The organism is Leucobacter sp. L43, assembly GCF_016597785.1.
In the GTDB taxonomy this organism is placed as follows: domain Bacteria; phylum Actinomycetota; class Actinomycetes; order Actinomycetales; family Microbacteriaceae; genus Leucobacter; species Leucobacter alluvii.
Genome location: NZ_JAENJG010000002.1, coordinates 1 through 55,251 on the forward strand (window position 1 = coordinate 1; position 55,251 = coordinate 55,251).

General features: G+C 67.0%; 54 protein-coding genes and 1 tRNA gene (1 of these 55 only partly in view). 34 read left to right on the forward strand and 21 right to left on the reverse strand.

What is annotated here, in order from left to right; all coding sequences use genetic code 11:
• Positions 1-61 precede the first annotated feature (61 nt).
• Positions 62-1,456 carry a hypothetical protein gene (locus JE033_RS09240; protein WP_200331153.1) on the reverse strand — a complete coding sequence of 465 codons (1,395 nt, stop codon included), beginning with the start codon at positions 1,454-1,456 and terminating at the stop codon, positions 62-64.
• Here JE033_RS09240 and JE033_RS09245 point away from each other — a divergent pair.
• From JE033_RS09245 to recN, 6 genes are read left to right on the forward strand one after another with little or no spacing between them, the layout of a single operon-like run.
• A complete protein-coding gene (locus JE033_RS09245; RefSeq protein ID WP_370567939.1) occupies positions 1,427-2,644 on the forward strand; it encodes a hypothetical protein in 1,218 nt (405 codons plus the stop codon). The two genes, JE033_RS09240 and JE033_RS09245, sit on opposite strands and share 30 nt — an antisense overlap.
• Positions 2,644-3,684, forward strand: coding sequence for an HAD-IIA family hydrolase (locus JE033_RS09250; protein ID WP_200331155.1), 1,041 nt, complete (start codon positions 2,644-2,646; stop codon positions 3,682-3,684). The genes JE033_RS09245 and JE033_RS09250 overlap by 1 nt, the downstream gene beginning before the upstream one ends.
• 40 nt (positions 3,685-3,724) lie before the next feature.
• Positions 3,725-3,964, forward strand: coding sequence for a hypothetical protein (locus JE033_RS09255; RefSeq protein WP_200331937.1), 240 nt, complete (start codon positions 3,725-3,727; stop codon positions 3,962-3,964).
• A complete protein-coding gene (locus JE033_RS09260; protein WP_200331157.1) occupies positions 3,951-4,889 on the forward strand; it encodes a TlyA family RNA methyltransferase in 939 nt (312 codons plus the stop codon). The genes JE033_RS09255 and JE033_RS09260 overlap by 14 nt, the downstream gene beginning before the upstream one ends.
• Positions 4,886-5,812: an NAD kinase gene (locus JE033_RS09265; protein ID WP_090151307.1), complete on the forward strand. Its 927-nt coding sequence runs from the start codon at positions 4,886-4,888 to the stop codon at positions 5,810-5,812. The genes JE033_RS09260 and JE033_RS09265 overlap by 4 nt, the downstream gene beginning before the upstream one ends.
• Entirely contained in the window at positions 5,809-7,500 is a 1,692-nt protein-coding gene (recN, locus tag JE033_RS09270) for a DNA repair protein RecN (RefSeq protein WP_200331159.1), read from the forward strand. The genes JE033_RS09265 and recN overlap by 4 nt, the downstream gene beginning before the upstream one ends.
• Here recN and JE033_RS09275 read toward each other — a convergent pair.
• Entirely contained in the window at positions 7,492-8,154 is a 663-nt protein-coding gene (locus JE033_RS09275) for a cation transporter (protein WP_090151302.1), read from the reverse strand. The genes recN and JE033_RS09275 overlap by 9 nt on opposite strands.
• Complete coding sequence (locus JE033_RS09280; RefSeq protein WP_200331161.1) at positions 8,151-8,519, reverse strand: helix-turn-helix transcriptional regulator; 369 nt, start codon at positions 8,517-8,519, stop codon at positions 8,151-8,153. The genes JE033_RS09275 and JE033_RS09280 overlap by 4 nt, the downstream gene beginning before the upstream one ends.
• Before the next feature lie 145 nt (positions 8,520-8,664).
• On the opposite strand from JE033_RS09280, the gene JE033_RS09285 reads away from it, so the two are divergent.
• The 6 genes from JE033_RS09285 (at position 8,665) to JE033_RS09310 (ending at position 18,778) form a co-directional block, all read left to right on the forward strand.
• Complete coding sequence (locus tag JE033_RS09285; RefSeq protein ID WP_090151296.1) at positions 8,665-9,927, forward strand: AI-2E family transporter; 1,263 nt, start codon at positions 8,665-8,667, stop codon at positions 9,925-9,927.
• A 44-nt stretch (positions 9,928-9,971) separates the two neighbouring features.
• A complete protein-coding gene (locus JE033_RS09290) occupies positions 9,972-11,666 on the forward strand; it encodes a CTP synthase (RefSeq protein ID WP_370567940.1) in 1,695 nt (564 codons plus the stop codon).
• Complete coding sequence (locus JE033_RS09295) at positions 11,659-12,342, forward strand: NUDIX hydrolase (RefSeq protein WP_200331162.1); 684 nt, start codon at positions 11,659-11,661, stop codon at positions 12,340-12,342. Before JE033_RS09290 ends, JE033_RS09295 begins: the two co-directional genes overlap by 8 nt.
• Positions 12,342-13,325, forward strand: coding sequence for a site-specific tyrosine recombinase XerD (locus JE033_RS09300; protein WP_200331163.1), 984 nt, complete (start codon positions 12,342-12,344; stop codon positions 13,323-13,325). Before JE033_RS09295 ends, JE033_RS09300 begins: the two co-directional genes overlap by 1 nt.
• 153 nt (positions 13,326-13,478) lie before the next feature.
• The gene (locus JE033_RS09305) at positions 13,479-17,465 is read left to right on the forward strand and encodes a Pls/PosA family non-ribosomal peptide synthetase (RefSeq protein WP_200331164.1); all 3,987 of its coding nucleotides are present in this window, start codon (positions 13,479-13,481) and stop codon (positions 17,463-17,465) included.
• Between the two features lie 20 nt (positions 17,466-17,485).
• Entirely contained in the window at positions 17,486-18,778 is a 1,293-nt protein-coding gene (locus JE033_RS09310) for a M1 family metallopeptidase (protein ID WP_200331165.1), read from the forward strand.
• Here the strand turns inward: JE033_RS09310 and JE033_RS09315 are convergent.
• The 4 genes from JE033_RS09315 to JE033_RS09330 form a co-directional block, all read right to left on the reverse strand.
• Complete coding sequence (locus JE033_RS09315) at positions 18,730-19,476, reverse strand: hypothetical protein (RefSeq protein ID WP_200331166.1); 747 nt, start codon at positions 19,474-19,476, stop codon at positions 18,730-18,732. The two genes, JE033_RS09310 and JE033_RS09315, sit on opposite strands and share 49 nt — an antisense overlap.
• A 76-nt stretch (positions 19,477-19,552) precedes the next feature.
• Entirely contained in the window at positions 19,553-20,089 is a 537-nt protein-coding gene (locus tag JE033_RS09320; protein WP_090151272.1) for a YbhB/YbcL family Raf kinase inhibitor-like protein, read from the reverse strand.
• A 47-nt stretch (positions 20,090-20,136) separates the two neighbouring features.
• Positions 20,137-20,871, reverse strand: a complete 735-nt coding sequence (locus tag JE033_RS09325; protein ID WP_200331167.1) for an SDR family NAD(P)-dependent oxidoreductase — start codon at positions 20,869-20,871, stop codon at positions 20,137-20,139.
• Positions 20,864-22,291 (reverse strand): sodium:solute symporter, encoded by a 1,428-nt coding sequence (locus tag JE033_RS09330; protein ID WP_176698373.1) that lies wholly within the window; start codon positions 22,289-22,291, stop codon positions 20,864-20,866. The genes JE033_RS09325 and JE033_RS09330 overlap by 8 nt, the downstream gene beginning before the upstream one ends.
• Positions 22,292-22,354: 63 nt before the next feature.
• Here JE033_RS09330 and JE033_RS09335 point away from each other — a divergent pair, with 63 nt between their 5' ends.
• Complete coding sequence (locus JE033_RS09335; protein WP_200331169.1) at positions 22,355-22,957, forward strand: Lrp/AsnC family transcriptional regulator; 603 nt, start codon at positions 22,355-22,357, stop codon at positions 22,955-22,957.
• A gap of 21 nt (positions 22,958-22,978) precedes the next feature.
• On the opposite strand, the gene zapE is transcribed toward JE033_RS09335, so the two are convergent.
• Positions 22,979-24,094, reverse strand: coding sequence for an AFG1/ZapE family ATPase (gene zapE, locus JE033_RS09340; protein ID WP_200331171.1), 1,116 nt, complete (start codon positions 24,092-24,094; stop codon positions 22,979-22,981).
• A gap of 68 nt (positions 24,095-24,162) precedes the next feature.
• Between zapE and JE033_RS09345 the strand changes: the two genes are divergently transcribed.
• From JE033_RS09345 to JE033_RS09385, 9 genes are read left to right on the forward strand one after another with little or no spacing between them, the layout of a single operon-like run.
• Entirely contained in the window at positions 24,163-25,014 is an 852-nt protein-coding gene (locus tag JE033_RS09345; RefSeq protein WP_176698371.1) for a ParA family protein, read from the forward strand.
• 4 nt (positions 25,015-25,018) lie between these two features.
• Positions 25,019-25,894 (forward strand): ScpA family protein, encoded by an 876-nt coding sequence (locus JE033_RS09350; protein ID WP_200331173.1) that lies wholly within the window; start codon positions 25,019-25,021, stop codon positions 25,892-25,894.
• Positions 25,887-26,522, forward strand: coding sequence for an SMC-Scp complex subunit ScpB (locus JE033_RS09355; RefSeq protein WP_200331175.1), 636 nt, complete (start codon positions 25,887-25,889; stop codon positions 26,520-26,522). The genes JE033_RS09350 and JE033_RS09355 overlap by 8 nt, the downstream gene beginning before the upstream one ends.
• Positions 26,519-27,541: a pseudouridine synthase gene (locus JE033_RS09360; protein ID WP_200331177.1), complete on the forward strand. Its 1,023-nt coding sequence runs from the start codon at positions 26,519-26,521 to the stop codon at positions 27,539-27,541. The genes JE033_RS09355 and JE033_RS09360 overlap by 4 nt, the downstream gene beginning before the upstream one ends.
• Positions 27,538-28,680, forward strand: coding sequence for a prephenate dehydrogenase (locus tag JE033_RS09365; RefSeq protein ID WP_090151245.1), 1,143 nt, complete (start codon positions 27,538-27,540; stop codon positions 28,678-28,680). The genes JE033_RS09360 and JE033_RS09365 overlap by 4 nt, the downstream gene beginning before the upstream one ends.
• Positions 28,677-29,462, forward strand: coding sequence for a (d)CMP kinase (gene cmk / locus JE033_RS09370; protein WP_370567941.1), 786 nt, complete (start codon positions 28,677-28,679; stop codon positions 29,460-29,462). Before JE033_RS09365 ends, cmk begins: the two co-directional genes overlap by 4 nt.
• Entirely contained in the window at positions 29,462-31,144 is a 1,683-nt protein-coding gene (der, locus tag JE033_RS09375) for a ribosome biogenesis GTPase Der (protein ID WP_255537047.1), read from the forward strand. Before cmk ends, der begins: the two co-directional genes overlap by 1 nt.
• A gap of 45 nt (positions 31,145-31,189) precedes the next feature.
• On the forward strand, positions 31,190-31,672 hold the full coding sequence (locus JE033_RS09380; RefSeq protein ID WP_370567942.1) for a GNAT family acetyltransferase: 483 nt from the start codon (positions 31,190-31,192) through the stop codon (positions 31,670-31,672).
• 9 nt (positions 31,673-31,681) lie between these two features.
• Positions 31,682-32,584: a DUF817 domain-containing protein gene (locus tag JE033_RS09385; protein WP_200331178.1), complete on the forward strand. Its 903-nt coding sequence runs from the start codon at positions 31,682-31,684 to the stop codon at positions 32,582-32,584.
• Positions 32,585-32,675: 91 nt separating this feature from the next.
• Here JE033_RS09385 and JE033_RS09390 read toward each other — a convergent pair whose 3' ends face one another.
• From JE033_RS09390 to JE033_RS09400, 3 genes are all read right to left on the reverse strand, one after another.
• Positions 32,676-33,083 (reverse strand): DUF4190 domain-containing protein, encoded by a 408-nt coding sequence (locus JE033_RS09390; protein WP_234037421.1) that lies wholly within the window; start codon positions 33,081-33,083, stop codon positions 32,676-32,678.
• Between the two features lie 218 nt (positions 33,084-33,301).
• Positions 33,302-34,846, reverse strand: a complete 1,545-nt coding sequence (locus tag JE033_RS09395; protein ID WP_200331877.1) for an MFS transporter — start codon at positions 34,844-34,846, stop codon at positions 33,302-33,304.
• A gap of 62 nt (positions 34,847-34,908) precedes the next feature.
• Positions 34,909-35,517, reverse strand: coding sequence for a TetR/AcrR family transcriptional regulator (locus tag JE033_RS09400; RefSeq protein WP_200331179.1), 609 nt, complete (start codon positions 35,515-35,517; stop codon positions 34,909-34,911).
• Positions 35,518-35,739: 222 nt separating this feature from the next.
• Between JE033_RS09400 and rraA the strand changes: the two genes are divergently transcribed.
• Positions 35,740-36,210 (forward strand): ribonuclease E activity regulator RraA, encoded by a 471-nt coding sequence (rraA, locus tag JE033_RS09405; protein WP_090151234.1) that lies wholly within the window; start codon positions 35,740-35,742, stop codon positions 36,208-36,210.
• Positions 36,211-36,292: 82 nt separating this feature from the next.
• Positions 36,293-37,030, forward strand: a complete 738-nt coding sequence (locus JE033_RS09410) for a lysoplasmalogenase family protein (RefSeq protein ID WP_200331180.1) — start codon at positions 36,293-36,295, stop codon at positions 37,028-37,030.
• Here the strand turns inward: JE033_RS09410 and JE033_RS09415 are convergent.
• On the reverse strand, positions 36,996-37,892 hold the full coding sequence (locus JE033_RS09415) for an NUDIX hydrolase (protein WP_200331181.1): 897 nt from the start codon (positions 37,890-37,892) through the stop codon (positions 36,996-36,998). The two genes, JE033_RS09410 and JE033_RS09415, sit on opposite strands and share 35 nt — an antisense overlap.
• A gap of 178 nt (positions 37,893-38,070) precedes the next feature.
• On the opposite strand from JE033_RS09415, the gene JE033_RS09420 reads away from it, so the two are divergent.
• Positions 38,071-38,526, forward strand: coding sequence for an aminoacyl-tRNA deacylase (locus tag JE033_RS09420; RefSeq protein WP_200331182.1), 456 nt, complete (start codon positions 38,071-38,073; stop codon positions 38,524-38,526).
• A 170-nt stretch (positions 38,527-38,696) separates the two neighbouring features.
• Positions 38,697-38,770, forward strand: a tRNA-Pro gene (locus JE033_RS09425).
• Between the two features lie 353 nt (positions 38,771-39,123).
• On the opposite strand, the gene JE033_RS09430 is transcribed toward JE033_RS09425, so the two are convergent.
• On the reverse strand, positions 39,124-39,417 hold the full coding sequence (locus JE033_RS09430) for a hypothetical protein (RefSeq protein WP_200331183.1): 294 nt from the start codon (positions 39,415-39,417) through the stop codon (positions 39,124-39,126).
• A gap of 14 nt (positions 39,418-39,431) precedes the next feature.
• Between JE033_RS09430 and JE033_RS09435 the strand changes: the two genes are divergently transcribed.
• The 5 genes from JE033_RS09435 (at position 39,432) to JE033_RS09455 (ending at position 46,600) form a co-directional block, all read left to right on the forward strand.
• Positions 39,432-39,617, forward strand: coding sequence for a hypothetical protein (locus JE033_RS09435; protein ID WP_200331184.1), 186 nt, complete (start codon positions 39,432-39,434; stop codon positions 39,615-39,617).
• A gap of 357 nt (positions 39,618-39,974) precedes the next feature.
• Positions 39,975-44,300, forward strand: a complete 4,326-nt coding sequence (locus tag JE033_RS09440; protein WP_200331185.1) for an RHS repeat-associated core domain-containing protein — start codon at positions 39,975-39,977, stop codon at positions 44,298-44,300.
• A 2-nt stretch (positions 44,301-44,302) separates the two neighbouring features.
• A complete protein-coding gene (locus tag JE033_RS09445) occupies positions 44,303-44,818 on the forward strand; it encodes a hypothetical protein (protein WP_200331187.1) in 516 nt (171 codons plus the stop codon).
• 130 nt (positions 44,819-44,948) lie between these two features.
• Positions 44,949-46,058 carry a hypothetical protein gene (locus tag JE033_RS09450; RefSeq protein ID WP_200331188.1) on the forward strand — a complete coding sequence of 370 codons (1,110 nt, stop codon included), beginning with the start codon at positions 44,949-44,951 and terminating at the stop codon, positions 46,056-46,058.
• A 104-nt stretch (positions 46,059-46,162) separates the two neighbouring features.
• Positions 46,163-46,600, forward strand: a complete 438-nt coding sequence (locus JE033_RS09455; RefSeq protein ID WP_200331189.1) for a hypothetical protein — start codon at positions 46,163-46,165, stop codon at positions 46,598-46,600.
• 60 nt (positions 46,601-46,660) lie between these two features.
• On the opposite strand, the gene JE033_RS09460 is transcribed toward JE033_RS09455, so the two are convergent.
• Genes JE033_RS09460 through JE033_RS09470 form a run of 3 tightly spaced genes read right to left on the reverse strand, consistent with a single transcriptional unit; the run spans position 46,661 to position 49,673 of the window.
• Positions 46,661-46,894, reverse strand: coding sequence for a helix-turn-helix transcriptional regulator (locus tag JE033_RS09460; protein ID WP_200331190.1), 234 nt, complete (start codon positions 46,892-46,894; stop codon positions 46,661-46,663).
• Positions 46,894-47,961 carry a hypothetical protein gene (locus JE033_RS09465; protein ID WP_200331191.1) on the reverse strand — a complete coding sequence of 356 codons (1,068 nt, stop codon included), beginning with the start codon at positions 47,959-47,961 and terminating at the stop codon, positions 46,894-46,896. Before JE033_RS09465 ends, JE033_RS09460 begins: the two co-directional genes overlap by 1 nt.
• The gene (locus JE033_RS09470) at positions 47,958-49,673 is read right to left on the reverse strand and encodes a class I SAM-dependent DNA methyltransferase (RefSeq protein ID WP_200331192.1); all 1,716 of its coding nucleotides are present in this window, start codon (positions 49,671-49,673) and stop codon (positions 47,958-47,960) included. Before JE033_RS09470 ends, JE033_RS09465 begins: the two co-directional genes overlap by 4 nt.
• A 435-nt stretch (positions 49,674-50,108) precedes the next feature.
• Between JE033_RS09470 and JE033_RS09475 the strand changes: the two genes are divergently transcribed.
• Together JE033_RS09475 and JE033_RS09480 are read left to right on the forward strand one after the other, a co-directional pair.
• Complete coding sequence (locus tag JE033_RS09475; RefSeq protein WP_200331193.1) at positions 50,109-50,555, forward strand: hypothetical protein; 447 nt, start codon at positions 50,109-50,111, stop codon at positions 50,553-50,555.
• A complete protein-coding gene (locus JE033_RS09480) occupies positions 50,552-51,364 on the forward strand; it encodes a GIY-YIG nuclease family protein (protein WP_200331194.1) in 813 nt (270 codons plus the stop codon). The genes JE033_RS09475 and JE033_RS09480 overlap by 4 nt, the downstream gene beginning before the upstream one ends.
• Before the next feature lie 30 nt (positions 51,365-51,394).
• Here the strand turns inward: JE033_RS09480 and JE033_RS09485 are convergent, their stop codons facing one another.
• Together JE033_RS09485 and JE033_RS09490 are read right to left on the reverse strand one after the other, a co-directional pair.
• The gene (locus JE033_RS09485; RefSeq protein ID WP_200331196.1) at positions 51,395-52,129 is read right to left on the reverse strand and encodes a hypothetical protein; all 735 of its coding nucleotides are present in this window, start codon (positions 52,127-52,129) and stop codon (positions 51,395-51,397) included.
• Complete coding sequence (locus JE033_RS09490; protein WP_200331198.1) at positions 52,126-52,419, reverse strand: helix-turn-helix domain-containing protein; 294 nt, start codon at positions 52,417-52,419, stop codon at positions 52,126-52,128. The genes JE033_RS09485 and JE033_RS09490 overlap by 4 nt, the downstream gene beginning before the upstream one ends.
• A gap of 114 nt (positions 52,420-52,533) precedes the next feature.
• Between JE033_RS09490 and JE033_RS09495 the strand changes: the two genes are divergently transcribed.
• Positions 52,534-53,532, forward strand: a complete 999-nt coding sequence (locus JE033_RS09495) for a hypothetical protein (protein ID WP_200331200.1) — start codon at positions 52,534-52,536, stop codon at positions 53,530-53,532.
• A 96-nt stretch (positions 53,533-53,628) separates the two neighbouring features.
• Here the strand turns inward: JE033_RS09495 and JE033_RS09500 are convergent, their stop codons facing one another.
• The 3 genes from JE033_RS09500 to JE033_RS09510 form a co-directional block, all read right to left on the reverse strand.
• Positions 53,629-53,823: a hypothetical protein gene (locus JE033_RS09500; protein WP_200331201.1), complete on the reverse strand. Its 195-nt coding sequence runs from the start codon at positions 53,821-53,823 to the stop codon at positions 53,629-53,631.
• 106 nt (positions 53,824-53,929) lie between these two features.
• Positions 53,930-55,003 carry an endonuclease/exonuclease/phosphatase family protein gene (locus JE033_RS09505; protein WP_200331202.1) on the reverse strand — a complete coding sequence of 358 codons (1,074 nt, stop codon included), beginning with the start codon at positions 55,001-55,003 and terminating at the stop codon, positions 53,930-53,932.
• Positions 54,991-55,251 carry the 3' portion of a hypothetical protein gene (locus JE033_RS09510; protein ID WP_200331203.1) on the reverse strand. 141 nt of this gene lie beyond the right edge of the window, so the window shows 261 of its 402 coding nt (coding positions 142-402); its start codon lies beyond the right edge, outside the window; it ends in the stop codon at positions 54,991-54,993. Before JE033_RS09510 ends, JE033_RS09505 begins: the two co-directional genes overlap by 13 nt.

The window sequence follows — 55,251 nt, forward strand, 5'->3', positions numbered from 1 at the left end:
ATTGCGCCGATGGTACTGCAAGGGGGACCTTGTGGGAGAGTAGGACACCGCCGGACACCTTTTACAGAAAGGGTCGTACAGTGTAAGCCAGAGACGGCACACACTGTACGACCCTTTCGCTTTTTATAGACATCTCAACAGCGCTGATTCTCGGAGGCACCTTATGAATGAACGACCCGATCGGAACGACTCCTCGGATCGTGGCCCCCGTAATCAGCGTGGTGAAGGTCGCCGTGATTCCGGCGACCGCCGCCCGCAGCGCGACGGCGATCGTCAGCGGCCTCAATACGGCAATCGGGATGACCGTGCGCCCCGCCGCGATTTCGGTGACCGGGACGATCGTCGCCCGCAGCGCGATGGGGATCGTCAGCGTCCGCAGTACGGGAACCGCGATGATCGTGGTTCGCAGCGGCCGCAGTACGGCAACCGCGATGATCGGGCACCTCGCCGCGACGATCGGGGAGATCGTGCTCCTCGACGTGACTTCGGTGATCGGGACGATCGCCGCCCGCAGCGCGACGGCGATCGTCAGCGCCCGCAGTACGGAAACCGTGACGATCGTGGTTCGCAGCGTCCGCAGTACGGCAACCGCGATGATCGTGGTTCGCAGCGGCCGCAACGTGATGGCGATCGGCAGCGTCCGCAGTACGGCAATCGTGACGATCGTGCGCCCCGTCGCGATTTCGGTGACCGGGACGATCGTCGCCCGCAGCGCGATGGGGATCGTCAGCGTCAGCAGTACGGGAACCGCGATGATCGTGGTTCGCAGCGGCCGCAGTACGGGAACCGTGACGATCGTGGTTCGCAGCGGCCGCAGCGTGATGGCGATCGGCAGCGTCCGCAGTACGGCAATCGTGACGATCGTGCGCCCCGTCGCGATTTCGGTGATCGGGACGATCGCCGTCCGCAGCGCGATGGGGATCGTCAGCGTCCGCAGTACGGGAACCGCGATGATCGTGGTTCGCAGCGTCCGCAGTACGGGAACCGTGACGATCGTGGTTCGCAGCGTCCGCAGTACGGCAACCGCGATGATCGGGCACCCCGCCGCGACGATCGGGGGGATCGTGCTCCTCGCCGTGACTTCGGGAATCGGGACGACCGTCGCCCGCAGCGCGATGATCGGGGGGATCGCGCACCGCGCCGCGAGTTCGGTGACCGAGACGACCGTGCGCCCCGCCGTGACTTCGGTGATCGCAACGACCGCGGGGACCGCGGAGATCATCGTCCGCAGCGCGATGACCGCGCTCCGCGGCGCGATTTCGGAGAACGTGATGCACGCCGCCCTCAGCGGGACGACCGGAGCGATCGCGCTCCGCGGCGCGATTTCGGCGGACGCGATGAGCGTGCGCAGCGCGATGACGCCCCCGGGTACGGACGCGGCGGAACCCGAGGCGCCGGCCGCAGTGACCGCGGTGGTCGCGAGCGTGTGTTCACCGAGGCCGAGCGACTGCAGCATGAACTCCGACCGGTCCGGTCCGATCACCGGGACCCGGTGCTTCCCGACGAGGTCGAGCCGAAGGACTTGCACCCGTCGGCGCGCAATGAGCTGAAGACGCTGCAGGCGGACGTGCAGGAGCGTGTGGCCCGTCACCTCGCCATGGTGGCCTTCCTCATCGACGATGACGCGGAACTCGCGCACCAGCACGCTCTCTCGGCGAACCGCCGAGCCGGCCGCATCCCCGTAGCTCGCGAAACCTTGGCGATCACCGCCTACCGAACAGGTGACTATGCGCTCGCACTGCGGGAGCTGCGAACGTATCGGCGGTTGAGCGGCCTGGATGGCCACGTCGCACTGATGGTCGATTGCGAGCGCGGCTTGGGGCGCCCCGATAAGGCGATCGAAACCGGACTCGAAGCGGACACCTCGCGCCTGGACACCGAGCAGCGGGTGCACCTCGCGATCGCGATGTCGGGTGCTCGCCTGGACCTCGGGCAGACGCAGCAGGCGCTGTTCGAGCTCGAGATTCCTGAGCTGAACCCGACGAAGGCGTTCTCGTGGAGCCCCGATCTCTTCGCCGCATACTCCGCGGTGCTCGAGGATCTCGGTCGTTCTGCTGAGGCCGCGAAATGGTTGGAGCGAGCGGAGCAGGCAGCACGAGCACTGCAGGCGCACCATGGATCGCTCGACGAGCTCGAGGTCTTCGAGGTCTATGAGGATGCCATCGAAGAGGAGCGTGACGCCGAGCTCGAGAACGAGGCGGCCGAAGAGGTGATCGGCGAGTTCGCAGGCGTGGACGAGGCAGCCGACGAGTCAGACCCTTCGGACGATGCGGATCGCACCGACGAGACCGATGCCGATATCGAGGCGGATCGCGAGATCGTGGAGTCGGTCGAAGAGGAGCCGGCCGAAGAGGAGCCGGCCGAAGAGGAGCCGGCCGAAGAAGAGCCGGCCGACGAGGAGCCGGCTGGTCAGATCGGAGACGAGCGGACCGAAGCTGAAGCGCCCGAGGCGGCGCTGCCCGAGGCGGAGATGTCGATCGAGGACGAGGTGGACGAATTGCTCGCTGCCGCGGGCATCACCGGCCTCGCTTCCGGCGTCGACACGGCGTCCGAGCCCGACGACGGTTCGGAGCCGCTCGCCGAGTCGGACGACCCGACCGACGTCAGCGACGAAGCCGAAGAGCGGACGGAGCAGCGCGACTGATGGGGCTGTTCGGGAAACGTGCCACTGCGCTCGGCGCAGCCCCGCTCGAGGGCCGCGAACTGTTGCTCGCGGATCTCGACGGGGTGATCTACCGCGGGCCCGACGCGATCCCGCAGGCGGTCGAGCAGCTCAATCGGGCTGCGCGCGCCGTACGCATCGGGTACGTGACGAACAATGCCTCCCGCACCGATGCGTCGGTGGCGGAGCACCTCCGCGAGCTGGGCCTCGACACCGAAGCCGCAGAGATCGTCACGTCCCCGCAAGCGGCCGTCTCGTTGCTCCGACAGACGGTCGCCGCCGGTTCCCGCGTGCTGGTCGTCGGCGGCGACGGGCTGGTCGACGAGCTCGGGAAAGCGGGCTTCGAAGTGACTCGCAGTGCCGAGGATGATCCCGCTGCCGTCGTGCAGGGCTTCGCGCCCGATGTCGGATGGGCGCACCTCGCGGAGGCCGCATTCGCGCTCGCGGAGGAGCCGGGGCGAGATCCGCTCCCGTGGATCGCGACGAACACCGACTGGACGATCCCGGTGGCACGCGGTCTGGCTCCGGGCAATGGAACACTCGTTTCAGCGGTGCATACGGCAGTGCAGCGGCTCCCGGTGTTCGCGGGGAAGCCCGAGACGCCGATCTTCGAGGCCGCGTTCGCGCGCTTCGGCACACGCAATGCGCTGATGATCGGCGACCGACTCGACACCGATATCAAAGGCGCGCTCGCTGCGGGGATCCCCTCACTGCACGTGCTGACCGGTGTCGATCGACCGAAGCAGCTCGTCGCGGCGTCTCAAGACATGCGTCCGGACTACATCGTGGCGACGCTCGCCGAACTCCACGAGCCGTACCCGACGACGGAACGCCTGAAAGACGGCACCGTCCAGGTGGGCACGGCGAAGGTGCGCATGGACGGCCACATCGCGTCGGTCGTCGCCGAAGGCGATTCGGCGATCAACCTGCTGCGGGCGGGATGCGCGGCGATCTGGGCCTCGGGTCTCGCCATCTACGGGCTGAAGGTGCCGGAGATTCTGTACGAGGATCACTGGCGCTGAGCCACGGGTGCGTGTCCGACGTCCTCGCTAGTCTTGACGTATGAGCGAAACCGAGAATCGCGAGGAGCGGACGAGCCCTGAGGCGGGTGGCGCCGCGGAGAGCGGCCTCCCGTCGGCGACCGGCTCCTTCGACCTCGGCACGGGCGAGGCCGACGACGGCCTGCTCAGCCGGATCGAACTCATCGAGTCCCAGCCGCTCTCGCACCGTGCGCAGAAATTCGAGCAGGTGCACGACGAACTGCTCGCCGAGTTGCAGCGAGGCGATCATGGCGCCGTCTGAGGGCGGCGAGCCGGAGACGCATCGTGGTGAGACGCGGGATGCCGCGGCGACCGTGAGCGCGGAGCTCCAGGCGACTTGGGGCGGTACCGCCGAGCGCCTCGATCGGGTGGTGCCGCTACTCGGCCTCGCCCGCTCGCGCAGCCGCGCGACAGAACTCATCGGCGCCGGTCAGGTCGTGGTCAACGGGGCCGTCGCCGTAAAGCCGGGTGCGAAGGTCGTCGCGGGCGATCTGGTGACGGTTGACGGGGCCGACCACTACGTGGGCCGTGCAGCGCACAAGCTGCTCGCGGCGCTCGAGGCCTTCGCCATCGATCCTTCGGGGCGCGTCGCCCTGGATCTCGGAGCCTCGACGGGCGGCTTCACGCAAGTCCTCCTCGAGCGCGGCGCGCGCATCGTGCAGGCGATCGATGTCGGCCACGATCAGCTCGCCCAGCAACTGCGGGATGACGATCGCGTGAAGCTCGTCGAGGGGCGCAATGCGCGAGCACTCACGCCGGCCAATCTCGCCGCCGATACCGGGGTCGCCGACGCCCCGACGCTGGTCGTCGCCGATCTGTCGTTCATCTCGCTCCGGCTCGTCTTTCCGGCGATCGCGGCGTGCGCGGCACCTGCAGCTGAGCTCGTGCTGCTCATCAAGCCGCAGTTCGAAGTGGGTCGCGTGAAAGACGGCGTGGTCACCTCGCCCGCGCAGTGGGGCGACGCGGTCCGCACCGTGCTCCAGGCCGCTGCCGAGCACGGGTTCGCACTGCGCGACCTCGCAGCTTCACCGGTGATCGGGGCGCACGGAAACCGGGAGTTCCTCGGGTATTTCGTGCGCGCTGCAGATGCGCTTCCGACAGAATGGGAGGCGCGCATCGCCGAGCTCACAGGGGCTCCCGAAGCGCGGCAGAGCATCGATACAGCACGAGCGGACGAAGGGCGATGAGCATGCAGGTCGACGAACCACGGCGGATCCTGATCGTGTCGCACACGCACCGCGATGAGGCGGTCGCCGCGACAGTCGAAGCCGTGACCGCGCTGCTCGCCGCCGACGTGGTTCCCGTGCTCGACGCGCAAGACCGGGACGACTTCTCTCCGCACCTCGAAGTCGAGCGCATCGCACTGCTCGGTGCGGACGTGGCGGTGACGGAGCTCGAAGCCGCCATCGTGCTCGGCGGCGACGGCACGATCCTCCGGGCGGCCGAGCTGCTCCGAGGCTCGGAGTGCCCCATCGTGGGAGTGAATCTCGGCCATGTCGGATTCTTGGCCGAGATGGAGAGCTTCGATCTCACGACGACCATCGATCGTGTGCTGCAGCGCGATTACACGGTCGAGGAACGCCTGACCGTCGATGTTCGCGCGAGCCTGGACGGACGGCTGATCGCAGACACCTGGGCGCTCAACGAGGCCAGCGTCGAGAAGCAGCGGCGCATGCTCGAGGTCGAGATCGGGGTCGACGGTCGGCCGATCTCGACGTTCGCGTGCGACGGCGTCGTGCTCGCGACCCCCACTGGCTCCACCGCCTATGCCTTCTCCGCGGGCGGTCCGATCGTCTGGCCGACGGTGCAGGCGATGCTCATCGTTCCGATCGCCGCTCACGCGTTGTTCAACCGTCCGCTCGTCACCGGCACCGACTCTGAGTTGCGCGTGCGCATTCTCCCCGAGAACATCGGGCCGGGGGTCCTGTGGTGCGACGGGCGCAGACGCACGGAGCTCCCGGCTGGATCCATCGTGACGGTCAGCCGATCCGCGCAGTCGGTGCGGCTCGCTCGGTTGAACGCCGGGGTCTTCTCGGATCGACTGGTGCGTAAATTCCACCTGCCGACCTCAGGATGGCGCGGCAGTCGTCGCGGAGGTGAGGTCGCATGATCGAAGAGCTCAGGATCAGGGATCTCGGGGTCATCGTCGACTCGACCGTGCCGCTCGGCGCGGGGTTCACGGCCATCACCGGCGAGACCGGCGCCGGCAAGACCATGGTCGTCAGCGCGCTCGGGCTCCTCATGGGGGAGCGCAGTGACGCCGGTGCCGTGCGAGCCGGTGCAACTCAGGCGCGCGTGCACGGCATCGTGCGCACCTCCGATCCGATCGTCGCCGACATCGTCGACGAGCTGGGCGGCGAGATCGAAGGCGATGAGCTCGTGCTCAGCCGAACCGTGAGCGCGGAAGGACGCAGTCGCGCGGGTGTCGGCGGAGCCAGCGCCCCCGTGGGAAGTCTCGGGAGGCTCGCGGATCGCCTGTTCGCGGTGCACGGGCAGTCGGAGCAGTTGCGCCTGAAATCGACCGCAGCGCAGCGCGAGACGCTCGATCGCTTCGGGGGAGAGGAGCTGTCTCGCACGCTCGCCGAGTATCGGGTCAGCCACCAGGAGCGTCAGCAGCTGAGCGCGCGCGTGCAGGAGTTGACGGAAACACGCGACGAACGAACCGCGGAAGCCGAGCGCCTGCGCGCCGAGTTGGAGGAGATCGCCGCCGTCGACCCGCAGGCGGGCGAGGAGATCGAGCTCGCCGGCCGCATCGAGCTGCTGAGCAACGTCGAGGCACTGCGCGCCGCGACGTCGGCCGCGCACGAGGCGTTGGCGAGCGAATCCGACGAGCCGCTCGTGAGAGACGCTGGCGGACTGGTCGACGACGCTGTGCGCGAGCTCGAGCGGGTCGCCGAGTTCGACCCTCGGCTCGCGGCCGTGCTCGAAACGCTGCGGGGCGTCAGCTTCCAGATCGCGGATGCGGCAACCGAGCTCGCCGCCTACGCCGGCGATCTCGACGAGGAAGGCCCCGGCGAGCTCGCGCGCGCGAACGATCGCCTTGCGGCGCTGAACGGGCTCTTCCGGCTCTACGGGGCCGACAGCGCCGCGGTGATCGCCACCGCCGAGACCGCTGCCGAGCGTCTGTCGGAGCTCGACGGCGACGGCGGCCTGGTCGACGAGCTGTCGGAGCGCTTGGAAGCCGAGACGGAGCGCGAGCGCGACCTTGCTGCGCGGTTGACAGAGCAGCGGACAGCGGCGGCCGTGCGGTTGTCAGAGCTCGTCACGGCAGAGCTGCGGCAGCTCGCGCTCCCCGACGCCGAGTTCGTCGTCGAGGTGTCGCCGGCGGCGACGCTCGGCGGATCAGGGGGCGACGACGTGCAGCTGCTGCTGAGTCCGCATCCCGGCGCGGCCCCCCGGCCGGTCGCGAAGACCGCATCCGGGGGAGAGCTGTCGCGCGTGATGCTCGCGCTCGAGGTCGTCGTCGCCGGGGTCGATCCGGTGCCGACCTTCGTGTTCGACGAGGTCGACGCGGGCGTCGGAGGTGCCGCAGCGATCGAGATCGGTCGGCGTCTCGCGCGCCTCGCGCGCACGTCTCAGGTCATCGTGGTGACGCACCTGGCGCAGGTCGCGGCCTTCGCGTCGAACCATCTGCAGGTCGTCAAAGACTCGGCGGGTGGGTTCACAGAGAGCAGCTGCCGGCGTCTGGACGGAGACGCGCGACTCGCCGAGATGGCGCGTCTGCTCTCCGGCCTCAGCGACTCCGGGAGCGCACTCGAGCACGCCGCCGAACTCCTGGCATTGCGTGAATCAATCTGAGTGCGCGCAGCACGCGTCACCGCGCCAGGCTTGAACGCCTTCGCGCACCGCGAGAGCCGCGATGACCAGGGCGGCGATCGAGTCCGCCCACGCCCACCCGAGCGTGCTGTTCAGCACCAAACCGAGCAGGAGCGCTGCCGAAAGGTAGCTGCAGATCAGGGTCTGCCGCGAATCGGCGACGGCGGATGCCGAACCGAGCTCTCTGCCGGTGCGGCGTTCGAACCAGCTCAGCGCCGGCATCACGGCGAGGCTGACCGCTGCGAGCACGATTCCCACGGTCGAGTGCTCGGGCTCGCGGAAACCGGTGAGTGACAGCACCGCATCGACCGACACGTAGGCGGCGAGAGCGAAGAACGAGACGGCGATGATGCGCAGGGCCGTGCGTTCGCGGCGCTCGGGATCGCTCCCCGAGAACTGCCACGCCACCGCCGCAGCCGAGAGCACCTCGACGATCGAGTCCAGGCCGAAGCCGATGAGTGCGGCCGAGGAGGCAATGCCTCCGGCGATGAGCGCGATCACGGCTTCGACGATGTTCCAGGCGATCGTGCACGCCACGACGATGCGGATGCGGCGCCGAAGCACACCGGCCCTGGCCGGGGCTGGCGGTGCCGGTCGCGCTGCGACGGCCACGGGCGCTTCGGAGCCGGTGGTCATGAGCTCGTCTTCGCACCGACGGCGCCGCAGCATCCCGCGACGGTACAGGCGGCGTCGCCGCAGGGTGCGCCGCCGTCGACGGCAAGTGTGACCTGCAGGAGTTCGGCCAGCGCCGCGGTCAGATGGGGATCGGCGATCTCGTAACGGGTGCGTCGCCCTTCCGGTTCTGCGACGACGAGTCCGCACCCCCGCAGACACGCGAGATGGTTCGACACGTTGGTGCGGGAAAGCCCCAACGAGTCTGCGAGCGAAGCGGGATAGTCGGGCGACTCGAGCAGCGCCAGCAGAATTCGCGCCCGCGACGGGTCCGACATCGCGCGCCCCAGTCGCGACATGGCGTCGAGGCGAGAAGTAGTGTTCAGCATGCACTGACTATACATCGGATGCTGACCAATGGGCAGGGTGGCCCGAGCTCGGAAGCCGAGGCCCGCCCGGGCGAGCTCGGCGGGCCTCGCGCGGCGTCCGCGCTCGCGGCGCAGCGATGTCCGCGGTGACTGCTACGCTCCCCACATGGTGAAGTTGTTCGGCCGGTTCGGCGCTCAGGGCCCGAGGAAACCGGATATCAGCGACGATGCGGCGACGAAGGCTGCGTATCTGGATTCGCATCCAGACGTGAAGCACGCCGACATGGAGCAGATGGACTCCGACACGCGTGAGATGTACCGCGACGCCCGTGAGGCCGCGGTCGACGCCCGTGAAGAACGGGCGAAAGCTCACACGCGCGAGTTCGTGATCCGGGGGCCGTTCCAGCTCGGCTTCACCATCACACTCGGCGTGCTCGTGGCACTGGTGTTCGGCGGGATGGTCGAGCAGGTCACGACGATCCTCATGTACGTCGCCTCTGCGCTGTTCGTCGCGCTCAGCCTGGATCCGCTGGTGCGCGCGTTGCACCGGCGCGGAGTGAAGCGTCCCATCGGCATCGGCATCGTGTTCAGCGGCTTCGTGCTGATCATCGCGGGGCTGCTCGCCATCATCATCCCGATGATCGCGAACCAGATCACCCTCCTGGTGCGCAGCGCTCCGTGGCTCGTCCGAGACGTGATGCGGCAACCGTGGTTCCTCGATCTCAACGAGCGCTTCGGTCAATTCATCGATTTCGACAAGCTGCTCGGGATCGGTCAGGATTTCGTCAGCAATCCGGAGAACTGGGCGCAGGTCGCCGGCGGTGTGTGGCAAGCCGGCATCGGCATCGCCAACGGGGTGACCGCCGGGCTCATCGTACTGATTCTGTCGCTGTACTTCCTCGCCTCCCTGCAATCGATGAAGCGCGCCTTCTACTCGCTGGTGCCGAGATCGGGCCGCGCGAAGGTGATAGACATCACCGAGCAGGTGACCAAGTCGGTCGGCGGATACGTCAACGGAATGGTCATCCTGGCGTTCATCAATGCGGTGCTCGGATTCGTGATGATGTCCATCGTCGGCGTGCCCTTCCCCGGCCTCGTCGCTGTCGGCGTGTTCTTCCTCGCCCTCATCCCGCTGATCGGATCGGTCGTCGCCACCGTGCTGGTCACGATCGTCGCGCTGTTCGACGAGCCGACGACCGCAATCATCGCTGCGATCTACTACCTGATCTACATGCAGATCGAGTCGTATCTGCTGACGCCGCGCGTCATGAACCGCGTCGTCTCCGTGCCGGGGGCCCTCGTGGTCATCGGTGCGCTCGCCGGCGGCACGCTTCTCGGCCTGCTGGGCGCCCTCATCGCGATCCCCGTCACAGCGGCGGTGCTGATGATCGTCAAGCAGGTCTGGGTGCCGCGGCAAGAGCTGCGCTAGATCCGTCGCCATTTGTCCGAGTTGAACTGATAAGATTGAAGCCCGTGGGAACAGAGCAGAGCGCGGACCAGGCCGGAATCACCAAACACATCTTCGTGACCGGAGGTGTCGTCTCCTCGTTGGGAAAGGGCCTTACGGCTGCGAGTCTCGGAAATCTGTTGACGGCGCGCGGATTGCACGTCGTCATGCAGAAGCTCGATCCATATCTGAATGTGGATCCGGGCACGATGAACCCCTTCCAGCACGGCGAAGTCTTCGTGACTGACGACGGTGCGGAAACGGACCTCGACATCGGTCACTACGAGCGGTTCCTGGGAATCAATCTCTCCCAGGCCGCCAACGTCACGACGGGTCAGATCTACTCGACCGTCATCGCCAAGGAGCGTCGCGGCGAGTACCTGGGCGATACGGTCCAGGTCATCCCGCACATCACCAACGAGATCAAGCGCCGCATGCGGCTGCAGGCCTCCGAGACGCCGCGGCCCGACGTGATCATCACCGAGGTCGGCGGCACGGTCGGCGACATCGAATCGCAGCCGTTCCTCGAAGCCGCGCGCCAGGTGCGGCACGAGCTCGGCCGCAAGAACGTGTTCTTCGTGCACGTCTCGCTCGTGCCGTTCATGGGCGCCTCAGGCGAGCAGAAGACGAAGCCCACGCAGCACTCCGTTGCCGCTCTGCGCTCCATCGGAATCCAGCCCGACGCGCTCGTGCTCCGCAGCGACCGCCCGGTCACCGATGACAACCTGCGCAAGATCGCGCTCATGTGCGATGTCGACGAGGAAGCCGTCGTGAACGCCATCGACGTTCCGAGCATCTACGATCTGCCGCAGCTGCTCAACGATCAGAGCCTCGACAGCATCATCGTCGAGAACCTGGGCCTCTCCGATCGGTCGAACGACGTCGACTGGTCGGGCTGGCAGCCGGTGCTCGACGCCGTGCACCACCCGAAGGGCGAAGTCACGCTCGCGCTCGTCGGCAAGTACATCGACCTCCCCGACGCCTACCTCTCGGTCACCGAGGCGCTGCGCGCTGGCGGGTTCGCGCACTCGACCAAGGTCAACATCCGCTGGGTGCCCTCCGACAGCTGCCAGACCCCCGAGGGCGCACTCGAGGCGCTCGGCGACGTCGACGGCATCTGCGTTCCCGGAGGCTTCGGCATTCGCGGCATCGAGGGCAAGCTCGGGGCACTGCGCTTCGCCCGCGAGAACCACATTCCGACGCTCGGCCTGTGCCTCGGCCTCCAGTGCATGGTGATCGAGTACGCGCGCAACGTGACCGGACTCGATGGCGCATCGTCCACGGAGTTCGATCCTGAGACGCCGGTTCCCGTGATCGCGACGATGGCCGAACAGGTCGACATCATCGACGGGGGCGACCTCGGAGGCACGATGCGCCTCGGACTCTACGAGGCCGCGCTCGCCGATGGCTCCCTCGCGGCGTCGCTCTACGGGGCGCCGACGGCCACGGAGCGTCACCGCCACCGCTACGAGGTGAGCAACCGGTACCGCGACGAGATCGGCGCATCCGGTCTCTCCTTCTCCGGGACGAGCCCGGACGGTGCGCTCGTCGAATACGTCGAGCTGCCGACCGACGTGCACCCGTACTACATCGCCACTCAGGCGCACCCCGAGCTGCGCTCCCGCCCGGGGACGCCCCACCCGCTGTTCGCCGGGCTCGTCGAAGCGGCGATCCATCGCCGGGACGCCGCGCAGCTCTTCGAGGTCGACAACGGTGAGTGACGCCGTCGGCGCGGCCGCGAGCGAAGGGCCTGACGCGTTCAGTCCCCTCGCAGACGAGCGCGCCGACGACGTCCGCGTCGCCGAGAGCACCGTGCTCGCGCACGGAGCGGTGTGGGACATGCGGCGCGATCGCGTCGCGTTCGGGGGAGCCGAACTGGCGCGGGAGTACCTCGACCACACAGGCGCCGTCTCCGTGCTGGCCATGGACGACGAGGATCGCGTGCTCCTCATCAAGCAGTACCGGCACTCGACGGGGCACCGGCTCTGGGAGATTCCAGCCGGACTCATGGACGTCCCCGGCGAATCCGCCCTCACGGGAGCCCGACGCGAGCTTGCCGAGGAGGTGGACCTTCAGGCCGAGAGCTGGCATCTGCTGCTCGACCTGTTCCTGGCGCCCGGCAGCTCCACAGAGGCGATGCGCGTCTTCCTCGCACGCGGGCTCTCGCCTGTTGCGCACGACTACGTGCGCTCGGAGGAGGAGGCCGAACTGCGCCCGCAGTGGGTGCCGCTCGACGACGTGGTGGACGCGGTGCTCGACGGTCGCGTGCAGAACACGGTCACCGCGAATGCCGTGCTCGCCGCCGCTGCCGCTCGCGCACGGGGTTGGCGTCCGCTGCGCGACCCCGAGCTCCCCTGGACGGGGCGCGACGCCGTGCGGGGAGAGCGTTCGCGCTGATGCCGCTCAGCGTGGAAGAAGGTGCGGAGCGGTACCTGCGACACGTTGCGCTCGAGCTCGGACTCTCCGCGAACAGTCGCTCGGCGTATCGACGCGACCTCGTCGCGTACGGAGCGTGGCTCGCCGCGCGGGGCGTGCCCGATCTGACGCGCGTGACCCCGGAGACCCTGTCGGAGTACGTGGCCGACCTTGCGAGTCCGCACGGGACACCCGACGGCGAAATCCGGCCGCCGCTCGCGGCAGCATCGATCACGCGGCGGCTCTCGACGGTGCGCGGCATGCACCGGTTTCTCTTCGAGGAAGGCCTGCTCGACGCGCACGCTGGCAGCGGCGTGCGCACACCGAAGCGCGCCCAGCGATTGCCGAAGGCGCTGCCCCTCGCAGACATCGAGGCACTGCTGCAGGCCGCGGGCGGCGACGACCCGGTGGGCCTGCGAGATCGCGCCCTGCTCGAACTGCTCTACGCGAGCGGGGCACGGGTGAGCGAGGTCACGGCGCTCGACGTCGACGACCTGCTGGCCGCGCCCGGCACGGCCGACGCGGTGGAGGATCCCGACACCGCTCTGGGGTCCGGCGGGTTCGTGCAGGTGACGGGCAAGGGATCGAAGCAGCGGATCGTGCCCTACGGCAGCTACGCCGGCCGTGCGCTCGCCGCCTACCTCGTGCGCGCACGCCCCGCGATGGCGGCGCGCGGTGCGGGCACGCCGGCGCTGTTCGTCGGGCCCCGGGGAGCGCGGCTCTCGCGGCAGAGCGCGTGGCTCGTGATCAAGGCCGCCGCCGAACGCGCAGAGCTCAGCCAAGAGGTCTCCCCGCACACGCTGCGCCACTCCTTCGCCACGCACCTGCTGGCGGGCGGCGCCGATGTGCGCACGGTGCAGGAGCTGCTCGGGCACGCCTCGGTGACGACGACGCAGATCTACACGCAGGTGACCGCCGATACCCTCCGCGAGCACTACCTGCTGGCGCACCCGCGCGCGAAATAGGAGCGCTCGCGAATGAACGGCAGATGGCCGAACGGGAAAGGTTCGGTGCTCGGCGCCGAAATCTCCGCATTCGGGTAACGCGCCGCGGGTCTCAGGTGACATATTCGAAGCAGACCGTCCGCGCTGCCCGAGCATCGGCACCCTGCGGCCCCGATGCGACCAGCGAAAAGATACCGTCTCTTGAATGCCACGCCGAGCGAGCACCCACAGGTTCCGCTGACCCGCGCGACCCATGCCGCACCCGAGCGCACGCTCATCGACATCCTCAGGGCGACCGCCGTGACGCATCCCGACGCGTCCGCGATCGACGCGGGGGCGGGGGCGCTCAGCTACCGCGAGCTCGTCGTCGCGGTCGAGGCTCGCGCCGCGGGGCTGCGCGCATCGGGTGTCGGCCGCGGCGACCGCGTCGGTGTGCGCATCGATTCCGGATCGCAGGAGCTGTACATCGCGATTCTCGCCATCATGATGGCGGGCGCCGCGTATGTTCCCGTCGACGCCGACGACACCGACGAACGAGCGCGCCTCGTGTTCGGAGAGGCTCAGGTCGTCGGGATCGTCGGAAACGATGGGTTCGTGCACCGCGCAGGGCCCGAACCACGAGAAACCGAACCACGAGAACCCGAACCACGAGAACTCGATCCACGAGCGCCGGAGCCGGAGCAGGTCGCCGTCGACCCGACCCCCGATGACGACGCCTGGATCATCTTCACGTCTGGCTCGACGGGGGTGCCGAAGGGCGTCGCCGTGTCCCACCGCTCGGCCGCCGCGTTCGTCGACGCCGAGGCGCGCATGTTCCTGCAGCAGGATCCGCTGGGCCCCGGCGATCGGGTGCTCGCCGGCCTCTCCGTCGCTTTCGACGCCTCGTGCGAGGAGATGTGGCTCGCCTGGAGGCACGGGGCCTGCCTCGTGCCCGCGCCGCGAGCGATCGTGCGAGCCGGAGAGGACCTCGCCCAGTGGTTGGTGCGGCAGAACATCAGCGTGATCTCCACCGTGCCGACGCTCGCCGCGATGTGGCCGCGCGAGTCGATCGAACACGTGCGGCTGCTGATCTTCGGCGGCGAGGCGTGCCCGCCCGAACTCGCGGCCGGGCTCGTCGAGGCCGGGCGCGAGGTGTGGAACACGTACGGTCCGACCGAGGCCACCGTCGTCGCCTGCGGGTGCCCGCTCGACGGCGCCTCGCCGATCAGCATCGGGCTGCCCCTCGACGGCTGGGACCTCGCGGTGGTCGACGCTGCGGGGCGCCGGGTCGCACCGGGAGAGTCCGGAGAGCTCATCATCGGGGGCGTCGGCCTGGCGCGGTACCTCGACCCCGCGAAGGACGCCGAGAAGTACGCGCCGATGCCCGAGCTCGGCTGGGAGCGCGCCTACCGCTCGGGGGATCTCGTGCGCTACGAGCCGACCGGGCTCGTATTCCTGGGACGCGCCGATGACCAGGTCAAGGTCGGCGGCCGCCGCATCGAGCTCGGCGAGGTCGAGAACGCCTTGCAAGAGCTGCCCGGGGTCACCGCAGCTGCTGCCGCGGTGCGTTCGAGCGAAGCGGGCGTTCCGGTACTCGTCGGATACCTCGTGGTCGAGAGCGACGAACCGCTCGACCGGGCGCTCGCCCGGGAGCATCTGTCGGAGCGGCTCGCCGCCGGGGTGATGCCGCTGATCGCCGTCGTCGACTCGCTGCCCATGCGCACCTCCGGCAAGGTCGACCGGGCGGCCCTGCCCTGGCCGCTGCCCGGCGTGCACGCTCCGGCGGCGACGGGTCTGACCGAGAGCGAGCAGTGGCTGGCGGCGCAGTGGCAGGCTGTGCTCGGGGTGGCCGTGCCCGGTTCGGATGTCGACTTCTTCGACCTCGGCGGCGGCTCGCTCGCGGCGGCGCAGCTCGTGTCCCGCATCCGGGCCCGCGTGCCGGAATTCACGGTCGCCGACATCTACGATGTGCCGCGGCTCGGGGCGATGGCGAAAGCGATCTCGGCAGTCGCGGAGGCGCACGACGACGGCGGGTTCCACGAGCCGGCGCCCACGCCGCGCCGCACGCAGTGGCTGCAGACCCTCGCAGGGGCGCCGCTCTTCATCGCGAGCGGCCTGCGGTGGCTCGTGATTCTGCTCACAGCCGGAACCGCCCTCAACCTCACGACCGGGTTCGACGTGCTGCCGAGCGCGCCGATCTGGGTGGTACTACTGGCGATCCTCGTGCTCACGACACCCTTCGGCAAGATGGCGATCGCGGCGGCGGTCGCGCGCGTGCTGCTCGCCCGGGTGCGGCCCGGCGACTACCCGCGCGGCGGAGCGGTGCACCTGCGGTTGTGGCTCGCCGAGCAGTTCGCCCAGCAGATCGATGCGGTGGGCCTCGCGGGCGCGCCGTGGATCACCGTCTACGCGCGCGCCCTGGGCGCGAAGATCGCCGCAGACGTGAGCCTGCACACCCTGCCCCCGATCACCGGCATGCTCGCGGTCGGGGCCCGCGCGGCGATCGAACCGGAGGTCGATCTGACCGGGTACTGGATCGACGGCGATCTGCTGCGCATCGGGGCGGTCAGGATCGGCAGCGACGTGACCGTGGGTGCGCGCAGCACGCTCGCACCGGGCACCCGCATCGATGACGGGGCCGAGATCGCCCCCGGATCCGCCGTCTTCGGCCGGGTGAAGGCGCAGCAGACCTGGGCGGGGTCGCCGGCGGTGCGCATCGGCGCGAGTCGCGCTGATCAGTGGCCGGAGAGCCGCCCACCGCATCGGCCAGCGTGGCGCGCAGCCTACGGGCTCTCGTCGGTGGTGCTCGCGCTGCTGCCGTTCGCCGCGTTCGCCGCAGGCGGGCTCGTCATCGCGGCGGGCTTGCGCGGGGCCGACAGTCTCGGGGGCGCCCTCGTCGCCGCGTTCGCGTGGCTCGTGCCCGCGGCGCTCGTCACGGGGGCGGTGTACGCGGGTGCCGTGCTGCTGTTCGTGCGTCTGCTCGCGATCGGGCTCGTCGAGGGAACCTTCCCGGTGCACAGCCGCGTCGGGTGGCAGAGCTGGAGCACCGAGCGGCTGCTCGACGCGGCCCGCGGTTTCCTGTTCCCGATCTACTCGAGCCTCATCACCCCCGTGTGGCTGCGGCTGCTCGGCGCACGCGTCGGGCGCAACGTCGAGGCGTCGACCGTGCTGCTGATCCCCGCGATGACTCGGATCGATGACGGGGCCTTCCTCGCCGACGACACGATGGTCGCCTCGTACCAACTGCATCGCGGATGGATGCGGATCGGGCCGGTGCGCATCGGCAAACGCGCGTTCCTCGGCAACTCGGGTATGGCGGGTCCGGGTCACCGCGTGCCGAAGGACTCGCTCGTCGCCGTGCTCTCAGTCGCGCCCAGCAAGGCGAAAGCCGGCTCGTCCTGGCTCGGGTCACCGCCGGTGCGACTGCGACGCCTCGCCCAGGGCGGCGACGACAGTCGCACGTACCATCCGGGCGCCGGCCTCCGCGTCGCCCGCGCGCTCTGGGAGCTCGGGCGCATGGCCGCGGTCTTCGTCACGGTCGCCCTCGGCATCGCGGTGCTGTTCGCGTTCGCCTGGCTCTGGGCAGCGGTGGGGCCGGTCTGGACGATCTTGCTCTCGGGGACCGTGATGCTCGCCGCCGGGGCGGTGGCCGCCGGGGTGACGACGCTGGCGAAGTGGACGATCGTCGGGCCGATTCGTGCAGGCGAGGCGCCGCTCTGGTCGAGCTTCGTCTGGCGCACCGAGGTGAGCGACACCTTCACGGAGATGCTCGCCGCCCCCTGGTTCGCGCGCGCCGCGACCGGCACCCCGGCGCTCGCCGTCTGGTTGCGCTCGCTCGGAGCGAAGGTCGGCTCCGGGGTCTGGTGCGAGTCGTATTGGCTGCCCGAGCCCGATCTCGTCACTTTGGGCGACGGATCCACGGTCAACCGGGGCTGCGTCGTGCAGACGCACCTGTTCCATGATCGAATCATGAGCATGGATACCGTCGAACTCGCCGCGGGGGCCACGCTCGGCCCGCACAGCGTCATTCTGCCCGCAGCCGTGATCGGCGCGCACGCCACCGTCGGCCCAGCGTCGTTGGTGATGCGGGGCGAGAGCGTGCCGGTCGGATCCCGCTGGAGCGGCAATCCCATCGGCCCGTGGCGGGCGCTCAAACTGCGCGCCTACCAGTCGACGAAGTGACCGTGCGGTTCCGAACGACGATGAGCGACCCCTATACGCCGACGAGCGGCGACCCCGGCTATTCCGTGGCCCACTACGACCTCGCGCTCCAGTACACGCCCCGCACCAACCGGCTCGCCGGCCGCGCGCGGCTCGATGTGCGGGTGCTGGTCGAGACGGATCAGCTGAGAGTCGACCTCATCGGCTTGAGCGCAGACAAGGTGCGCGTCGACGGCGCGCTGCAGCGGCACGTCAAGCAGTCGGCGCACGCGATCACGATCCGCCTCGCCGAGCGGGTCGCCGCCGGCTCGCTCCTGCAGCTCGACATCGACTACTCCGGCCGCCCGGGGCCGCGCCGCTCGCGCTGGGGTCAGCTCGGCTGGGAGGAGCTCGAGCACGGCGCACTCGTCGCCTCCCAGCCCACCGGGGCTCCGACGTGGTTCCCGTGCAACGACCGGGTCGACGATCGGGCCACGTACGCCATCTCGTTCACCACCGACCGAGGCTTCTTCGTAGCCGTGACCGGCGTGCCCGGCAGGGCGACCGCCCGATCCGGCAAGACGACCCGGACCTTCACGAGCTCGGTGCCGACCGCGACGTACCTCGTCGCGGCGCACGTCGGCGAGTACGCCGAGTACCGGCTCGGCCCGCGCGCGCGACTCGTCGCGCCGCCCGCCCGCGCCCGCCTCGCGCAGCGCGCCTTCGCCCCGGTGCCCCGCATCATCGAGACGTTCGAGGAGTGGTTCGGCCCGTACCCGCAGGAGGATCTCACCATCGTCGTGACCGAGGAAGAGCTCGAGATCCCCCTCGAAGCGCAGGGCATGGCGACCTTCGGCCGCAACCACGAGGCCCCGAGCGAGCAGCGGCTCATCGCCCACGAACTCGCCCATCAGTGGTTCGGCAACAGCATGGGGGTCGCCCGATGGCACGACATCTGGCTCAATGAGGGCTTCGCCTGCTATTCCGAGTGGATCTGGTCGGAGGCATCGGGCGGCCCGACGATCGCCGCGCTCGCCGCGGAGCACCACGCGCTCCTCGCGGCGCTGCCGCAAGACCTGCTGCTCGCCGATCCCGGCCCCACCGACATGTTCGACGACCGCGTGTACAAGCGCGGGGCCCTGCTGCTCGAGGCGCTGCGGCGCGTCATGGGGGAGGGGCCGTTCCGTGCGCTGCTGCTCGCGTGGGCGAGCACGTATCGACATCGGCTCGTGGCGACGGCCGACTTCATCGCGCTGGCGCAGTCGCTGAGCCCGGTGCGCGTCGACGCGGTCCTCGAATCATGGATCTACGCGGAGGCCCTGCCCGAGCTGCCGGTGGTCGGGCTGGCCGACTGAGCACTCGGGCGTCGGGGAGCGCAAGCGAGGCTGAGGATCGCAGAAGCGCCGTTCGGCGCCGGCGTGATGCGCCGGTCGGCACCGTGGAACGTGAGAGCCTGTGCCGGATCGTCGGCGCCGGCAGGTGACGGGTCTGCGCGCCAGGTGCCGTCGCCGAGCATCGTGAACGACGCGTCTGCGTAGGCGCCGCGGAGCCCCGCGCGACGAGCCTTGGCGACCGCCTCGAGCCGGGTCCAGGCGGCGACGGCGCCCCTCATCTCGCGGGCTCGGGGCGGGCGGGTGCTCCCGAGCGCCTCAGCGACGCGCGCTCGCGTGCTCGGCGAGTCGAGTTCGACGTCGATGCCGAGTGCGAGGGCGCCTGCGGGGGCGACGCCGACGGCGACGAGGCCCGGCGCATAGCTGATGCTGATGAGCGGGGCGGGCGGGCTGGTGGCGTCGGCGGTGCTGGTGCTGGTGCTGGCAGTGGCGTTCAGCAGCCGCGCGACCGGAGCGCCATGGGCGCTGCTGCCGCAGGCGGGGCACTGGCGGGTGACGCGCACCGAGCCCGGGTCGGCAGGCGCGAGCATCGAGGCGAGCAGCGCGTGGGCGACGTCCCGGCGATCCTCATCCGCCGCGAGTGCCTGCCAGGCCAGGCGAACGCCGAACGGCGCGGGCTCGACGTGCGTCTCGGCTCGCTGCGGAGGGTCGGGGGAGGGCACGCGACGAGCGTACCCGGCTGCGGGGCTCGCGCTGATCGGAATGCACCGCCACCGACCAGCGCGAGCCCCTGGCAGCTCAGTGGCCGTAGGTGCCGGTGATGCGGGCGCGGCCGAGCGTCGTGCCGAAGAGCTGGAACCCGAGGAGCGCCGGCGACGCGAGCTCGTCGAGCTCGAGCGATTCGACGCTCAGCGCGTGCACGACGAACATGTAGCGGTGGTCGCCGTGCCCGGGGGGCGGGGCGGCGCCCACGAAGCCGGCGACGCCGCCGTCGTTGCGCAGCACTCGAGCCGCAGCCGGGAAGGCGTCGGTCACAGTGTCGAGCTGCACGGCGCCGGCTTCGAGCTCGGTCACCGAGGCGGGGATGTTGTAGGCGGCGAAATGCCAGAATCCGCTGGCCGTCGGGGCGTCGGGGTCGAAGCAGGTCAGCGCGTAGCTGCGCACGCCCTCGGGCGCCCCGCTCCAGGAGAGCTGCGGCAGGCGGTCCTCGCCGCCCGAGCCGAGCATCCCGCCCACCTGAGCGAGGGGCAGCCGGTCACCGTCGGCGAATGAGGCGGAGGTCAGGTCGAACGCGGCGACCTCGGGAAGCGCGTCGTAGGGATCGTAGGTCACGATGTTCCTTTCTTGTTGCGGATTGGGGGAGGTGCGGGATCGGCATGGGGTCAGGCGGTCCAGCCGCCGTCGACCGTCATCACCGTGCCAAAGCAGTACGAACTCTCGGGGCCGAGCAGATAGGCGGCTGCGCTGGCGACCTCGTCACCCGTGCCGGGTCGACCCACGGGAATCTCGGCGCGCATGCGTTCCGCGTGATCGGGTGCGTCCCATCCCGCCTCGGTCATGGGTGTGCGGATCGAGCCCGGTGCGATGGCGTTCACCCGGACGCCGAGCGGGGCGAGCTCGCGCGCCGCCGACCGCACGAGTGCCGTCACCGCCGCTTTCGACGCGTTGTACGCGACCTGATGCTCGACGCGACGATCCACGGTCGCCGACGACAGCACGACCACTGCGAACTCCTGGTTGTGAAACTGCGACGGATCGAGACGGGCCGCCCATCGGAGTGCGAGGAAGGTGCCGGTGGCGTTGACGTCGAGCACGCGCCGGAAGTCGTCGAGCGATGTCTCTGCCAAGGGGCTCCGGGCGCGGATGCCGGCTGCATGCACGAGGCCGGTGATCGACCGGCCGGTCGCGGGGGATCGCGCGAGCTCCGCCCACTGCTGCTCATCGGCGACGTCGAAGTGCTGCACGCGCGGCGCGGCCGCAGTGTCGAGGCCGACGACCTCGGCCCCGTCGGCGCGGAGCCGCGCCGAGATCGCGGCCCCGATCCCCGATGCTGCGCCGGTCACCGCGATGACGCGCTGCACCGCGCTGCCCCGCGAAGACTCGCCCCGCTCAGGCATGCGCCACCGCGCGATCCTGCTGGGCGGGAAGCCGCGATGGGGTCTCCCGGGCGAGCGCTGCGACGATGACGTAGGTGATGAGGGAGACGCCGACCGCGGTGACGATGGTCGGCACCGCTCCGATGACCAGGACGCCGGTGAGCCCGAGCAGGCCGGTGACGGCGCCCGTGACCATCGAGGCGAGCGCGGCGTAGCGCCCGCCGAAGCGGGTGAAGAGGCCGAACATGAAGGCCACGAAGACGCCCGAGCCGTACATGGTGAAGGCCATCGTGAGTACCTGGATGATGCCGGGCACGAGCAGCGAGACGCCGAGCGCGATCACGCCGAGGGCGACGGTGACGATGCGAGACCAGCGGAGCTGGCTCTGCTGGCTGTCGCGGAAGTGGCGGAAGCGCTGCAGGAAATCGTTGGAGATGTTGCTGACCGCCGCGAGCAGCAGCGCGTCCGCGGTCGAGATGACTGCGGAGATGATCGCCGCGAGCAGGATGCCGGCTGCCCAGACGGGAAGCACGTTCTCGATGAGTGCCGGCATCACGCCGACACTCGGGTCGAGCTCGGGAAAGAGGGCGCGCGCGGCCATGCCGGCGAGTGCCGGGACGACGGCGAAGCCAGCGGTGAGCAGCCCGGCGATGCCGGCTCCGGTCGCGGCGGCGCGGGCCGACTTCGCCGAGAAGACGCGCTGCATCACGTCTTGCCCGACGAGTTTGTGGACGACGACGGGAAGCGCGGCGCCCAGCATGAAGGACCAGCCCTGGTTCAGCGGGTTGAAGGGCTCTGCGACGCCCGACGCCTCGAAAGTGGACGTGATCGTCGCGAAGCCGCCGGCAGCATTCACCGCGATGACGGCGACGAGGATCATGCCGGCGACGATCACCACGAACTGAATCGCATCGGTGATCGCGACACCCCACATGCCCGAGAGCACGGTGAACGCGATGATGAGCACGACGCCGACGATAGCGCCCCACACTTGACTCAGGCCGAGTGCGGTCAGCGCCGATCCTGCTGCCCCGACCTGCCCCGCCAGAATGCCGGTCAGCGCGAGCACCGAGAGCGTCGACGCGAGCAGCCGCACCGGCTGGCTGCCGAAGCGGGCGTGCAGGAAGTCTGGCACGGTGACGAAGCTGCCGGCGCGCACGCGTTTCGCGACGAAGACTGCGAGGAACACCAGCCCGACGAAGATGCCGATGGCGAAGGAGATCGCGGCGAAGCCCACCGAATAGGCGTCTTGACTGGTGCCGAGCACGAACGCGCCACCGAAGTTCGTGGCGAGCAGCATGACGGCGATCAGGCCCGCACCCATCTTGCGTCCGGCGAGCAGGTAGTCGGTGTCGGTGTGCACGCGTTTCTTCAGCCAGGCGGCGATGAGGAACATGACGAGCAGATAGGCGATGATCATGAGGGTGATGCCGAGATTCAAGGTATCTCCAGAATGAGAAGCCGAATACGTCTTTGGTTTCGGATTGCACACCAACTTAGCTTTATGGTCGATTTTCTGCAAGCAGAGGGTCGGAATGAGCCCGATATTGGGCGCGAGCTCGCATCGGTGAGTAGACTGCTCGCGAGACGGCGCTTCCCGCTGATCGAAGAGAAAGAGGGCCAGGTGAGTCGAGTTCCCGAGCAGATCATCGATGATCTCGATCGGCGCGTGCTCCGCACCCTGCGCGATATGCCTCGCGCGACCCTCGGGGAGATGGCCGAGCACGTCGGCGTCTCCCGAACGACGTTCAAAGCGCGACTCGACCGGCTGTGGGAGAGCGGCATCATCATCGGCCACGAGACGCAGCTCGACCTGGCGTCGATGGGTCTGGAGGTGCAGGCCTGGGTGCAGCTCAACGTGCAGCAGGGCGAGCTCGAACCCATCACCGAGCTGCTCGACGGCCTGCCGCACGTCATCGAAGCGTTCGTCACCACCGGCGGGGCCGACGTGCAGTGCCGCATGGTGGCGAGAAGCACGGCGCACCTGCAGGAGCTGCTGCTCGAGCTGTCGCGGCACCCGGCCGTCACCCGCACGAAGAGCTCGGTGATCCTGTCGAGCCTCGTCAGCCACCGAAAAGTGCAAGCGCTCGACCTGCTCGATCTCTGACGCGCGAGGCGATCCCGCCGATCATCCGTCCCCGTCGGGATCGCCGTCGCGCAACAGCGCCAGCCGACTGATGGTGCGGAAGAGATCGACCGGCGGATCGGAGATGTCGACGAGCCCGGCGCGATCCGTGCGGGAGAGCACGGTCAGCGGCAGGTCGGCATGCACGAGCACGTCGAGCAGCGAGACGAACCGCTGCCGCGCCTCGCGACTCGCCTGCGACAGCGGCGGCACGTCGACGAGCACCCACTGATCGAACTCGGCGGCGAGATCGAGGTAGTCCTCGGCGATCGACGGCGACTCCAGCAGATCGGCGAAGTCGAACCAGACACCCGTCGAAGCCGTGAGCCCGCTGCTCGCCTCGCCGCGGCGCACCGCGAGCGCCCGCAGCGCACGATGCCCGCCCAGCACAGTGGTCGACTCGTGCGGGTGCGGGGGTTCGAGCCCAGAGGATCGTGCCGCGCTCGCCGCGGAGCCGGACGCACCGAACGCGATCCAGCGCCCCGAAGCGAAGCCGTGCTCGGCGGGGGCCGCAGGCGACGCGGAGCGGTAGTCACTGCCGCCGTCGAGCGTGCGCACCGCGAAGTGCTCGCGGATGAGACGCACGCTCGGCTCGACCACGTGGTGGAACACGGGGTTCGCGAGCAGACCCTCCGGTTCGTAGTTGGAGGTGAAGAGTGTCGGGATACGGCGGGCGACCAGCTCCGCCACGAGACGATTCAGCAGGCTCGCGCCGCCCGGATCGTGCACGTGCAGCTCATCGAAGAAGAAGACCCGTGCGCCGTCGAGCAACTCGGCGACGGTCGCTTCGATCGCGTCTCGGGCCGTCATCTGCGCTCCGAAACGGCGCTGCAGCTCCTGGAAGAAGGTGTGGAAGTGCACGCGGCGCTTCGCGGCCGCCGGCACATCGATCGCGTCGAAGATCTCAGATGCGAGCCAGGTCTTGCCGCGCCCTGCCGGCCCGTGGATGAAGACCCCGCTGGGAGAGTGCGCACCGCCCCACCGGCCGGCCAGCACGGCGATCTCATCGAGCAACTGCTGCTGAGCCCGGTCGAGCACAATGCCCTTCGCTCCCGCCGAGTGCTCCACTGCGTCGCTGAGCCGCGAAGCGGCGCGGGGTGTCGCTCGCGGATCCGTCACGTTCCCCGATCCTAGCGAGGCGCGCTCCAGGCTAGGATGGAATGTCAGTGAGCGGGAGGAGACCGGGTATGGCGAAACAGGTCGAACTGGGGCCGACCGGGCGACCCGATCGCATCATTCCGGCACCCAAGAAGCTCGACCGCCACGGGCCGGCGCGCATCATCGCCATGTGCAACCAGAAGGGCGGCGTCGGCAAGACGACCAGCACCATCAATCTCGCTGCAGCGCTCGCGCGCTACGGGCGCCGCGTGCTCGCCGTCGACTTCGACCCCCAGGGCGCGCTCTCGGCGGGCCTCGGAGTGCCAGCCCACGACGTCCCCACCATCTACGACCTGATGCTCGGCAAGCTGAAGGATCCGCGCGACGCGATCCAGAAGACCGGCACCGCCGGGCTCGACGTCATCCCAGCCAACATCGACCTCTCGGCCGCCGAGGTGCACCTCGTCACGGAGGTCGCGCGCGAGCAGATTCTCGGCAGCGTGCTGCGCAAGGTCGTCGACGATTACGACGTCATCTTGATCGACTGCCAGCCGTCGCTCGGTCTCTTGACCGTGAACGCGCTCACCGCGAGCCACGGCGTGCTGATTCCCCTCGCCTGCGAGTACTTCGCGCTCCGCGGCGTCGCCCTGCTGGTCGAGACGGTCGACAAGGTGCGCGATCGCCTGAACCCCGCGCTCGAGCTCGACGGCATTCTCGCGACCATGTACGACGCGCGCACGCTCCACGCCCGCGAGGTGCTCGAGCGCGTCATCGACACGTTCGGCGACACAGTGTTCGACACCGTCATCGGCCGCACCGTGAAGCTGCCCGACGCGCAGATCGCCGCGAAGCCGATTCTCGACTACGCCCCATCGAACGCCGCCTCAGAGGCGTACCTCAAGCTGGCCCGCGAGCTCGTCCAACGCGGCGCCGTCGCCTAGCGCCATGGTGGTGGACACGGATCCGGGAGCCGCAGCGGCCGGCACGGATCCGGTGCCTGCCGACGATCGCTTCCGCGTCAGCCTCTCCGTCTTCGACGGGCCGTTCGATTTGCTGCTCAACCTGATCGGCAAGCACGAGCTCGACATCACCGAGGTCGCCCTGAGCCTGGTCACCGACGAGTTCATCGCCTACCTCGCGTCCATCGAGGGGCAGGGCATCGTCGAGCTCGACCGCGCCTCCGAGTTTCTCGTGGTCGCCGCGACGCTGCTCGACATGAAGATCGCGAGCCTCTTGCCGCAGGGCGAGGTCGTCGACGCCGAAGACATCGCACTGCTCGAAGCCCGCGATCTGCTGTTCGCCCGGCTGCTGCAGTACCGCGCCTTCAAACAGGTCAGTGCCTGGTTTCGGGATCGCCTGGAGGCGGAGAGCGCTCGTCACGCCCGGCAGGTGCCGCTCGAAGCGAAGTACCGCTCGCGCGGGCCGGAACTCGTCTGGACGCTGAGCCCGGGCGACTTCGCCGCGATCGCCACGCTCGCCTTCGCGCCGCGCGAGATTCCGACGGTCGGCCTCGACCACCTGCACGCGCCACTCGTATCGATCCGCGAGCAGGCCGCGATCGTCGTCGCGCTGCTGCGCGGCGGTGTCAGCGCTGACGGCAGCACCGATGGGCGCGGCGGGTCGCGCTCCTTCCGCGAACTGGTCGCCGGGGTCGCGGAACGGGGCGTGGTGGTCGCACGGTTCCTCGCGATCCTCGAGCTGTATCGTCGTGCAGCGGTCACCTTCGAGCAGGCCGAGCCGCTCGGCGAGCTGCAGGTGCAGTGGGTCGGTGAGAGCTGGTCCGACGACGAGCTTGCTACGTTAGGAAACGACTATGACTGACAACGACAGCGCCGCTCCGACCCTCGCCGACGGGGAGCTGGACGCCGCCCGCAGCGCCCACTCGTTGTCGCAGCAGCTGGAGGCGCTGCTCATCGTCGCCGACGAGCCGCTCAGCGCGGTCTCCCTGGCCACCGCGACCGATCGTCCGGTGCGCGAGGTGCGCGCGGTGCTCGACGCCCTCGTCGCCGAGTTCAACGGCGAGCGCGCCGGCGACGGTGCAGTGAGCAGCGGTGCCGGATCGCCGCGCGGCTTCGAGCTGCGCGAGGTCGCCGGCGGGTACCGCTTCTACGCCCGCGCGAGCCTCGACCCGATCGTGGCCGACTTCGTGCACCAGCAGTCGCCGGCGCGCCTCTCGCAGGCGGCGCTCGAAACGCTCGCCGTCATCGCGTACCGCCAGCCCATCTCCCGCGGAGCGATCGCCTCGATCCGCGCGGTCAACGTCGACTCGGTGGTGCGCACCCTGCTCGGCCGGGGGCTCGTCGCGGAGGTCGGCAACGATCCGGAGACCGGCGCGATCCTCTACGGCACCTCCGACGCCCTGCTCGGCCATCTCGGCATCGGCGACATCTCGGAGCTGCCCCCCATCTCCCCACTGCTCGAAGAACCCACGGAAGGATTCGACGAATGAATCGCTCGGAAGAGAATCTCGGCGGCTCGTACTCCGTCGACGGCGAGAACATCGAGATCGACCTCGCGGAGTTCGGGTGGGACCGTCCGCAGACGGCGCCGACCGAAGCCGCGCACGACGATGACGGCCGCATCCGCCTGCAGAAGGCGCTCGCGCACGCGGGCGTCGCATCGCGCCGGGCCTGCGAGTCGCTGATCTCCAGCGGACGCGTGACGGTCAACGGCGAGATTCAGCGCGAGCTGGGCTCGCGCATCGACCCCGAGACCGACGACGTGCGCGTCGACGGGGTGGTCGTGCAGCTCGACGTGTCGAAGCGCTACTTCGTGCTGAACAAGCCGCGCGGCGTCGTGTCGACCATGAACGACGAGAACGGCCGCCCCGATCTCCGCGAGTTCGCCGACGAGGTCGAGGATCGGCTGTACAACGTCGGGCGTCTCGACACCGACACGAGCGGTCTGCTCATCCTCACGAACGACGGCGAGCTCGCGCACCGTCTCGCGCACCCGAGCTTCGGCGTGCAGAAGACGTACATCGCGAAGGTGCGCGGGAGGGTGACGGCTGCCGTGATCCAGCAGCTCAAAGACGGGGTGGAGCTCGCCGACGGGCCGATCCACGCCGATCGCGCGAAGCTGCTGCCGGGCGGATCGGGCGACGCCCACTCGCTCGTCGAGATCACGCTGCACTCCGGCCGCAACCGCATCGTGCGCCGCATGCTCGCCGAGGTCGGGCACCCGGTGGTCGAACTCGTGCGCCGCCAGTTCGGGCCGCTCCACCTCGGCACGCTGCGCGTCGGCGAGCTGCGCGAACTGTCGTCGGGGGAGCGCGGGGCGCTGCTCTCCGCGGTCGAAGACGAGGGATCGGGCGACGGGTCCGGATCCGGAGGCGCGCAGCAGGCCGGGCGCCGGGGCGAGATCACCGCCGGCCGGCCCGGCGACGGCAAGGGCGCCCGCGGGATGCGAGGCATGGCGGCGCGGGGCAACCCGCACGGACGCGGCGGACGGAAGCAGGGCGGTCGATGAGCGCCCCTGAAGCTGCGCCGAGCGGCGAGCATCTGCGCGCGGCCGGGGAGCGCCCGGCGCTGGTCGCTCGCACCCGTGGGCCGGTGCACGTCATCGGCGCCGGCCTGCTCGGGGCGAGCGTCGGTCTCGGCCTGCGCGAGCGGGGCGTCGACGTGACGCTCGAAGACCTGTCGCCGACGACCGTCGCGCTCGCCGCCGACTACGGTGCAGGGCGGGTGCGCACCGCCGCCGACGAGTCACCGGTGCTCGTCGTCATCGCGACGCCGCCCGACGTGACCGCCGATGTGGTCGAGCGCGCGCTCCGCACCTACCCCGACGCCGTGGTGACGGACGTCGCGAGCGTGAAGCTCGCGCCGTTCACCGAGCTCAAGCGCCGCGGCATCGACCTGGCGAAGTACGTGGGCTCGCATCCGATGGCGGGACGCGAGCGCGGCGGCGCGATCATGGCGCGCGCCGATCTGTTCGTGGGCAGGCCCTGGGTGATCTGCCGCGACGGCGAGACCCCGGCCGACGCGCTCGCACTCGTCGAAGCCGTGGCGCTCGACCTCGGCGGCGTGCTCATGGAGATGACGCCCGAAGAGCACGACCGGTCGGTCGGGCTGGTCTCCCACCTGCCGCAGGTCGTGTCGAGCCTGCTCGCCGCGCGACTCGTACCGGCATCCGAGCAGGCGATCGGCCTCGCGGGCGGCGGTCTGCGCGACACCACGCGCGTCGCCTCCAGCGATCCGGAGCTCTGGGTGCAGATCCTCGGCGCGAACAGCGCGCCCGTCGTGGAGCTGCTCGACGCGTTCTCGGCAGATGTCGCCGCGTTCGCCGATGCGCTGCGCGATCCGGCGCGCACCGGTGCGCGTCGCCGCATCGCTGACCTGCTGTCGGCGGGCAACAACGGAGTGTCGCGCATTCCCGGCAAGCACGGTTCGTCCGAGCGATTCACCCAGATCACGGTGCTCATCGACGACTCTCCCGGGCAGTTGGCGAAGTTGCTCACCGAACTCGGAGAACTGGGCATTAATATGGAAGACTTGCGCCTCGAGCACTCGCCGGGCGCCCAGATCGGTTTCGCGGAGATCGCGGTACTGCCGGAGGTCGCCGAACGCGCGGTCGCCGATCTCGTCGAACGCGGATGGAGGACGCTGTGACTGATGCTGCATCAGCTGCCGCTGCGCTGACCGTGATGACGGGCGCGGCGCAGGCGGAGCGCGCCCAGCAGACCGAGGCGCCGAACGCGGCCCCCCTGCTCGTCGCGATCGACGGGCCGGCGGGCAGCGGCAAGTCGAGCGTCTCGCGTGCCGCCGCAGAGCGCCTCGGATTCGGGATCCTCGACACCGGCGCGGCCTACCGGTCGCTCGCGTGGGCGGCCGTCGAGACCTCCGCCGACCTGGACGACTCGGCCGCGGTCGCCGCGATCCTCGACGTGTGGACGTACGCGATCACCCTGCGCGGTGAGCAACGAGTCACGGTCGAACTCGGCGACGGCGTCGTCCACGATGTGACGGCGGCGATCCGCGCCCACGACGTGAGCGGGCTCGTCAGTCGAGTCTCGAAGCACCCAGAGGTGCGCGAGCGCTTGAACGAGATGTTCCGGCGGATCGTCGCGGAGTCGGGGCTGCCCGGTGTCGTGATCGAGGGTCGCGACATCACGACCGTGGTGGCGCCCGACGCGCCGGTGCGCGTGCTGATGACCGCCTCGCCCGAGGTGCGCGCGCAGCGTCGCGCTGGCGAGCTCGACGGGCTCACCCACGCACAGGTGCTCGCCGACATCGAGGCGCGTGACGCCAAGGACGCGCAGGTCGTCGACTTCTTCACCCCAGCCCCCGGGGTGACGCTCGTCGACACGAGCAACTTGAACTTTGCACAGTCCGTGGAGGCTGTGGTTGAAATCGTACGAGCGGCGCAAGGCGTCGCGGAGGAGAGCGAATGATGAGCGAGCAGAATCCCGGAACGGGCGCCGAGCACGAAGGCGCGGCGCGGCCGGAGTCCGAGTTTGACGGAGCCGAGTTCGACGGCCCCGAGGTCATGCAGGTGAACCCCGATGGCAGCCAGGTCGCCGCGGCCCCCGAGTACGATGAGGCCGAGACCTACGCCGCGACGGTGAACGATGCCCCCGTGCACGCCGCCGGCGACGGTGAGGTCGTCTTCGGCGAGGGCTTCGACGCGAGCGTCACCGACGAGGAGCGCCTGCGCGCCATGCGCTCGAACCTCGAAGGCTTCGACCTCGAAGACGACGATGTCGCGATCATCAGCGATGACGGCGAGTTCCTCGGCTTCCGTGAGCCCGTCTCCGAAGCGCTGCCGGTCGTCGCGATCGTCGGCCGCCCCAACGTCGGCAAGTCGGCGCTCGTGAACCGCATCCTCGGCCGCCGCGAGGCCGTCGTCGAGGACGTGCCGGGCGTCACCCGCGACCGCGTCACCTACCAGGCCGAGTGGGGCGGCACCCGCTTCAGTCTCGTCGACACCGGCGGCTGGGAACCCGACGCGAAGGGCATCGACGCGTCGGTCGCGCTCCAGGCCGAGGTCGCGATCGAGCTCTGCGACGTCGTCATGTTCGTCGTCGACTCCCGCGTCGGACCGACGGCCACGGACGAGCGCGTCGTGCAGCTGCTGCGCCGCACGCACAAGCCCGTCTTCCTCGTCGCCAACAAGGTCGACGACGCCGTGCTCGAGGCCGAGGCCGCCCAGCTGTGGTCGCTCGGACTGGGTGAGCCGAACGCCGTCTCGGCGCTGCACGGCCGCGGCGTCGCCGACCTGCTCGACGCGGTCGTCGAAGCACTGCCCGAAGAGTCGGCCGTCGCACAGCCGAAGATGCTCGGGCCGCGCCGCGTCGCACTGCTCGGTCGCCCCAACGTCGGCAAGTCGAGCCTGCTCAACAAGGCGGCCGGCGAGGAGCGCGCAGTCGTCAGCGACATCGCGGGCACCACGCGCGACCCGGTCGACGAGCAGGTCGAGATCGCCGGTCGGGTGTGGACGTTCGTCGACACCGCAGGCATCCGCCGCCGCGTGCACCTGCAGAAGGGCGCCGACTTCTACGCATCGCTGCGCACCGCCGCTGCGCTCGAGAAGGCCGAGGTCGCGGTCGTGCTCATCGACGTGACGCAGGAGATCTCCGACCAGGATCTGCGCATCATCGACCTCGTGCTCGAGTCGGGGCGCGCACTCGTGCTCGCCTTCAACAAGTGGGACATGCTCGACGACGACCGTCGCCGGTACCTCGAACGCGAGATCGAGCAGGATCTCGCGCACGTCGACTGGGCGCCGCGCGTCAACATCTCGGCGCGCACCGGGCGTCACCTCGAGAAACTCGTTCCGGCGCTCGAGACGGCGCTCGAGTCGTGGGACACGCGCATTCCGACGGGCAAGTTCAACGCCTTCGTCGCCGAGCTCGTGCAGGAGCACCCGCACCCGCTCCGCAGCGGCAAGCAGCCGCGCATCCTGTTCGGCACGCAGGTGCAGAACCGTCCGCCGACATTCGTGCTCTTCACGTCGGGCTTCCTGGACCCGCAGTACCGCCGCTTCATCCAGCGCCGCCTGCGCGAGCGCTACGGCTTCGACGGCAGCCCCATCGTGATCAACATGCGCATCCGCGAAAGGCGCCCGCGCCCGTAGGGGTGGGCGCCGCAGGAACGGCGATTTCCGGAGAACGGAGCCAGAGTGACTACTGCTGCAGGCCAGATCAGTCCGCTGCGCTCATCGGAGATCCCGGCGGCCACCGCTCTGTGGGATGCGTGCGGTCTCACGCGTCCATGGAATGATCCGATCTCCGACGCCGAGCGGGCCCTGGGCGGAGCGACCTCCACAGTTCTCGCTGGGCGGTCTGACTCCGGCGAGGTCGTGGCGACCGTCATGGTCGGAGTCGATGGGCACCGAGGCTGGGTGTATTACCTGGCGGTGTCGCCGGCCAGGCAGCGGCAGGGCTGGGGGCGGCGCCTGATGGCGGCTGCCGAGGCGTGGCTGCAGGAGCATGGCGCCCCGAAAGTGCAGCTCATGGTCCGATCCGGCAATGCGGCCATTCTCGGGTTCTACGATGCGCTGGGGTACTCCGATCAGCAGACGGTGGTGCTCGGCAAATTCCTGGACCCGCAGCTCGAGCGGATGAAGCGTCTCGAGGAGCAGCGTTCAGCCACGGGGCGGTAGCCTCTGAGCATGTCGGCACCAGGGCGCTCCGGAGAGGATTTCGGCGACGCTTCACCGCAGCGCCGGCTGACCCCGCTCGAGCGGACGATCGACCGCGCGGCGCACCGCCTCCTCGCAGGCAAGCCCGCGACGGGCGCCCGGGCGGTGCTCATCGAGGCCGCAGTGTTCCTGCTCAAGCAGGCGTGGGCGTGCATCTTCGGCGCGCTGATGCTCGTGGTGATCGTCGCCGCGCGCCTCTGGTACCCCGACGACGCCGGCCTCGCCCGGAATGACGCGATGACGATCGCGGCCGTGGCGATCCAGATCGGCATGCTGGTGTTCCGCCTCGAGAGCGGCCGCGAACTCTGGGTGATCGTGCTCTTCCACATCACGGGAACGGTGATGGAGCTGTTCAAGACCGATGTCGGATCATGGGCGTACGCCGCCGACGGGGTGCTGAGGATCGGCGCCGTGCCGCTGTTCAGCGGCTTCATGTACGCGGCCGTCGGCTCGTACATGGTGCGCGTGTACCGGCTGCACGACCTGCGCTTCACGCGGTATCCGCCGATCTGGGCGACCACCGTCGTCGCGGCCGCGATCTACGCGAACTTCTTCACGCACCACTACATCTTCGACGCCCGGTGGATCCTGCTCGCCAGCGTCGTGCTGCTCTGGGCCCCGACCGTGATGCACTTCCGCATCTGGCGGGCGACGCTCAAGGTGCCGCTCCTGCTGATCTTCGTCGGGGTCGCGCTGTTCATCTGGATCGCCGAGAACATCGCCACCCTCTCGGGTGCCTGGCTGTACCCGAGTCAGACCGACGGGTGGGAGCTCGTCTCCGGCCAGAAGATCGTCTCGTGGTTCCTGCTGATGATCATCTCGGTGGTCATGGTCACCTGGGTGTACCGGCCGAAGCGTCCTGAGGTCGCGTAGCCAGCGTCACCCGGCAAGTCTCTCGCGAACAGCTTCTGGCGAACGGCTTCTGGCGGCCCGTCTCTCGCCACCGCGCCTCGCAGCCGGTCGCTTACGCCGCGAAGACGAGCGCGAGTGCACCGAATCCGAAGACCGCGACTGCGACGATGCCGGCGAGCACCCAGAGTGCGAGCATGACCGCGTTCAGCCAGACGCCCCAGAGTGCGAGGGCGCGATCCTGCGTGCCGCGGCGCAGCGCGAGGATGCCGAAGACGAGGCCGGTGATGGGGGCGAAGAACGTCCAGCCGCTGACCACCGAGGCGATGCCGAGCACGAAGCTCGTGATCGAGAAGGCGCGGGAGTGCTCGTTGATGGTCACCGGGCCGCTCGGGAACGGTTCGGATCCGTTCGACGCGGCGCTGCTCGCCGCGAGGGGCGTCGTGTCGGTGACGAGCGGGTACGTCGGTGCCGTGCTGGACTCGGACGCGACGGTGGTCTCGGGGGTGATGGTGGCGCTCATGGCGGCTCCTCTCGTGGGCGGCGAACCGGGTGTTCGTCCGTGATACCTCAACGGTAGGTCGGAGCGGGGTACCGCCACATCCGCCCCGAGTATCGCGCGCGTAAGACCCCGGTACCGTGTCGAGCGGCACCGGGGTCAGGGGCGGGTCAGGGTCGGGTCAGGGGTCGCACCGGGGTTCTCCCCGGGTTGCACTCCGGGGGAGCGCTCAGGGATCGAACTCAGTGCGAGGCCTGCGACACGTCGGTGCCCTTGGGGGTCATCACGAACACGGCCACCGCGACGGCGAACATGACGAGGCCGCCGGCGATCCCGGTGGTCTGCATCGAGTGGGTGAAGGCGACGCCGGCCTGCTGGGCGAGCTCGGGGAGGCGCAGCTCGTCGGCGATGGAGACCGCGGCGCCGAGCGATTCCTCGGCCTGGCCCGCGAGTGCGCGATCCACGCCCTGCAGCGCACCCGATGCGATGAACTCGGCCCGGTAGAGGAGTGCCGAGACGCTGCCGAGAATCGCGACGCCGAGCACGGCGCCCAGCTCGTACGAGGTCTCCTCGATGGCGCCGGCGTTGCCGGCCTTCTCCTCGGGGGATCCGTGCATGATCATCGCCGAGGCGATCGCGAGCGAGCCGGTGCCGGCGCCCACGAAGCAGAGCGCGATGATCACGGTGAGGGTGGTGAGCGTTCCCGGCTGCAGGCCGATGATGAGCATGCCGACACCCGCGAAGCCGAGACCGCCGGCGAGCACGGAGCGCGCCCCGATGCGGCGAGCCAGCGCCGGGGCCGCGAGCGAGGCGAGCGCGCCGGTGATCGCGATCGGGAAGAGGCGGATGCCCGCTTCGACCGGGGACGCGCCGTCGACGAGCTGCAGCCACTGGGCGATGAGCAGGAGTGCGGCGATCATCGCGAACGTCGAGCCGAGGGCCGCGATGGCGCCCGCCGAGAAGACGCGGTTGCGGAAGAGGCTGAGGTCGAGAAGCGGCGACGCACTGCGCAGGCAGCGCACCACGAACCAGGCGAGCAGGGCGGCACCGGCGGCGAACGCGACGAGCGCCTCGGGCACGAGCAGGCTCGCCTCCTTGCCGAACGTCTTGATCGCCCAGACGAGCAGCGTCATGCCGACGAGAGAGAGCGCTGCGGCGAGGAAGTCCCAGCGGCCCGTGTGTGCGACGCGCGACTCGGGGAGGATCGCGATGCCAGCGATCACGCCGACGAGCATGAGCGGCACGTTCACGAGGAACGCCGCGTGCCACGAGAAGTACTCGAGCAGCAGCCCGCCGAGCAGCGGGCCGACCGCGGCGCCGAGGCCGGAGACGGCGGCCCAGATCGCGAGGGCGGTGGCGCGCTCGCGGGGGTCGGTGAAGATGACGCGGATGAGCGAGAGGGTGATCGGCATGATCATCGCGCCGCCGATGCCGAGGATCGCGCGGATCGCGATGACGGACTCGGCGTTGGTCGCGAACAGTACGAGCAGCGACGCCGCTCCGAAGATCGAGTAGCCGAGCAGCAGCATGCGCTTGCGGCCCCAGCGGTCGGCGATGGCCGCGAACGAGACGAGCAGGCCTGCGAGGACGAGCGAGTAGACGTCGATGATCCAGAGCTGCTGGTCGGAGGTCGGGTGCAGCTCGGCCGCCATCTCGGGCAGCGCGATGTTGAGGATCGTCATATCCATCGTGATGACGAGCAGGCTCGCGGTGAGCACGCTGAGTGCGGCCCAGCGGCGGGCCTTGCTGAGCGGGGCGAACTTCGGTGCGGTGCGCTGGTCGGACATGGTGGTCACGGTCTTTCCTCGGGTCTGTGTTCGGTGTGGCGTGCGGTGCGGGGGGAGCGGAGCTACGAGTTCGCGGATCCAGGCACCGGCATCGTCATGAGCGCTCGCATGATGCGCGTGAGCTCGTCGCGGCCGAGCGGGGTGCCGGTGAGCCCGGCGTGCATCGTGGCCCCGTCCATGAGCACCGCGAGGGCGACGGCCCGCTCTTCGCCGATCTGCGGCGAGAGCCGCTCGACGAGGCGCTCGGGCCAGCGCAGTGCGAGCGCGCGCAGTCGGGCGTCGGTCATGCCGCTCGTCATGAGCGCGATGTCGGCGTGCACCGTGCGCGGGTCTTCGAGGTAGGCGAGCATCTCGCCGATGATGGGCTCGGGGCGCTCGACCATCGTCGCGACGAACGGCTCGAGCCGCGCGATCGATTCGTCGATCTCTTCGGCGAGCTGCTGCAGGGCGCACTCGCGCAGGTCGTCGATGGAGCTGAAGTACTGGGTGGTCGAGCCGAGCGGCACGGAGGCGCGCTTCGCGACGGCGCGGTGCGTGAGGGCGGAGTGCCCCTGTTCCACGATGATCTCGGTCGCGGCCGCGAGGATCGCGAGGCGTCGTCCCTCCGGATCCCGACGGCGGGGAGCGGGCGGGCCAGCGGGTTCGGCTGCAGGTTCGTGCAAGTGCGACATGGCGGCTCCTTTCGTGGACGCGGGGGACGGCGGGTACCGGCGGTGGACGCCGCGGAATCTTACTGTACATGTGTACATGTACTTTTGTACAGGAGTGATTTCGGGGTCGGATTGCGAACCATTGCCAACCCCCTGCCAATGTCGCAGGTTGCAGGTAACGTGAATGATGCAGGTCGGCACGCTGTCGACCGGCCCGGAGACGGGCACGAGGGGAGTAACGAGATGGCGCAGATCAGTACGGCCGACCTCTACGACGAACGCGGCAGCGAGCTGCGATCGGTGTCGCTGCAGTTTCAGAACATCGGCGGCATGACCGGCTTCACCGGGCCGGTGCGCACGGTGCAGTGCTTCCAAGACAACTCGCTCATCAGGCAGACGCTCTCGAGCGACGGGCACGGCGCAGTGCTCGTCATCGACGGGGCGGGGTCGCTCGAGACCGCACTCGTCGGCGACCAGATCGCTGAGCTCGCCTGCGACAACGGCTGGGCGGGGCTCATCGTGAACGGCGCCATCCGCGATCGCGTGGCGATCGGCACCCTGCCCTTCGGCGTGAAGGCACTGGGGTCGAACCCGGCGAAGTCGACCAAGACCGGTGCCGGCGAAGTCGACGTGCCCGTCGAGATCGCTGGCGTGACGTTCCGCCCCGGCGCAACGGTGTGGTGCGACGACGACGGGATTCTGGTCGAGCCCTGACCCCGACCGTGCCTCACCGGTCGCTGCCCGGCACGCTCACACCTGCCGGGCGGCGAACGCGGTTGAGCAATAAGATGCGAGTATGACCGAGCGCTTCCGAGCACTGCTCCCGTTCGTGCCGTACCTCGCGGTGTCGCTCGCGCACGTCATCGCCTGCTTCGGGGAGTACGCGTTCGAGGGATGGACGAAGCTGCTGCTCATGCCAGCGCTCGCCGCCGGAGTGATCGCGTCGGCCGTGCTCGTGCCCGAGCTGCGCCTGCGCCCCACACCCGTCGGCGCGCTCGCGCTGCTGCTCGCAGCGATCACGTTCTCGTGGCTCGGCGACGGCGCGGCAACGTTCTTCCCGATGTTCGAGAGCGAGATCCCGATGATGCTCGCGTGCTTCGGCGTCGCGCACATCGCGTACATCGTGCTGCTGTGGCGTACGCGCGGCATCGCGAAACGGCGCCTGCCCGCGTGGAGCCTCGTCTACGTGCTCGCGTACCTCGTGCTCCTCGCGCTGCTGCTGCCGCACACGAAGTCGCTGTCGATCCCGGTGATGGCGTACGGGCTCGTACTCGTCGCCACCGCGGCACTTGCGACCCGGTGCGGCGCGGTCATCGCGTGGGGCGGCGCGTTCTTCCTGCTCTCCGACGCGATCCTCGCCTTTCGGCTCTTCGTGCCCGGCAGCACCACGTGGACGAGCGGCGTCGTGATGCTCACCTACACCCTCGGCCAGGGGCTGCTCGCCTACGGCATCGTCGCCGCACTGCGCAAACGCGCGGATCGGGGCGAGGCGGGACCCGCTACTCCTCCGGCAGGATCTTCAGCAGCTTCTTAACGCCGCGAATCGTCGTCGCGCCCGCGGCGCCCACGCGCACGCGCAGCTCGGCGTCGCTGGTGACGACGGTGGTGATCGATCCGCTCGCGCTCAGCGCCTCGACGGCGCTCACGATCGTGTCGTCGCCGGTCTCGGGGGCGCTCAGCACGCGGATCCGGTCGGTGCTGTCGATGCCGCGCGCGTTGCCCTCGACCACGACGATCCAGTCGGGGTAGACGCGGTCGAGACCCGGCACGCGGGGCTCGGCGAGGTCGAGGAACCCGGCGCGCACCCCGTTCGACGTTTCGAGGTACGCGTGCAGCCGGTCGCGGAGGCGCTCTGCGGCGCCGCGGCGATCCTTCCACCACCCGTTGGGTACGCTGCCGATGACGTTCGCAGCATCGACGATGACGGTCGGAGGCGGCCCGAGCAGCGGGCGCAGCAGCGGCCAGCTCGCGGCGAAGGCGGGGTGCAGGGGGAGTGCTTCGACGTGGTCGAGCGGCACCCAGGCGAGGGCGTGGCTCTCGGGGTCCGTGATCTCGGGCTCGAACTGGGCGACGACGTCGGCGACGAGCGTCGTGTACGTCCAGCCGCCGCGGTCGAGCACGTGGGTGTAGCGCGGGCGCACCGAGTCGTCGGGCACGCCCGCCTCCTCCTGCGCCTCGCGGATCGCTCCGTCGTTCGCCGACTCGCCCTCGTGGCGGGCGCCGCCCGGGATGCCCCAGGTGTCGCCGTGGTCGCTCCAGGTGACGCGGTGCTGCAGCAGGATCGCGTCGCGGGCGTGGTCGAAGGCGAGCAGCCCGGCGGCGCCGAAGCGGCCCCAGTAGCGCCCGCCATCGCCCGCCTCGATCCAGGCGTCTCCGGTGTCTCGCAGGTCGCTCATGGTCTCAGCGTATCTGCCGCGGGGCTTCGTGTGCGCGTTTGTGATGCCTCCTGGCGCGGGAATGCGGGGGTGGTGTATCGGTGTTGTGCTGGGAGTCGGGCGGTTTGTTGCCGCACCGTGCTGCGTGTGCTTGAGTGCGCGCGCTGTTTCGCCTGTTCTGGGATTCCAAGGAGGATTCATGTCGACCGATGTCGAGCCCTACGCCGCTGCCGCCGCCGATGCCGCCTCGCGGGGGCTTGCTGTTTCGTTCATCCCGCGCACGCCGGGGGAGCGGCCCGCGCTGGTCGAGGGCGTCGAGCTCGTGAAGACGATCGTGGTGCAGACGAAGGATCGCTTCGTGCTCGTGCTCACCCCCGTCGACGCGCAGTTCTCGTGGGCGAAGCTGCGGGCGCACCTCGGCGTCAACAAGCTGTCGCTGCCTGATGCGGATGGTGCGTTCGCGGCGACCGGGTATGTGCGGGGGACTATTACGCCGCTGGGAGCTGCGGGATCGTGGCCTGTCGTTGTCGATGCGCGATTGGCCGGGCGGCGGATCGCGATCGGGTCTGGGAGTGCTGAGTTTGGGGCGCTGGTGTTGGCCGATGAGCTGGTGGCTGCGTATTCTGCTGCGGTGGTGGATCTCGCTGCTGAGTGAGGGGTAGGTCTTTCCTTCTCGGCTCGCTCAGGGTTGGTGGCGCGCCCGGGTTTCTGCGGCACCGCCGCGATTTCCGGCCGTTGGTTCGATCCACCCTCTGAGTGTGGGTAATATAGAGGGGTTGCCTCGGCAGCGCAGGGCAGATTCTGGCCGGCGAAGCTGAAGAACAACGGGCTGTGGCGCAGCTTGGTAGCGCACTTGACTGGGGGTCAAGGGGTCGCAGGTTCAAATCCTGTCAGCCCGACAGAAAAGCCCTGATGAGAAGCGATTTTCATCAGGGCTTTCTTCGTTTTTTTGGGGCCGAATCCTGGTCATGTACCCGCAAATGTACCCGCAACATACTCTTGGTAACTGCCAGAAAGCCCGGCCTGAGTCGAATCTCGACCGTGGGCGAGTAGCTGCAAATATTCGTAGATCGCGCTCGCGGTCGGTTGACTAGCTGGGCGCTTGAATCGACTTGGCTGACGAATTGGACCAGTAAAGCGGCGAGTTCCCAGGTCCAAATGACCTGTTGGCTGGCGCACCTGACTATCGACTGGCAGTCAGCATTAGCTCAATCTGCTGATCTGAGCCCGGCGACTGGGCTTCTCGTCGCGACTAAGCACCTTGGTGTTCGTAGTGGGCGATGGTGTCGGCCAAGAGGAGGCTTCCAAGCAACCGGAGCGTAAGGCCCACTTCCTCCGGGTGGCTTGGCTGGCCCGTCAGATCCTGGGCGGCAGTTCTCTTGTTCGCGTCGAGAAGGCAGTCGACGATCGGGCTCTCCCGGACGACGATCTCGAATGCCTCACCGCCAGCGCCGGTGACCAGGATCAGCGCGTCGATCCCGTAGTCCTGGGTCGTGCGGTGATCTCTACCGGAGCATCCAATATCACGTCCGCCATCGTCGCGCAAACGACGTTGTCAAGGTGGATCGTGAACAGTTCGCCGATGGGCGAGGGGGCATGCTCGCCACCCTCGACGGCTCGTCCGCAGCGGCGGCCTCCAGTATCAGCCAGCACGTCGTTGACCGGCGGGCGAACAGCGTGCGCGCTGTTGACTCCAGCGACCCGAGCCTCATCGCCCCGGTCGCGGCCTCGCTCGCCCGTATCTGAGGCGACAGTTTCGCTGTCTGTCCACGAAGCAAAGCAGCGCGATCGTAGAGTCGCAAACCTAGGTGACACGACGCGCGTGCATCCCGAAAGCGAAAGTGCCTCGGAACGCTGAAGCGAGTCGGCTGTACTTGACCTGCCGCAATACAGTCTAATGATTCTTGGCATAGCAAACGCATAGCTTTGCCCTGCGAATCGCCGGTGCTCTGCATCATGCCTAGATGGCGAGAAGCACCGCGCCTACCTACAACTCAACAGGGTGATCCCAAATTGAAATATTTCAATCAGCCCGGCGCTCCACTGCGCCGAGCATCGCCGAGCTCCGGGGCTCGGCTGATGACGATGCTGGCAAGCAGCCTCGTGGCTAGCGTCTTCCTGACGCAACTTACGCCAATCGCAGCACTCGCGACACCAGCGGATCTTCCCGAGCCCGCCGCGGCCGCCGTGCAGGATCGCCCAGAGGAACCATCCTCCGCTGCCATCCCCGACACTGAGGATGCTGCATTAGCTCCGGACCAGCCCGCAGAAGCCATCGATCCCGAGACGGCTGTTACAACGTCCGACAACGATGCCGTTATCCCCACGCCCGACGGTGGCCGTTCCTACTTCCAGACTGGCGGCACGCAGGAACTTGACTATCGCACCATGATCAGCTTTGCTGACCTGCCTGACGCTGAAAAGTGCTCGCACTTCAGCGCCTGGGTACTTGCTACTGACGCTGATGGCAAATCCTCGTGGGCCGATATTGGACCTGACAGTGGTGAGACCGACGCGTTCGGGGAACCGCTGTACAGCTTGCAGCTCGACGAGACTGGCATGCGCTATCCGGGCGGAGAGCTCACCCTGGCGTACTACGGCAAGAAGTCCAACGGTTTCGAATGCTACGACATGGCTGACCCCAAAAGCGCCGACAGCCTCATCGCGTATAAGACAACCACGCTCAACATTGACTGGTCCCGACCAGAAATTCGCGACGTCTACTACAAAAAGAACCACAACGGCACAAACCAGATTCACTTCGAAGTTGACAAGCATTGGCGGAACTTCGACGGTTTCGCCACTGGCGGTGGTCTAGCCATCTTCAAGATCGAGAACTACGGCAACGCGAGAAGCCAAAATGTGAGCACCGCCGGCATGCCATGTATTGCCACCGATGAACCTGACCGCGAAGGCCGCACGTGCTACTTCAACCGCGCTATTCCTGCTGCTGGCGACGCCATCGGCGTCGCAGCCTTGCCAGCCGGCTACAACCTCGAAACTGTGACCAACTGGCCCCCTGTTGATGCAATCGACTACGGCGAAATTCTCAGCGCCTATCCCAAAAGCGTTGACGTGGATGCGACCCGGGCTGGCCCCACAGATAGCGCCAACTGCCTGAAGCTCTGTGCTGGCGATCCGATCGATACCCAGTCCGGCAATTTCTACGAAGAGATTTCCGACCTGCAGATTGATGGACGCATCGGCCTCGAGGTCACCCGTCGCTACGCGGTCGGGCTACTCGGCACCTCAGGTGCCTTCGGCAACGGCTGGGCGATGAACTACGACATGCACATCGATTCCAACGACTCGAGTAATGCGGCAACCGTTGTGGAGCCCTCCGGCAACCTCTCCCGCTTCGCCAACAACGCTGGCCAGTACGTTGCTCTCGCTGAGAACCTTCGGGCTGACCTGGCTAAGACTGACAGCGGCTGGGAGTTCTCCCGCTGGGATGAGAACCTCATTTACGTCTTCGACGAGAAGGGCCAGCTCACCTCGATCAAGGACAACAACCGCAACACTGTCACCGTCTCCCATGACTCTGACGGGCGTGTTTACTCGGTCTCCGAAGGAGATCGCACGCTGACATTTGCATGGGACGACGAGCTGCTTGCTTCGGTCACCGATCACACGGGACGAACCGTCAGCTACGACTACGTCGACGGCAACCTGATTTCCGTCACTGACCCAGGCGGCCACACCGCTGAATACATCTACGATGCACAAGGCCGCGTCACCGCGATGACTAACGCTACGGGCGATGTCACCGCCAATACCTACGACGAGCAGGGCCGTGTCATTAAGCAGACCCTCCCGAACGGCCAAGTCCTCGACTTCAGCTACGGGACGCTCAAGTACGAACGGCAGACCAACACTGTCGTCTCCGGCGACGTCATCAAGACCTACGTCTACGACGAGCGCCAACGAATTCGGGAGTTCACCGACTCCTCGAACCCGACTGCTGCGTTCTCGCGTGACTATGATCTCGCGAGCAATGTGACCGATGAAGAACTCATCGACGGATCACCTAAGAGTTACGCTCACACCTACGCTGACGGCAACCTCGTGAAAACCACTGGAAGCACTTTCGGCCGCACCGTCTCATATGAATATGACGACGAGCACCGGCTGACCGCGACTGTCGACGTCATGGGTATACGGACTGAAACCACTTACGACGACCGTGGAAACGTAACGCAAACCAAAGTCATCCCCACTGACGACAGCGCTCCGCGTGTCACGTCCTATGAAGTCGATGCCAAAGGTGACGTCACCGCCGTGACTAATCCGCTCGGCGGACGCACGGATCTTGTCTACGACAGCGCTGGCCAATTGACCTCGCTGACCGATCCAACAGGTGCAATCACCACACACGCCTTCGATGAACTCGGCCAGCTGGCCGAGACCGTGTCGCCAGGTGGCAATGTCGCTGGCATCACCGCCGAGAAGAAGGCGAAGTTCGCCACCAGCTACGACTACGACTCGGCGGGCAACGTCCTCTCGGTCATCGATGCAGCAGGCACCACGGCGTACCAGTACGACGCACAAGACAATCCCACGTCGGTCACCGACAACCGGGGCAAGACGAAGAATGCCGTCTACGACGCTGGAGGTAATCCCACAAAGATCACCTACCCTGACGGATCTACTGACGAGTTCGCCTACGACCGCGACACTGGCCTTCGCTCGTCGTGGAGGAACCCGCAGGGCTTGGTCACCACGTACGAATACCAGAACGGCACAGTCATCACGACCTTGCCCGACGGTGAAACCAGCACCGTCGAACAGAAAGTGTTGTCCAGCTCGGTCGACACCGTGATTACCGACAGCAAGTTCCCCGATGGCCACACCGTCACCTCGGAGCGCGCGAGCAGCTTGGACGTCAGCCCCGGAATCGGTCAGCCAAGCCATCAGATCGAGTTCGACAAGGCTGGGCGCATGATCGAGGAAACCCATAACAGGAACAGCGTGTTCTATGCGTATGACGGCTTTGGACAGCTGACATCGAGGACTGGCGGCGACCGCGACGTCTCCTACGAATACGACGCTGCCGGCAACCTCACCAAGACGATCTATGCCGATGGCACCGCAGTGTCCCATGAGACCGACCTGGCCGGGCGAACCACCAAGATCATCGGCTGGGATGGCGAAGCCTACGACTTCACGCACACCCCGGACGGCCAGATTGACTCGATGTCCTCGAGCAGTGGGCTGGGCTACGCCACCGAGCACGATGGGCTGCGCCTGTCATCCAAGACCTGGAAGGACGCCTCCGGCGTTGTCCTGAAGAACTTCGGCTACCAGTACGAGGCCTCTGGCCTCATGAGATCGGACTCCATCGACGCGACTGAGCGACAGTTCGGCTGGAACGACAACGGCGCTCTGGCAACGATCGATCAGGACAGCATCACCTGGGATGGCCGCCTGCTCACCGGCACCGGCCAGCGCGAGCTCGCCTACGAGGCAGCTTCCGGGCGACTGGCCCAGTCCGCAGACGGCGACGACACCACTTCGTACGAATACGACGCACGGGGAAACCGGACGACAGCCACCGCCGATGGACTGTCGATTGGCTACACCTGGAACGCATTGAACCAGCTGACCAAGGTGGGCGACACCACCTTCGCCTACAGTGCCGACGGAATCCGCACGAAGGTCGGCAACGCTGTCCAGGTCTACGACCAAGGACTGAAGCTCTTGTCCGATGGCGAGATGAAGTACCTATGGTCGCCGGATGGCGCTCTGCTGGCCCAGGCTCCGCTGGAGAGCACTGATCCAAGCCAGACTCAGCAGGCCGTCACCGATGGCATGAACTCGGTCCACGCGGTGCTCAACCAGGACCTCGCAGTCCTCTCCGAGTACACCTACACCGCATTCGGCGAGCGTTTGCTCACCGCGGGGGCTGATGTGAGCGCCATGGGCTTCACCTCCGAGCAACACGATGACTCCGGCCTGATCTACCTGCGCTACAGGTACTTGGATCCGACCGTCGGTCAGTTCATCAGTGTGGACCCGCTGATCGGCTCCACGCTGGATCCCTATGGCTACGCCAGCGGCAACCCGCTGCAGCTGTCTGATCCGCTGGGGTTGCTCACGATGAAGGAGATCATCGAACCGCTTTATGAGCACTCCAGCGAGTGGTCGACGTGGATGGGAGGGCTTTCTTTCTCGAGTCAGTTCATTCCTGGGCTCAAGTCCATGTCGAGCACGTTTGCCATCGCGAGCGTGGCGTTTGGAGGCATCGCGACCTACAGGAGCTTCAAAGACGGCGACCCATGGGGTGGCATCAAAAACGGCATCGCAACGGCAGTGAGTGGAGCGGCTATTGCGATTAAGCCTCTAGGAGCGTCGCAACAAGTAACAGACAGCGTGGCGTTGGCGGACAACGCCATCCTCGGAGCGACAGTTCTCGAAAGCGAGGTGTGCTGATCATGAACAAAATACTGCTCACGTTCGCAGCGATGCCGGTGCACTGGTTCAATCAGAGATACAACGCACCGACATCGCAAGCCTTGGCCCGGCAGTGGCGTGAACAGCTCCGCGTCCCTAACGCAGAGTTAACCGCCAACGAGAAGCGTCAGCGACTCGTAGCACGCTGTGACACTGTCCAGGCAGTCCGGCGAGGATTCTTCCTGTGGATTGCGTTGGTGTTCATTGCCTTGGTCGGAGTGCTCGCCCTCGACTCGATCGCTCAGATGCCGCTTACGCAAGCTCTTGCCGATGCTGTGACATTCATCTTCCCGATCCCTCTGGGAGCGCTGTTCACCCTCAATTTCAAGTTTGAGGCCGTCCAACGCCAACTGAAGCGATTCGGGAAGCTCGATGGTGTTCGACAAGCGGCCTACCAGCCATCGAAGCTGGCCAACCCGAGTGACTTCGACTTCATCCTCGGGCTGCCGGTCATGATCTTCTTCTGGATGCTCATCTGGGTCGGGAGTGGTGCGTAGGGAAACAGCCTGCGTCATCATTCCAGTAGCCGCGAAAAGCCTTCTCTGCATCCACACGCAGGGAAGGCTTTTCTTGTCTTTGACTACTCGTCGCTCCTGTCGTGTCCCCGACGGCCGCTAGGGTGAAGCCATGCCACGCGCCTATGGATTCCGCGTCTTCACCGTCGAAGCGTTCATGAACCGCAAGAAGGATCAGCAGCCGCTGGACTGCTCGTCGTCCTCGAACGTGCGGAACGAGATCGCGGAGCTACTCGAACGCCTCGCTGCCAGGAACACGCTCCGGTTCCCGCCGAGGGAGCCAGTGGACGGCGAGCCCCAGAGGCCGACTCGCACGGCAACGCTTACCGGCCCCGTAGAGATCAGTTCCGAAGTGATCCACCTCGAGCTCGCCGTCGGCGAGACCGGTAGCCACGGGTATGCCACGCACGTCGTCGAACCGCCGATGAACATCAAGGATCGGTCCGCCGAGCAGCCCCACCGCATCACGCTGGTGTTCTCTCCCGAGAGCGCGTCACGGTTCGTCGTCGTGTGCCAGACCATCCACAAGCGCGACGCCGTGCGCCGGTTCTTCCAGCTGTTGACCAACGAGGGCCTGAGGAAGAAGCAGGAGATCCAGGCCGACCAGGAGCGGCAGCGGGAGATCGCGCGTGCCGCGGGGGAGAGACCCCCTTCTGCTGCAGGGGTGCCCCGGCTGCTCTTCGACTACAAGCAGGCCGCCGACAATGCTTTCCTCGAGGAGATCCTCAGTGGGGCCAAATCCGCTGCGGCGACGTTCACCAGCCGTGTCGCGTCGAACCGGGGCGGAGCCGCTGATCGCGTTGAACGGACGCTAAAGATCAGTTTGGTCGATGAGAATCAGCGTCAGATCGCTCCGGCTGTCGGTCGCTCGTGGTGGGGACGCATGCGCGAAGGCCACTCCATCAGCGCCCATGAGGGAGTGTCGGAGGTCTCTGCTTTGCTCGAGCAGGAGCACCTGCTCGCCGAGGATGAGGGGGACCGCTATGACAAGGTGTCACTCAGTATCAAGAGCGAGGCCAACGAGACGACCACTATCGCCGTGGACACCTTGCGCGACGTGTTCACCTACCCGGTGTCCGACGGGGAACCCAGCATCCTCTATTACTACGAGAAGGTTGCTGCCAGGCTGCACACGATCGCGATGCAGGACGGCCTGCATCTCAGCAGGCTCGATCCGTATGAGGTGGAGGAATGTCTGAGCGCTTCGATCTTCGGCCACTAGTCCGCGGACTCCGCGAAGGGCTCAAGCTCCGCCGTGCTCGCGCTCAGGACGAGAAGCCGGACCGCTGGACGCGAGTCATCCTCTTCGGCGTTCCGGCAGCCGTGATGATCCTGATGGTCGCGTTTCGCGTCGAACTTACCAAGGCCGATCAGCTGCTCGCCGGCGCTGCTCTGCTGTCGGCTGCGCTGATCGGTGCCTTCGCCCAGATCGTCACTTGGCGCGAACGGATCCTGCGTCGAAACCGCGAGGTCGAGAGGATCAAGGTACGCGCACTCAACGAGGCCGGCGCGCATGTCTTGGCGTCCCTGGTCATGTCGGTCGTGCTCACGGTGTCCGTTTTCGTCCTCGCCAACCTGGTGCTCGACTGCGCCCCGCTCTACGTGCACGTCATCGCCTGGATCCTGAGCGGTATCAGTGCCGGAAGCTTCGCGTACGTAGCCCTGTCGCTGGTCATCGTGGCGAACCTGCTCTGGGACGCCTTCGAGCGGGAAGAACACGACATCATTGACGAGAACCCGCCCCAGTTCCCTTCAGCGCTTTGAGGTCACGGCCCCGTGGCTCGAGCGCCTGGCCCACCTAGCCTGCTGGCCGGAGCCTTTGAATCAGGGTCGCGGCGGAGTGCCGCCCTCGGGCTTCACCTCGACCACTAGTCCAAGTGCATCAGCGATTCGACGAAGAGTCTTCACCGATGGCTCCTGACCCAGTTCAATCCGCGACACAGTTGGTCGGGACACTCCAGCTTGCTTGGCGAGATCACCTTGCGACCAGCCGTGACCGAGGCGAGCAGTCTGGACTGTCTTGCCGAATCCTCGCGCTTCACCAGGCGCGCGGCTCATTAGCCAACCTCGAGCATGACCAGACGATCGAGAGCCGCATTTCTCTCGGCGATGATGGTTCTCATCGTCGTTTCCATGTACTCCCAATCAGGTTCGCCAGATGAGGTCGCGGGCAAGAAGACCGTCTCGTCTTGGAAAACTGTTCCATTACGCTTCCACGAAAAGCTGTAGTTATAGCGCTCGACGCTCTTGTCAAGACATGCCACAAGGAACAGCCCATTCAACTCATTCAATCGCGGATGGTAACCCAGCTGCAGATCACCGCTACCAACGAACGGGGTTGCCTGATACGTATTGCGACCGACTCCTCCATTGCCGTTGCAGATCATTGCGATGCAATTGCCCTCACTCGTCAGCGACCCGTCCTCGTCCTGCACACCTCTGACGTAGCCATTGTTGGCATAACTCGCTGCGATGTACGGAACATCTCCATCCAAGAACGATCCTGCTCCGGTGCCATTGCCGCGGATAATCTTCGTGAACAAGTCGGTGACTTTGAATTCCAGCCACTCGGTTGTATCAACAGCGTGGGCGGGTTTGTCGGGCACAGCCGAAAGCACTGCCAAGGCATGCTCCCGTTTATCCATAGTCTCACGCATGAACGTCTCCATGAACCCCCAGTCAGGCTCGCCGGCGAGCGTGATCGGAAGCCGAACGGTCTCGGCCTTCAGCGTGTCGGCTGAGCGCTTCCAGGCGAAGTTGTACCCGAATACGTCGACACTCTTGTCGAGGCAAGCAACGAGAAAGAGACCGTTCCAAACGTTTAAGCGCGAGTGATACCCCAGCATTAGTTTCACGCTACCTACGAACGGGTCTGCCTGGTAGGTGTTTCGGCCGATGCTGCCGTTGCCGTCGCAAATGAGTGCGATGCAGTTTCCGTCGCTAGTCAGCGAGCCATCAGGGTCCTCAACATAACGCAATCTGCCATTGTTCAATGTGCTAGTCCCGACATACGGCAGGCTTCCGTCGGCAAGCATGCCCACGTTTCCACACTTGCCGTGCTCCATGCGCTCGAAGAAGTCCACGACCCGAAATTCACCCCACGAGCTTGTGTCGATGCGCTTCACTTTGGTACTTCCACCTGCACCGCAGAAGTCGTCTCGGTTACTTCCGCCGAGTACATCGCGATCGCCCCCAAGCGTTCACGTGCGCTTTTCGGATCGACGCCGCGCAGATACATTGCATAATCCATCGCGGTGCGCGCAATGTCCTCCTTCGTGAGGACAAACGGCTTCGCCGGTGCCTGCCAGCTGAGGCTTTCCGCGGGGTCAACCCACTGGCCCGTGCCGAAACGACTATCATCGTGCCGTTCGATCGCATCGACCCAGTAATCCTCGAGCGCAGGCCATTTGCCGCGAACGTCATGGCGGCCTTGGTTCTTGACGGTGATCAGACCGTCGTCCTCAATATTGACGGCAAAGAACTTCTTCCCATCTTGCGGCTTTCCCGCCTCGAAGATGAAGATGCTCGTGCTTAGGCCGATCCCAAAGAAGAGGTTTTCCGGGAGCTTGACGACCTTGAGCAAGCGATGGTTCCGCTGGATGCGGGACGTGCGCCCCTTGCTTGTCTTGTCAAGCTTCTTGTCTGGCAATATAAACCCGCATAGAGTGCCTCGTTCCACACTGCTGAGGACGTTCTCAACGATCTCCATGCACCCGAACTTGTTTTCATACGGCGGATTCATCAGCACCTTTGTGGCTCGAGTCTGCTCGATCCAGCTACCCGCCGACTCGGTCCTGGCGTCCATGTGAACAAGGTTTGTTTTGCCGTCTTTGTGGATTAGCATGTTCGCGCACGCCAGAGCGTAAATCTCTCGGTCGAACTCGATGCCGTAAAGTTGCCGAGCCTTAATCTGCTTCGCTTTGGTCGTGTTCACACCTCCGGCCTCGCGAATCATGTTACTCATAGCCTTCACAAGGAAGGACCCAGAGCCAGCACACGCGTCCAGCACACGATCATTCTTGTCGACGCCGAGCAGCCGGTACATGAAACCCGTGACGTGGTCAGGTGTGAAGACCTGACCCGACTCGCTCTTCTTCTTATACCGGTTGAACTCGTTGAAGAATATGGCCATCACATCTTCGCCGTTCCACGCGTTCGAGTTGATCAGGCCAGAAATCTCCGTAACCCAGTCAATAAAGTCCCCGATCAGGTTCGTAAGGCGAGCGACTGCGCGCGGGTCGTCCACGTCTGTCGAGACGTTCATCTTGATGTCCGAATACACCTCGGACAGCAAAGAGAGCTTCGCGTTCTGCTGCAGATCCGCCCGGATCGCCTTGTTCAACGCGTTCAAGATGCCATTGTGGAACTCGCTGTAGTCCATGCCGCGAACGAGGACAGCATCGTACCTCCGAGCGACCAGAGCGCATGCCGTGAAGATCATACGGTGGTATAGGTTTTTGATCCCGAAGTCGCCATGGAGTGAATTATTGATGCGCTGAGTTAGCTCGTAAATCCGTGCCTTATCAATGGGTCGATCAGTGAGCTTGGAGAAGTAGTACTCCTTGGGCTGGAGTTCATCAGGCACGTCCAGAGGCTTTCCATTGACGAATGCCCGAGTGCGCTCCCCGTCGTACACGAGACCGACGACGAGGTCGTACTGCGTGCGAACGGTGGCGCAATACTTCTCCACCTGGACCCGCAGCGCCGGGGCGTCGATCGACATAGAGTCGGTGGCCTTAGTTTCAAGTACCAGCGCGACCGTGCCTTTGTCGATGGGAAGGTACCAGCCGTCAGGCTTGTTGGAAGCACCCTCACCCTTGAAGCCAAGCTGATTCATGGTCGTGATCTGACCGACCCCGCTTCTGGCGACCTTTGTGGAAACCCCCGCCAATCCGAGAATTTCCGATGCTAGGTCCCGTACCTGATCTTCGGTTCTCAAGTAGGCTCGCTTTCAGATTGATTGCATCATTTAGTTGTCAATCACACTACTGCAATGACTGTAGGCGCTCGAACGGGTCCACCAGGATCTGGACGCCGTGCTCGGGCACACGAATCGATTCTCGCGCCGTGCCGGTCCGAGCCGAAGGCAGGATCCGGCTCATAGTCGCCGCCACATACCGAGCTCGTGCGGTACCGATCATCGGCAGGCACTCGGATCTGCACGCCGTTCAGGCGACCGATGTCCACGCACTCCGTGGCACTGAGCCTATCGGGCACCACGCCATTTCAGGCTGTCGCGTAGCTTGAGAGCATGTGCTGGGAGGATGTTCAGATGGCTGGCAGATCAACGTCGGACGAGCACTATGTCCTAGACCTCTGCGACGACGTCCTCGGTGCCCACGGCCTCAGGCAGTCCACGTTCGAGTGGCTTCGCGGTGATCCCTCGCCGAAGCGTCCCCTGGGCACCAAGCTGCCGGTGGACGCGTACTGGCCGGCGCTGAAGCTCGTGGTGGAGTTCCAAGAGGAGCAGCACTCGCAGCCGTCGCCGTTCTTCGATCGCCGCCAGACCGTGTCTGGCGTTGGCCGGGGGGAGCAGCGCCGGCTCTATGACGCGCGCAAGCGGGAACTGGTGCCCCTGCATTCGCTCCGCCTCGTCGTGATCGAGAAGTCGGACTTCCTCGTGCGCTCGAAGCGCATCGTGCGGAATCGGCACGTCGACCACGACATCGTCCATCGGCATCTCGTGGTCGGCGCGCTCAACGAGGAGAACTTGCGATGACGCTGACGCTCGGCCCCATCCTGGGCAGCGCTGGTCTGGATCCCAGCCAGGTGCAGGTCATCCGCCACGCCTACGTGCGCGAACACGAGGACTCGGGGCTCCGGGGCATCCATGCGGATTCGACCGACGACGAGATCCTGGTCTACACGGCCACGCAGTCGGCCAACCCGCGGGTCTTCCCGGTGGCTCCGCCGGCGCTCTGGGTTGTCTTCCTTCGGGAGGGTGGCGACCGCGCCCGGCTCTGGGGCGTCGTGGAGAACCGAGGCGAGCTGTCCAACGACGGTGTGCTGCGCGGATTCGACCTTTCCGTCTCTGAGCACCTGGCGGACCTCAGGAACAGGCTGGTGATCGGATGGCGGTCGCCGCGCACGTGGAGGCTCAACGGGCCGACGGCAGCCGGGTATCCCGTGATGGAGATCGCCGACGCGCAGCCCGTCCCATTCCCGGGATTCGACCGACTCATCCTGGACCATGCGCAGCTGCAAGCTGTCATGCGGGAGCACCGCTACGCGGCGTGGCGCACGGCGTTGTCCTCGGTGGTCGGCATCTACCTGATCACCGACACTCTCGACGGACGGCACTACGTGGGCAAGGCCGATGGTGCCGAGAGCATCCGCCAGCGCTGGAACGCCTACGCCACCAACGGCCACGGCGGGAACGTCGAGCTGCGAGGCCTGGACCGCTCGACTTTCCGGTTCTCCCTGCTCCGCGTGTTTGATCCGTCGACACCGACGCGGGAGATCGATGCGGCAGAGAGCCACTTCAAGCAGGCGCTGGACACGCGAAGACATGGCCTGAACCGGAACTGACCCGGATACCGGTTCGCGCGCGAACTGGCGTCACACTTCGGCAGACACCATGCGCTGTGCGCTGTAGACATGGGGCTCTGCCTGTTCGAGCAGAGCGACGTCGATGAGGGTGATCGTCGGGAGCGGGATCTCGCCGGCATCAGCGGTTCGCAAGAGCTTGTATGGCGTCACCCAGACGAAGCAGTCCACGCCGGACTGCCTCATCACGTCCACGAAAGCCGCGTCGGCAAACCATAAGTGCGGCCTGTCCGTGCCAGGACGTCCGAATGCGCCCAGCGTCTCGTAGTAGGCCGTGGCCTCATCGAAGATCAGGAACCCGAGGTCGAACCCCGGCCGCTCTTTCCGGTACGCATCCACCTTGCGAGAATGATCGGAGACGGTGCGCGTGAACTGCTCGACGTAGGCCCGGTAGTTGTGATCCTGGTCGGTCGGGAGCCCGCTGCTCACGGAAGCTGTAACGGTTACGTCCTTGTGGACCTTGAGACCGAGCTCCTTGATCTCCCGGAGCACAGCACTTTCGCGTGCTCGCGTCCTGTCTTTCTTGCCGGGCCGCGGGTGGTCATCCACCGCCATCGCTTCCAGGAGGATCGACGAAGCGAGGTCCTCGAAATCGGGGCGTTCACGCTGGTCAAGGTCCCCGCTGCGAAGGGACGCCAGGGACTTGTGGGCCAGCTCGCTCTCCGCCGGGTAGAAGCACACTGCCGAATTGTCGACGTCAGATGCGAGGTCGACGATGTCCTGCTCGTTCTTGTAGGTGAGCTTCATGCTCGTGCGGAGCTTTCAATCGCTGCCGATTCGCGACGCGGACTCGCGCTTTCGAACATCGACAGTTCCACGCCCTCCAACAACAACCCCGGCTCCACGTCCAGCGCAGTGGCGATCTTGACCAGCGAGTGCAGGCCCACCAGGGCCCGGCCTGCCTCGTAGGACCGGATGTTCGCGCTGTCGATCCTCGTCTTCGAGGCGAGGTCATCGATCGTCAAGCCTCGGCTCTTGCGCAGCGAGGTGACGGTCGCGCCGATGTGTGCCGCAGCGGGGGAGGGAATCCTGGCCATGACACCAGTATGAGGTACTTGTGCCCGGTGTGAGACAAGAGGCGACCTCCGACGCCAAAGTACGGGCTGTGAGACCATTCCGAGCAACGTCGATCGCCTCAGTAGTCTGGCGTGATGAATGACAAGACGCCATGGGGGCAATCGACGGTCGGCGTCTTCGTGATCCAGGGCATGATCGGCCCGATCATTGGAGCCGTCGTGGGCGCACTAGTGGCGTTGTCGCTTGCGCAACCGGAGAAGGTCGACTGGGGTCGCGTCGCGCTTGTCGCGCTTGTTGTGGCGGTCGCCGTCTTCCTTCTGTTGTCCTTGATCCTTCGCAAGCTGCGGCGTCTGGCGTGGGGGAGTATTGGCAAGTTTCTGAAGTGGATCCGCGGTCTGCGTGTAACCACCCGCAAGGTACGTACGAATCTGATGCAGGCCGGCTACGACAAGCGAAGCGAAGAGGTCACGAACGAGCGCAGGTTGTCACCACGTCCTCGCTGGCGCGTCACCCATAACGATGGGGACGAGTGGATCTACGTGCACAATTCAGGTTATGGGGTCGATGACGTTGTGGTCCACGCGGATCCAGAGCTGTTCGAGTTCGCTGACGGTGCTGAACAGGGCTTCATCAAGGGAAGGCTCGGGGACAACGGTCGTGGCGGATCGAGTGGCAAGCAGGTAGCGGGTCGGTTGACCAAACGTGGCCAGCGAGAGGGCATCACATTTACCTTCGCCTGGACAGACCAGCTGGGGGACGCACAGCCGAGGACGGAGGTTGATGATCTTCCCATCTCGGCAACACTTCCGGCGCGACCCCTCAAGCCGTTAATGCAACCAACATGGCAGATCGGACGGCCGAAGCAGAACCCTGCGAAGGACGTTTTTCTGCTGGTTAACGGCGCAGATGGGTTCGAATGCACGAACGTGGTCATCGACGCGGAACCCTCCTACTTCACGTTCATCCTCAAGCGTGAGTTGGGTGACCTAGCTGGAATCGGCGGTTTGCGTTTCGCAGGACGACCGACTGAAGCAGGCAGAATGCTCGGGGTGACCTTCACGATCAGCTACAACGACGTCAACGGCGACGAACACACTGACTATCTCCCGATGGAGTTCGGCAGGGGCTGGTGATTCTGAGCGCTGACTCTGGCGGTCGATTGGTCACGGTCCGTGGTCGCAAGGCGCGTGATAGCCATCGAGTTGGCGGTGCCGTGCGCCGCCGGTGGTTTACTGTGCGGCGATGTGTTCCCACGTGGCGCTGTATGCACCAACGCTCTTCTGCATGTCCTGGTAGAAGTCCCATCCCTGATCGCGGCCGGTGAAGATGCGCTCGTGGGTCGCACCGCTCTCAGCGACGGAACGCCAGGTGACGCGATAGTTCAGGCTCGCGTCCTCAATGCCACTGGTTGGCTCGTGCCGCATCGCATGCTCCCTCTCGTCGTCGGGCAGGAAGATCTACCGGTCTCTTTCTACTGTTCCCGGCTCGGCGGCGCAAGGAATGGCAACGAGCCGAAGCTCGAATCAAGCTTCAGCGCACAAGCACAGCAACGATCGGTCGATGGTCTGTGCCTCCGCTGTCGACGGGGGAAATAACCCAAGCATCGACTACCGACCATGCAGCGCCGACCAGCACATGATCGATCGGCGAAGCCAGCCATGCAGGGATCGTGGACGGCCAGGTGCCGACTGCGGCGGTCCTCGCCTCGATGGCCGCATCTTGGCAGGCTCCGAGGTCCAGGTGGTCGGTGGTGGCGTTGAGATCGCCCGCGATGATGACATCTGGCCCCAGGACCTCGCACTGGTCGGCGATCCAGCGTAGGCCCGCACTCCAGTCGTCCATGCTCTCCGGCAGGGGCGGGGCTGGATGAGCGGCAACAATTGCCGGGCCGTCCCCATCGACCGGACGCCATACGCCGCTCGGGAGGCCGGGAGTCGAGCCAGCAGAAGCGTCGAGCTCGTATGAACCAAGGTCGTCGGCGACAAGCAACGACGTCGGGATCCACGACTCTTCGGCTGTACCTTCTACCGCGCGGGTGGTCGCCGAGTTCATCCGCATGCCGTCAAGCGCGACGAGCCCGGCGACTTCGGCGGCCGCATCTTCGTCCATCTCCGGCAGGCTCACGACATCGGCTTGCACCTCGAGGATGAGCTCGGCGACGTCGGCGGGCGAGGTGGCTCCGCCTTGGGTATTCCAGACCAGGACCGTGAGATCGCCGTCTGGTAGTCCTGCAGCGTCCGTCCCAGGGCTTCCGCGGCCCAGAAGCACGCCGGCGTTGGCGGCGCTTGCGACAAGAGCCATGATCGCCATCCCTGCGGCAATGCTTGCCCACAGCCGGGCCCGGCGGCGCAGCACAAGGAACAGAACTGCAGCAACGATGGCAGCTAACAGGAGAGCGAGAGCCAGCGGGGCGCGGAACGCAATGAGCTGCGCGATGCCGGGCAGGCGCTGCGCGCCGAATGCCTGCGGCCAGGCCAGCAGGACCGCCACGGGGATGCCGACCAGCAGCGTGATGATCAGGCCGGCAAGCCCCGAACGGGCGCTGCTTGTTGCCGAGGCTCGTTCCTGTTCCGGAGCTTCGGCGACGCCCTCTACAGGCCCCATGTCGGCTGGCTGCCTCCCGGCGACAGCAGCGCTGCTGATCCGGCGAAGATCAGCGCGATCGCAATGATGGGCACTACCACGACGAGAACTCGCGAGGCAGTGCTTCGCTTGCGCCATGTCCAGATGCCCCGCGCTACCAGCCATAGCAGCAATCCTGCTGCGATGGCGAAGAAGAACAGCCCGATGGTCACACCCAGCGGGCTCTCCGAGACCTCCCAGTGGTAGGTCGTGCCGAACTCCCACGGCCG

What these genes read in the sequence shown, in the direction of transcription:
- JE033_RS09280 (WP_200331161.1), bottom strand. Translation starts at nt 8,519, where the DNA reads ATGCTGAACACTACTTCTCGCCTCGACGCCATGTCGCGACTGGGGCGC.
- JE033_RS09475 (WP_200331193.1), top strand. Translation starts at nt 50,109, where the DNA reads ATGGCTGGCAGATCAACGTCGGACGAGCACTATGTCCTAGACCTCTGC.
- JE033_RS09500 (WP_200331201.1), bottom strand. Translation starts at nt 53,823, where the DNA reads ATGCGGCACGAGCCAACCAGTGGCATTGAGGACGCGAGCCTGAACTAT.
- JE033_RS09395 (WP_200331877.1), bottom strand. Translation starts at nt 34,846, where the DNA reads ATGTCCGACCAGCGCACCGCACCGAAGTTCGCCCCGCTCAGCAAGGCC.
- JE033_RS09480 (WP_200331194.1), top strand. Translation starts at nt 50,552, where the DNA reads ATGACGCTGACGCTCGGCCCCATCCTGGGCAGCGCTGGTCTGGATCCC.
- JE033_RS09335 (WP_200331169.1), top strand. Translation starts at nt 22,355, where the DNA reads ATGGTCGATTTTCTGCAAGCAGAGGGTCGGAATGAGCCCGATATTGGG.
- JE033_RS09390 (WP_234037421.1), bottom strand. Translation starts at nt 33,083, where the DNA reads ATGAGCGCCACCATCACCCCCGAGACCACCGTCGCGTCCGAGTCCAGC.
- JE033_RS09415 (WP_200331181.1), bottom strand. Translation starts at nt 37,892, where the DNA reads ATGAGCGACCTGCGAGACACCGGAGACGCCTGGATCGAGGCGGGCGAT.
- JE033_RS09275 (WP_090151302.1), bottom strand. Translation starts at nt 8,154, where the DNA reads ATGACCACCGGCTCCGAAGCGCCCGTGGCCGTCGCAGCGCGACCGGCA.
- JE033_RS09490 (WP_200331198.1), bottom strand. Translation starts at nt 52,419, where the DNA reads ATGGCCAGGATTCCCTCCCCCGCTGCGGCACACATCGGCGCGACCGTC.
- JE033_RS09345 (WP_176698371.1), top strand. Translation starts at nt 24,163, where the DNA reads ATGGCGAAACAGGTCGAACTGGGGCCGACCGGGCGACCCGATCGCATC.
- JE033_RS09355 (WP_200331175.1), top strand. Translation starts at nt 25,887, where the DNA reads ATGACTGACAACGACAGCGCCGCTCCGACCCTCGCCGACGGGGAGCTG.
- JE033_RS09250 (WP_200331155.1), top strand. Translation starts at nt 2,644, where the DNA reads ATGGGGCTGTTCGGGAAACGTGCCACTGCGCTCGGCGCAGCCCCGCTC.
- JE033_RS09455 (WP_200331189.1), top strand. Translation starts at nt 46,163, where the DNA reads ATGATCCTGATGGTCGCGTTTCGCGTCGAACTTACCAAGGCCGATCAG.
- JE033_RS09255 (WP_200331937.1), top strand. Translation starts at nt 3,725, where the DNA reads ATGAGCGAAACCGAGAATCGCGAGGAGCGGACGAGCCCTGAGGCGGGT.
- JE033_RS09300 (WP_200331163.1), top strand. Translation starts at nt 12,342, where the DNA reads ATGCCGCTCAGCGTGGAAGAAGGTGCGGAGCGGTACCTGCGACACGTT.
- JE033_RS09360 (WP_200331177.1), top strand. Translation starts at nt 26,519, where the DNA reads ATGAATCGCTCGGAAGAGAATCTCGGCGGCTCGTACTCCGTCGACGGC.
- JE033_RS09485 (WP_200331196.1), bottom strand. Translation starts at nt 52,129, where the DNA reads ATGAAGCTCACCTACAAGAACGAGCAGGACATCGTCGACCTCGCATCT.
- JE033_RS09285 (WP_090151296.1), top strand. Translation starts at nt 8,665, where the DNA reads ATGGTGAAGTTGTTCGGCCGGTTCGGCGCTCAGGGCCCGAGGAAACCG.
- JE033_RS09505 (WP_200331202.1), bottom strand. Translation starts at nt 55,003, where the DNA reads ATGGGGCCTGTAGAGGGCGTCGCCGAAGCTCCGGAACAGGAACGAGCC.
- recN (WP_200331159.1), top strand. Translation starts at nt 5,809, where the DNA reads ATGATCGAAGAGCTCAGGATCAGGGATCTCGGGGTCATCGTCGACTCG.
- JE033_RS09260 (WP_200331157.1), top strand. Translation starts at nt 3,951, where the DNA reads ATGGCGCCGTCTGAGGGCGGCGAGCCGGAGACGCATCGTGGTGAGACG.
- JE033_RS09325 (WP_200331167.1), bottom strand. Translation starts at nt 20,871, where the DNA reads ATGCCTGAGCGGGGCGAGTCTTCGCGGGGCAGCGCGGTGCAGCGCGTC.
- JE033_RS09310 (WP_200331165.1), top strand. Translation starts at nt 17,486, where the DNA reads ATGAGCGACCCCTATACGCCGACGAGCGGCGACCCCGGCTATTCCGTG.
- der (WP_255537047.1), top strand. Translation starts at nt 29,462, where the DNA reads ATGAGCGAGCAGAATCCCGGAACGGGCGCCGAGCACGAAGGCGCGGCG.
- JE033_RS09305 (WP_200331164.1), top strand. Translation starts at nt 13,479, where the DNA reads ATGCGACCAGCGAAAAGATACCGTCTCTTGAATGCCACGCCGAGCGAG.
- JE033_RS09385 (WP_200331178.1), top strand. Translation starts at nt 31,682, where the DNA reads ATGTCGGCACCAGGGCGCTCCGGAGAGGATTTCGGCGACGCTTCACCG.
- JE033_RS09495 (WP_200331200.1), top strand. Translation starts at nt 52,534, where the DNA reads ATGAATGACAAGACGCCATGGGGGCAATCGACGGTCGGCGTCTTCGTG.
- rraA (WP_090151234.1), top strand. Translation starts at nt 35,740, where the DNA reads ATGGCGCAGATCAGTACGGCCGACCTCTACGACGAACGCGGCAGCGAG.
- JE033_RS09350 (WP_200331173.1), top strand. Translation starts at nt 25,019, where the DNA reads ATGGTGGTGGACACGGATCCGGGAGCCGCAGCGGCCGGCACGGATCCG.
- JE033_RS09460 (WP_200331190.1), bottom strand. Translation starts at nt 46,894, where the DNA reads ATGAGCCGCGCGCCTGGTGAAGCGCGAGGATTCGGCAAGACAGTCCAG.
- JE033_RS09420 (WP_200331182.1), top strand. Translation starts at nt 38,071, where the DNA reads ATGTCGACCGATGTCGAGCCCTACGCCGCTGCCGCCGCCGATGCCGCC.
- JE033_RS09365 (WP_090151245.1), top strand. Translation starts at nt 27,538, where the DNA reads ATGAGCGCCCCTGAAGCTGCGCCGAGCGGCGAGCATCTGCGCGCGGCC.
- JE033_RS09240 (WP_200331153.1), bottom strand. Translation starts at nt 1,456, where the DNA reads ATGCTGCAGTCGCTCGGCCTCGGTGAACACACGCTCGCGACCACCGCG.
- JE033_RS09410 (WP_200331180.1), top strand. Translation starts at nt 36,293, where the DNA reads ATGACCGAGCGCTTCCGAGCACTGCTCCCGTTCGTGCCGTACCTCGCG.
- JE033_RS09400 (WP_200331179.1), bottom strand. Translation starts at nt 35,517, where the DNA reads ATGTCGCACTTGCACGAACCTGCAGCCGAACCCGCTGGCCCGCCCGCT.
- JE033_RS09450 (WP_200331188.1), top strand. Translation starts at nt 44,949, where the DNA reads ATGCCACGCGCCTATGGATTCCGCGTCTTCACCGTCGAAGCGTTCATG.
- JE033_RS09445 (WP_200331187.1), top strand. Translation starts at nt 44,303, where the DNA reads ATGAACAAAATACTGCTCACGTTCGCAGCGATGCCGGTGCACTGGTTC.
- JE033_RS09265 (WP_090151307.1), top strand. Translation starts at nt 4,886, where the DNA reads ATGAGCATGCAGGTCGACGAACCACGGCGGATCCTGATCGTGTCGCAC.
- JE033_RS09470 (WP_200331192.1), bottom strand. Translation starts at nt 49,673, where the DNA reads ATGAATCAGCTTGGCTTCAAGGGTGAGGGTGCTTCCAACAAGCCTGAC.